Annotated in this window: 31 protein-coding genes (2 of these 31 only partly in view); 26 read left to right on the top strand and 5 right to left on the bottom strand. The window is 29.3% G+C overall.

From position 1 onward, the window contains the following. The 5 genes from AC2TEO_RS03170 to AC2TEO_RS03150 all read left to right on the top strand — a co-directional run. Positions 1 to 64, top strand: the end of a protein-coding gene (locus AC2TEO_RS03170) for a GFO_1090 family protein (protein WP_442266713.1). Its footprint begins 461 nt before the window's first position; 64 of the gene's 525 nt are visible here — the last part of the coding sequence; its start codon lies off the left edge, out of view; it ends in the stop codon at positions 62 to 64. An 83-nt stretch (positions 65 to 147) separates the two neighbouring features. Next, complete coding sequence (locus AC2TEO_RS03165; protein ID WP_442266712.1) at positions 148 to 723, top strand: GFO_1091 family lipoprotein; 576 nt, start codon at positions 148 to 150, stop codon at positions 721 to 723. Positions 724 to 850: 127 nt separating this feature from the next. Beyond that, positions 851 to 3,301 (top strand): M1 family aminopeptidase, encoded by a 2,451-nt coding sequence (locus AC2TEO_RS03160; protein ID WP_442266711.1) that lies wholly within the window; start codon positions 851 to 853, stop codon positions 3,299 to 3,301. Positions 3,302 to 3,363: 62 nt separating this feature from the next. Continuing rightward, a complete protein-coding gene (locus AC2TEO_RS03155) occupies positions 3,364 to 4,563 on the top strand; it encodes a hypothetical protein (protein ID WP_442266710.1) in 1,200 nt (399 codons plus the stop codon). A 7-nt stretch (positions 4,564 to 4,570) separates the two neighbouring features. Next, positions 4,571 to 5,176: an alpha-ketoglutarate-dependent dioxygenase AlkB family protein gene (locus tag AC2TEO_RS03150; protein WP_442266709.1), complete on the top strand. Its 606-nt coding sequence runs from the start codon at positions 4,571 to 4,573 to the stop codon at positions 5,174 to 5,176. On the opposite strand, the gene AC2TEO_RS03145 is transcribed toward AC2TEO_RS03150, so the two are convergent. Then, entirely contained in the window at positions 5,177 to 5,905 is a 729-nt protein-coding gene (locus AC2TEO_RS03145) for a head GIN domain-containing protein (RefSeq protein WP_442266708.1), read from the bottom strand. A 34-nt stretch (positions 5,906 to 5,939) separates the two neighbouring features. On the opposite strand from AC2TEO_RS03145, the gene AC2TEO_RS03140 reads away from it, so the two are divergent. Then, positions 5,940 to 6,605, top strand: coding sequence for a lysoplasmalogenase family protein (locus AC2TEO_RS03140; RefSeq protein ID WP_442266707.1), 666 nt, complete (start codon positions 5,940 to 5,942; stop codon positions 6,603 to 6,605). Between the two features lie 3 nt (positions 6,606 to 6,608). Here AC2TEO_RS03140 and AC2TEO_RS03135 read toward each other — a convergent pair whose 3' ends face one another. From AC2TEO_RS03135 to AC2TEO_RS03125, 3 genes are read right to left on the bottom strand one after another with little or no spacing between them, the layout of a single operon-like run. After that, positions 6,609 to 7,688: a hypothetical protein gene (locus tag AC2TEO_RS03135; RefSeq protein WP_442266706.1), complete on the bottom strand. Its 1,080-nt coding sequence runs from the start codon at positions 7,686 to 7,688 to the stop codon at positions 6,609 to 6,611. Continuing rightward, positions 7,675 to 8,205, bottom strand: coding sequence for a hypothetical protein (locus AC2TEO_RS03130; protein WP_442266705.1), 531 nt, complete (start codon positions 8,203 to 8,205; stop codon positions 7,675 to 7,677). The genes AC2TEO_RS03135 and AC2TEO_RS03130 overlap by 14 nt, the downstream gene beginning before the upstream one ends. Beyond that, positions 8,202 to 8,762: an RNA polymerase sigma factor gene (locus AC2TEO_RS03125; protein WP_442266704.1), complete on the bottom strand. Its 561-nt coding sequence runs from the start codon at positions 8,760 to 8,762 to the stop codon at positions 8,202 to 8,204. The genes AC2TEO_RS03130 and AC2TEO_RS03125 overlap by 4 nt, the downstream gene beginning before the upstream one ends. Before the next feature lie 150 nt (positions 8,763 to 8,912). Here AC2TEO_RS03125 and AC2TEO_RS03120 point away from each other — a divergent pair, with 150 nt between their 5' ends. The 11 genes from AC2TEO_RS03120 (at position 8,913) to AC2TEO_RS03070 (ending at position 22,561) form a co-directional block, all read left to right on the top strand. Beyond that, complete coding sequence (locus AC2TEO_RS03120) at positions 8,913 to 9,782, top strand: hydroxymethylglutaryl-CoA lyase (protein ID WP_442266703.1); 870 nt, start codon at positions 8,913 to 8,915, stop codon at positions 9,780 to 9,782. A 9-nt stretch (positions 9,783 to 9,791) separates the two neighbouring features. Further along, positions 9,792 to 10,610: a hypothetical protein gene (locus AC2TEO_RS03115; protein ID WP_442266702.1), complete on the top strand. Its 819-nt coding sequence runs from the start codon at positions 9,792 to 9,794 to the stop codon at positions 10,608 to 10,610. 16 nt (positions 10,611 to 10,626) lie between these two features. Continuing rightward, entirely contained in the window at positions 10,627 to 12,186 is a 1,560-nt protein-coding gene (locus tag AC2TEO_RS03110) for a bifunctional metallophosphatase/5'-nucleotidase (protein WP_442266701.1), read from the top strand. Between the two features lie 88 nt (positions 12,187 to 12,274). Beyond that, a complete protein-coding gene (locus tag AC2TEO_RS03105) occupies positions 12,275 to 13,501 on the top strand; it encodes a DUF4856 domain-containing protein (RefSeq protein ID WP_442266700.1) in 1,227 nt (408 codons plus the stop codon). Between the two features lie 107 nt (positions 13,502 to 13,608). After that, positions 13,609 to 14,715 carry an imelysin family protein gene (locus tag AC2TEO_RS03100; protein WP_442266699.1) on the top strand — a complete coding sequence of 369 codons (1,107 nt, stop codon included), beginning with the start codon at positions 13,609 to 13,611 and terminating at the stop codon, positions 14,713 to 14,715. 57 nt (positions 14,716 to 14,772) lie between these two features. Beyond that, positions 14,773 to 16,140, top strand: coding sequence for an HTTM domain-containing protein (locus AC2TEO_RS03095; RefSeq protein ID WP_442266698.1), 1,368 nt, complete (start codon positions 14,773 to 14,775; stop codon positions 16,138 to 16,140). Then, positions 16,115 to 18,544, top strand: coding sequence for a TonB-dependent receptor family protein (locus AC2TEO_RS03090; protein WP_442266697.1), 2,430 nt, complete (start codon positions 16,115 to 16,117; stop codon positions 18,542 to 18,544). The genes AC2TEO_RS03095 and AC2TEO_RS03090 overlap by 26 nt, the downstream gene beginning before the upstream one ends. Positions 18,545 to 18,639: 95 nt before the next feature. After that, entirely contained in the window at positions 18,640 to 19,362 is a 723-nt protein-coding gene (locus AC2TEO_RS03085; RefSeq protein WP_442266696.1) for a hypothetical protein, read from the top strand. Positions 19,363 to 19,489: 127 nt separating this feature from the next. Then, a complete protein-coding gene (locus tag AC2TEO_RS03080) occupies positions 19,490 to 20,008 on the top strand; it encodes a hypothetical protein (protein WP_442266695.1) in 519 nt (172 codons plus the stop codon). After that, positions 20,008 to 21,735, top strand: a complete 1,728-nt coding sequence (locus tag AC2TEO_RS03075; RefSeq protein WP_442266694.1) for a tetratricopeptide repeat-containing sensor histidine kinase — start codon at positions 20,008 to 20,010, stop codon at positions 21,733 to 21,735. The genes AC2TEO_RS03080 and AC2TEO_RS03075 overlap by 1 nt, the downstream gene beginning before the upstream one ends. Positions 21,736 to 21,817: 82 nt before the next feature. Continuing rightward, positions 21,818 to 22,561: a LytR/AlgR family response regulator transcription factor gene (locus AC2TEO_RS03070; protein WP_442266693.1), complete on the top strand. Its 744-nt coding sequence runs from the start codon at positions 21,818 to 21,820 to the stop codon at positions 22,559 to 22,561. Positions 22,562 to 22,635: 74 nt separating this feature from the next. Here AC2TEO_RS03070 and AC2TEO_RS03065 read toward each other — a convergent pair whose 3' ends face one another. Beyond that, complete coding sequence (locus AC2TEO_RS03065) at positions 22,636 to 23,040, bottom strand: DUF1842 domain-containing protein (protein ID WP_442266692.1); 405 nt, start codon at positions 23,038 to 23,040, stop codon at positions 22,636 to 22,638. A 261-nt stretch (positions 23,041 to 23,301) separates the two neighbouring features. Between AC2TEO_RS03065 and guaB the strand changes: the two genes are divergently transcribed. The 9 genes from guaB to AC2TEO_RS03020 all read left to right on the top strand — a co-directional run. Continuing rightward, the gene (gene guaB, locus AC2TEO_RS03060) at positions 23,302 to 24,777 is read left to right on the top strand and encodes an IMP dehydrogenase (protein ID WP_442267741.1); all 1,476 of its coding nucleotides are present in this window, start codon (positions 23,302 to 23,304) and stop codon (positions 24,775 to 24,777) included. 207 nt (positions 24,778 to 24,984) lie between these two features. Next, the gene (locus AC2TEO_RS03055) at positions 24,985 to 27,486 is read left to right on the top strand and encodes a TonB-dependent receptor (RefSeq protein ID WP_442266691.1); all 2,502 of its coding nucleotides are present in this window, start codon (positions 24,985 to 24,987) and stop codon (positions 27,484 to 27,486) included. A gap of 18 nt (positions 27,487 to 27,504) precedes the next feature. Then, a complete protein-coding gene (locus AC2TEO_RS03050) occupies positions 27,505 to 33,951 on the top strand; it encodes a DUF8616 domain-containing protein (protein WP_442266690.1) in 6,447 nt (2,148 codons plus the stop codon). Positions 33,952 to 33,961: 10 nt separating this feature from the next. Continuing rightward, positions 33,962 to 34,759 (top strand): hypothetical protein, encoded by a 798-nt coding sequence (locus AC2TEO_RS03045; RefSeq protein WP_442266689.1) that lies wholly within the window; start codon positions 33,962 to 33,964, stop codon positions 34,757 to 34,759. Positions 34,760 to 35,085: 326 nt separating this feature from the next. Beyond that, positions 35,086 to 39,702, top strand: coding sequence for a hypothetical protein (locus tag AC2TEO_RS03040; protein WP_442266688.1), 4,617 nt, complete (start codon positions 35,086 to 35,088; stop codon positions 39,700 to 39,702). 4 nt (positions 39,703 to 39,706) lie between these two features. After that, entirely contained in the window at positions 39,707 to 41,797 is a 2,091-nt protein-coding gene (locus AC2TEO_RS03035; protein WP_442266687.1) for a fibronectin type III domain-containing protein, read from the top strand. Positions 41,798 to 41,799: 2 nt separating this feature from the next. Then, positions 41,800 to 53,505, top strand: coding sequence for a T9SS type A sorting domain-containing protein (locus tag AC2TEO_RS03030; RefSeq protein WP_442266686.1), 11,706 nt, complete (start codon positions 41,800 to 41,802; stop codon positions 53,503 to 53,505). Between the two features lie 193 nt (positions 53,506 to 53,698). After that, on the top strand, positions 53,699 to 55,555 hold the full coding sequence (locus AC2TEO_RS03025; RefSeq protein WP_442266685.1) for a DNA topoisomerase IV subunit B: 1,857 nt from the start codon (positions 53,699 to 53,701) through the stop codon (positions 55,553 to 55,555). 192 nt (positions 55,556 to 55,747) lie between these two features. Continuing rightward, on the top strand, positions 55,748 to 57,671 hold the 5' portion of the coding sequence (locus AC2TEO_RS03020) for a DNA gyrase/topoisomerase IV subunit A (RefSeq protein WP_442266684.1). It continues 767 nt past the right edge of the window; only the first 1,924 of its 2,691 coding nucleotides appear in the window; it begins with the start codon at positions 55,748 to 55,750; its stop codon lies off the right edge, out of view.

The raw sequence follows: 57,671 nt of genomic DNA, 5'->3' as shown, positions 1-57,671 counted from the left end.
AGGAGAAATTAATATGAATGAGTTATCTAAAATAGCTAACGACTATCAAAAAAAAGCTGAATAATTTTTTCAGTTTGTTACAAATAAAACATAGCATAGCCTTTAATTAGGCTATGTTTTTATCAATTAATTTATAAGAAGTATACTATGAAAAAAATATTATTGTTTACAGTTTTATCTATTGTATTTACCATTGTTTCCTGTAAGAATGAAGAAAGTTTACAAACGTATTTGATTAAATCTCAAGATAATACGAGTTATACAAGATTAGATGTTTCTACAAGTATGCTAGGTTCTTTTTTTGAAGATACTTCAGAAGAAGATCAAAAAACTTTTCAGAGTATAAAAAAGTTAAACTTAGCTTTTTTACCAGAGAAGAATGCTACGGAGGAAGAACTAAAATTAGAGAATAAGAGGTTGAAAACAATCATGAAAAATACAGATTATAAATCTTTATTTAGAGCTAATGATAAAAGAGGGAGAGCTACCGTGTATTATTCTGGAGATACAGATGCAATTGATGAGATTGTTGCTGTAGTTTATGCAAAGAATTTTGGATTTGGAGTCGCTAGAGTTTTAGGAGAAGATATGAATCCAAATAAAATAATAAGTATGATCCAAAATATCAAAAAGAGTGAAGAAGGACAAGAATTAGAAATGATAAAAGATATGTTCGGAGGAGAATTTCAAACAGAAAAATTAAGAGTAGATCCTATTGAGTAAACTTTCTTATAAAATGATTTTAGAAACACCACAACTTTTTTGAAAATGTTGTGGTGTTTTGTTTTAACTAGCCATTAACAGCAATACAATATTTAATTAGTACTTTTGATCAAATACATAAAGTTTTATGAGGAATATTTTTTGGGTGCTTATACTATGTAGTTCTTTTATTTATCAAGGATTTTCACAAAGTTTATCTGAATATAGGAGCGAGAGAGATAAGATTTTCAACTTAGAACATACGAAATTAAAAGTTGATTTTAATTTTCAGAAACAAACAATGAATGGTGAAGCTTGGATTACAGTAAAGCCTCATTTTTATAGTTCTAATGAGTTAGAGTTAGATGCCAAAGCAATGTTGATTCATAAGGTTACATTAAATAATGTAGATTTAAAATATAAGTATGATGGTTATAATTTAAAAATAAGTTTACCTAAAGTTTATGTAAGAGATGAAAAACTAACGGTTTATATTAAATATACTGCACAACCAGAAAGAGTAAAACAAAAAGGAAGTAAGGCAATAACATCGGTAAAAGGTTTATATTTTATTAATCCTAAAGGAGAAGATGAAAATAAACCAACTCAAATTTGGACACAAGGAGAAACCGAAGCAAGTAGTTGTTGGTTTCCTACTATAGATGCTCCTAATCAAAAAACTTCACAAGAGATTTATATTACAGTTCCAAAAAAATATAAAACTCTTTCCAATGGAAAATTGGAAAATCAAACTCAAAATAGTAACGGAACAAGAACAGATTATTGGAATTTTACTCAAAAACATGCTCCTTATTTATTCTTTATAGGAGTGGGAGAGTATGAAATCATAAAAGATGCTTACAAAAATATTCCAGTAGATTATTATGTAGAAAAAGAATATGTTCCCTATGCAAAAGATATTTTTGGAAACACACCAGAGATGTTGGCATTCTTTTCTAAAATTACAGGAATTGAATATCCGTGGGATAAATACTCGCAAATCGTAGGTAGAGATTATGTAAGTGGTGCTATGGAAAACACTACAGCTGTTATTCATGGAGAAAAAGCATATCAAACTCCAGGGCAATTAATAGATCAAAATGTACAAGAACTTACAATTGCACATGAAGCGTTTCATCATTGGTTTGGTGATTTAGTAACTGCAGAAAGTTGGAGTAATTTAACAGTTAATGAAAGTTTTGCGAATTATAGTGAATATTTATGGCTAGATTATAAATACGGTAAAGATGAGGCTGAGGCACATTTATTTGAAGATATTCAAGCATATAAATTAGGAGATAATCCAGATAAACATTTGGTTCGTTTTTATTATGATGATAAAGAAGATATGTTTGATGCTGTTAGTTATAATAAAGGTGGAGCAATTTTACATATGCTAAGAAACTATCTAGGAGATAAAGCTTTTTTTGAAGGTTTAAATAAATATTTAACAGATAATAAATACGGAACAGGTGAAGCTCATGAGTTACGATTAGCTTTAGAAAGCATTACAGGTAAAGATTTAAATTGGTTTTTTAATCAATGGTATTTCGGAAAAGGACACCCTAAATTAGATATTTCTTACGATTACAATGATTTAAGAAAAACGGTTACTGTTAATGTGTATCAAACCCAAGATCAAGAATTTCAATTTCCTTTAACTATAGATGTTTTTGAAAAAAATAAAGTAAAACGTCATACTGTTTTTGTAAATGGAAAAGAGACATCTTTTAATTTATCTTATACAACACAACCAAAGTTAGTTCAAATTAATGCAGATGGTGTTTTGTTATGTGATATTAGTGAAAACAAAATTTTAAGTGATTATATCTTTCAGTTGAAAAATGCAAAAAACTATAGACACAAAAGAGAAGCATTATTAGAAGTTGCAAAGTCTCAACATATCGATAATAAATCTTTTAATGCAATAGCAGGTGTTTTAAATGATCCTTTCTATAAATTGAGAATTTTAGCACTTCAAAATATTAATTTAATTAATAAATATAGTAAGCGTAAGGTTATCGATAAAATCAAACAAATGGCTGTGAATGACTCAAAAACACTTGTTCAGGCAGCTGCTATTGAAACTTTAGGAAAATTAACAGAACCTGAATTAAAACCTATTTTTGAAAATGCATTAAATAGCCCATCATATTCAGTGGTTGGTAATGCTTTGGTTGCATTGTATTATATAGATAAAAAACTAGCTTACACCAAATCTAAAGAACTTTCTGAAGGAGTTAAAAAGGTAATTGCAACACCTTTAACTCGTATTTATTTAGAAGAAAATGACGAGAGTGAATTAACTTTTATAGCTGGTAATGTAATTACAGGAATGTATTTAAGTCAGGATAAAAATATTAAAAGTTTGTATACTAAAGCATATGAGAAAATTACAAAAAGTAATAATTCAAAAGCTATTCAAAATTTAGTAAATGATATTGTTTCTAAAGGAAAACAATATGAACAATATGGCTTTAATAATGTAGGTATAGAGTTAATGCGCAATATGGTTCAAACTCAAAAAGCGGCTAATAAACCTAATGAACAAAAAAATATAGGTATTATTAAAGAAGCTTTAACTAGGTTAGTAAAATAAGTTGAGTAATATTTGTTTTTTGGCATTACTTTTGGGAAATAAGTCAGAATTAAATTTAGTTTATGAACAAAATACTACTCATTTTAATTGCATTTTTACTTCTTTTACTTACTTCTTGTAATAGCATAAAATCTACTCAAAAAGCCATTAATTCAGGAGATTATGAAAAAGCAATTTCTCTATCAATTAATAAGTTAAAAAAAGATAAAGCAAAAGAGAAAAATCAACCTTATATAATTATGCTACAAGAAGCATATAAGAAAGCTGTTGATAAAGATTTAGCTAAGATTTCATTTTTAAATAAAGAAAACAGACCTAGTAATTTAAGAACAATTTATAATCTTTATTTATCGTTAAATGATAGGCAAGAAAGGATAAAACCACTATTACCATTAAAAAATTTAAATACGAATAAAAATGTTGTTTTTAACTTAGTTAATTATGATGATCAAATTATAAAAGTTAAAGAAAAATATACTGAGTATTTATATGTAAATGCTGTTTCTGTTTTTGATAAAGGAAAGAATAATAAATTGAAATATAGGGAGGCATATCAAGAATTTGAAAATATTAATCGAATGTATCCTAATTATAAGGAGTTAAATTCTTATATGGAGGAAGCACATAGAAAAGGGATAGATTATATTTTTATAAAGGTATTTAATGAAACAGATCAAGTAATTCCAAGAAGATTAGAAGATGACTTATTAGCTATTGATACATATGGACTAAATGATTTTTGGACAACCTACCATGCAAAAAAAATAAGAAACATTTCCTATGATTTTGATTTAGAATTAAGTTTTATAAGAATTGAAGTATCTCCTGAACAAATAAAAGAGAAAGAGTTAATTAAAGAAAGAGAAATAAAGACCGGGTATATATATGTAAAAGATGATAAAGGAAATTATGTAAAAGATAGTTCTGGTAGAAAAATTAAAAAAGATGTATATAAAACTGTTCGCTGTACATTTTATGAATATCAACAATATAAAACTAGTAGAGTAGTAGGTGTAGTTCGATATATTGATAATATAAATAAACAATTACTTGATGAATTTCCTTTAAATAGTGAATTTGTTTTTGAACACTTTTATGCAGATTATGATGGAGATAAACGTGCTTTAGAAGAGGATTTTTTTAATTTAACAAAAAAAGAACATGTAAACTTTCCTTCTAACGAACAAATGATATATGACACAGGTAGTGATATTAAATTGAGATTAAAGAATATACTTAAAAGGAATAAATTTAGAGACTAAATTAAATATGGATCTCTTTTCACAGACGAATCAATTAGTAAATTTACTTCCAGAAGGAGGTACAGTTCATTATTATGGGCATGCTTTTAAGAAAAAAGAAGCAGATATTTATTATGATTATTTATTGAATAGGATTCCTTGGAAACAAGATCAAGCTATAATATTTGGAAAATTAATCACAACTAAAAGAAAAGTGGCATGGTTTGGTGAAAAGGAATTTGAATATTCTTATTCGAATATTACCAAAGTAGCATTGCCTTTTACGAACGAATTATTAGAAATAAAAAAGATTATAGAATCTATTACTAAAGAAACATTTAATTCTTGTTTATTGAACTTATATCATGATGGTTCAGAAGGAATGGCTTGGCATAGTGACGGAGAAAAAGATTTAAAAAAGAATGGGGCAATAGCATCAGTTACTTTTGGTGCTGAAAGAAAATTTGCATTTAAACATAAACGAACCAAGGAAGTAGTTTCTAAAATACTTCAACATGGTTCGTTATTGGTGATGAAAGATGAAACACAAACACATTGGTTACATCGTCTTCCACCAACTAAAAAAGTTCACCGTCCAAGAATAAACTTAACTTTTAGAACAATAATAAGATAGTTAATCCCTTTTTATTACGTCTCCTGATCCCATTGAATGTGTATCAATATATTTTGGATTTCCTTTGTAATAAACACTACCAGAACCAACAACAGTAGCTTTAATTTTTTCTTTAACTGTAGCTTCTATATCTCCAGAACCAGCAACATTCACTTTTAAAGTTTTGGTTGTTACATTGTAAGCTTTAATATTACCAGACCCACCAATAGAGCATTTAAAATTGTTAGTTGAACCAGATACTCTAATGTTACCAGATCCACCAATAGATGTTGATAAAGTACTTGCTTTAATTTTTGCTTTAATATTACCAGATCCCCCAATAGATAAACTAACTTTTTCTCCAGTAACAGTTTTTTCTGAACGAACATTACCCGATCCTCCAAGTCCTATTCCATCAATCTTTTCAAAAGCTACAGTAACTGTTAATTTTCTATTGAATCTTAAATTCGTATTTTTTTTTGTTTTTATTTTTAATGTATTCCCTCTAACTTCAGTAATAATATAGGGAATGATGTTTTCTTCTCCTTCAATAGTAATTTCTCCTTCACGACCATCAACAAGAACAACATCAAAAGAACCCCCAACATTAATATCGTCAAAGTTTCCTACAGATCGTTTCTCTGTTGTAATTTTTCCATTTCCTCTAATTTTTTTTGAGTTCCACCAACTTTGAGCAGTAAGGTTTGTTGTTACAGTTAAAATAAATAAGGTTAATAGTAATTTTTTCATTTTTTTTTTATTTTTAAACAATTAATACTTCCATTTGAGAAAAAGACATACAAATAAGAAAAATGTTACACTTTTTACAACGTTATATATTTTAGCTTCTCTTTTAGTTTTATACGTTGTAACTATAGAAGATTTGAATTTTGAGTTTGCTGTAAAACTCGCAGCCTTATTGTCTTTATCTTTTTTGTATTTAGAAACTACTCCAAAAGTTAATTATTGGTATGTCGTAATTTTATTATTTTCTATAGTTTCTGATTCACTTTTTGTTTTTGAAGCTCACTTTTATCATGAAGCTTTATTTCTATTAGTGTTAAATAGATTTTTATATATTATCATAATATATCATTCTATTTTAAAACATTCTTTAAAAACGCTTTTGCTTTATGCAATTCCTTTTTTGTTTATATTTTCAATGATTTATCTGATACTTTATGAATATGTAAACGATGTACAATTATTAGTTTTTACTATGGGAATTGTATCTATATCTCTTGTTTTATTTGCTTTTTTAAATTTATTGACTAAAAATAATTCTAAAGCTTTATATTTTTTTTTAGGTGTGTTAATTTTTCCCGTAGCAGATGTGCTTACAGCTATTTCTAATTATATAAGCCCTAGTCCATATTACATAGTGATTTATCATTTGATGTACTATGTTGGTAGATATTTAATTTTTAGATCAATGATTTTAAAGAGGTAACAATTAATCGTTTAATCGTATAGAAACGCTTCCGTAATCTGATTTGATATTTATTTTAGAGTTTGATTTTCTTTTACCGAAAACTCCTTCGTAATATTTATTTGTAGTTTTTCTTACAACTTTATGTGTTTCTACATATTTCTCTGGGTATTTAAAACCAGAGTAACTTAAATTAATGATAAAGCTAAAATTGTTATTACTTGAGGTTCCTATTTTAATTCCAGCATAATTTCCATTTACAGTAAAGTTTTCAAAACCAGACATTAAATTTTTTACTTTTAAGCCACCGTAATCTGTGTTTATTTTTAAATTTTTTCTTAGAGTTCCTATGCGCATACTAGCATAATCTGAATTTCCATCGATATTTTCAGCTTCATCAATAGAAATACTACCATAATCACAATTAAAAACTACATCATTTACTTTACCAATATTTACAGAAGTGTAATCTGCGTTAACTTTTATGTATTCTGATTCTTGAATAGTAATTTTTGAATAATCAGCATTTAAACTTCCCGATTTCATGTATTGTATGATAGAGCTTTCACAGTAATCAAGAGAGATTGAATTTGATGAGTTTAATAACTTTTCAATTTGAATAGAACCATAATCACAATTAATATTTGTTTTACCTTTAATGATGTCTAATTCAATATTTCCATATTTATTATTTAGATCAGCGTTATTAGTTAAAGGCATTTTTATAAAATAATTAATTTTATAATTTATGTTGTTGCTTTTACCCCAAAAACTCCAGCTAGATTTTGTGTTTTCAATAATTGTTCTAGCTTCAACTAAGTTTTCTGAAGCTTCAAAATTTATTCGAATAGCATCAAGTTTATCTTCAATTTTATCTATATCATTCCCTTTAACAGTGATTTTAACATCAATTTCAATAGTATTTTTATCCCAGGTAGTAACATTCACATTACCATATTTATTTTTTACATATAAAGTAGCATTACTATTAACCGAGAATTTTTTACTAATAGTTTTTGTTTTTTCGTGTTTCTTAATAGAGTTGGCAAATACTAAGGAAGGAACCAAATAAAATAAGATTAGTATATTTTTATATAAATTCATTGTTGTTATCGTTTTGTTTGTTAGGGTTTTTTATATATTCTAATTGAAATAAAAGGTGTTCTAAAATTTGTAAACGCTGTTGATAATTATTTATCATTCTTTTAATAACCTGTTTTTCGTTACCAATTACTTTTAAATCTTTTTTAAAATTTTGAAATTGATCTTCTAATTCTTCAATTTGATCTAAAGCATCTTCAATAATAGATTCAGTTTCAATATTCCTATATTTCTCTATTTCCGTTAATTCTTGTGCTATAGTGTTTACAAAAAATGTTTCTGTTTCTGCCATTTCAGGAAAAATAGAATGCACTTGATTTTCTTGCGTTGTATATTTTCCTAGAAAAAAGCTAACTAATAGTAGAATAGAAGCTGCGGCGCTCATCCATGTCCAAGAAATTCTTCTTCTACTTTTCTGCTGTCTACTTAATTTTCTTAAAAAACGATCTTCATGTCCCGAATGAGGTTCATTTATATCGAAATCGTTATTAAGAAAAAAATCATCGAATTTATCTTTCATACTACATTAATTCTATTAATATCTTTACTTAAAACTTCCTTTAATTTCTTTTTTGCTCTAGAAATTGTTGTTCTAACATTTTCATTACTATAATTTAAGATCTGCATGATTTCTTCGTTGTCATATCCTTCAATCAAATTTAATGTAAGAATAACTCTATAATTATCTTTTAATTTTTGAATAGCACTTAAAACATCTTTAATATTTAAATTATCATAATTCAAATTATCATTTTCTTCAGGTTGATTTGGTATTACTTCAAGTTTAACCTCTTGATATCTATTGTTTTTTTTCAATTGAGTTAAGCTCTTATTAATAACAATTCGTTTTAACCAAGCACCAAATGTTACTTCTCCTTTAAAACTATTTAGTTTAGTAAATGCTGTTAAAAAAGCTTCTTGCATCAAATCTTCTGCTTCAAATTCATCTTTTAAGATTCTAAATGCTGAGTTATACATCGCTTTATAATACAATTTGTATATTTCCTTTTGAGCAGATGAATCGTTTTTCTGACAGCGTTTTAGTAGTTGATTAATATGTAGATCTGGTGTTTTCAATTTCTAAATTATACTTCAAAGACTTAGTTGTATTTTCATTGTTACACTTTTTTTAAAAATTTTTATAAAATTAAATAATTAATGTTTTTCATTACTATTTAACATTCTAGATTAAAGAATTAATATTAAAATATATTTATATTTGGCATAATGATTGAAGAAGTAAAAATCATAGAATGTCCAAGGGATGCCATGCAAGGAATAAAAAGTCATTTTATTCCTACAGAGGTTAAAGCAAAATATATAAACTCATTGTTAAAAGTAGGTTTTGATACTATAGATTTTGGAAGTTTTGTTTCTCCAAAAGCAATACCCCAAATGAAGGATACAGCAGATGTGTTGAATTTGTTAGATTTATCTTCTACTAGAAGCAAGTTGTTAGCTATAGTTGCTAATGTAAGAGGAGCTAATGATGCTTCTGTTTTTCAAGAAATAGATTATTTAGGATATCCTTTTTCTATTTCAGAAAACTTTCAAATGCGAAATACACATAAAACCATAGCTGAATCTATAGATGTTTTAAAAGATATCTTAAATATCGCGCAAAAAAATGATAAAAAAGTAGTGGCATATTTATCTATGGGGTTTGGAAATCCTTATGGAGATCCATGGGATGTAGAAATTGTCGCAAAGTGGACAGAAAAACTTGCAAATATGGGAGTTAAAATCGTATCTTTGTCTGACACGATCGGTAGTTCAACCCCAAATGTTATTGACTATCTATTTTCAAATCTAACCCCAAGTTACCCAAATATAGAGTTTGGAGCTCATCTTCATACCACACCTACTACTTGGTTTGAAAAAATTGATAGCGCTTACAAAGCAGGTTGTAGAAGATTCGATGGCGCTATTAAAGGTTATGGAGGTTGTCCAATGGCAAAAGATGATTTAACTGGAAATATGCCCACAGAGAAAATGCTTTCTTATTTTACTGCCAATAAGATTGAAACTAATATTAAACCAATGAGCTTTGAAAGTTCTTATAATAAAGTGTTAGACGTTTTTAATCATAATTATTAGTCTAGATAAATGAAATTTAGTTTTTTAATAACATTCTTAATTGGTTTTTTAACGCCGCATATTGCTGATCCCTCAGATAGAGACAGTCAGACTCTAGGCTCTTGGGAAATTAGAAATGGAATTTTTATTGAAAGCAATGATGAGGAAACAAGTATAGCACGTTACAACTGGAGTGTTTTTTATAGTATTTTTCCTAAAAGAATTACACAAAAATATATAAAAAGACTTGTTTTAATGACAGATGGTGAAGATGAAAAAACAGGTGCTTTAGGTGCATTAAATGATAAAAATACGGAATGGCAACTAGTTATAGATCCTATCGATGTAGATTTTACAAGTAAAGATAAAACAAGAATCAATCAATCAATTTATACATTAGTTCATGAGTTTGGCCATTTACTTACTTTAAATCACACACAAATTACACCAGGAAAAAAAACTAATCAAAGACCAAATGAACCTTATGTAACTATTGAAGGTATAACAAATAAAAGAAGTTATCTTAATAAATTTGTTGAAGAATTTTGGGATGGGACATTACTTAAAGAATGGGATTATATTCAAAGAAATTTTTGTTATACAGAACAAAAAAGTTGTTTAGAGAAATTGTATGGTTTATATAAAGATAATTATAATGACTTTATTACAGATTATGCAGCAGAGAGTCCAGAGGAAGATATTGCCGAAAGTTGGACTGCTTTTGTTTTAGGAAAAAAAATTGAAAATCCTCAAACAGTTTCAGAACTTAAAATTAATTTTTTCTATCAGTTTGAAGAACTTGTATACTACAGAAAAGTGATTAGAAAAAACATAAAAAAATACGAATAATTTTTAATCAATTGCTGTGAAGCGTATTACTTTTTATTTGAAATTCAGTATCGTTTGTATTGTATTTCTAAATTCATGTAAATCTATATCAAATCCTTTGACTTCTTCTCAGGATTTTAAGTTTATAAAGAAAGATAATAATATTTATTTTACAATTTTACAGTTGAATGATGTTTACGAAATAGCGCCAATTCAAGGAAATAAATATGGAGGAATGGCAAGAGTTTCTGCTCTTTACAGACAACTTCAAAAAGAAAATCCAAACTCAATGTTAGTTTTAGCTGGTGATTTTTTAAACCCTTCTCTTTTAGGAACAATGAAAGTAGATGGTGAACGTGTTCGTGGTAAGCAAATGGTGGAAGTTATGAATGCTATGAATTTTGATTTAGTAGCGTTTGGAAATCATGAGTTTGATTTAAGTTATAATGATCTACAAAATAGATTAAATGAAAGCCATTTTGAATGGATAAGTGCAAATGTTTTTCATAAAGAAAATGGAAAAAATCACTTTTTTCATAAAGTTATAGAGGGAAAAAAAGAAGCAGTAAATGAAACTTATATTCAAGAGTTTAGAATAGGAGAGAAGTCAGTTAAAATAGGTTTTATTAGTGTTTGTATTCCTTCTAATCCAAGAAATTATGTTTCTTATTCAGATATGTATGTTGAAGCTGAAAGAACTTATAATGAATTAAAAGATGAGGTCGATTTTATTTTAGGTTTAACTCATGTAAAGCTTGAAGAAGATAAAGAAATAGCAAAATTATTACCTAATATTCCTTTGATAATGGGCGGGCACGAGCATAACAATATGTATGTTAAAGAAGGAAATACATATATTGCTAAAGCAGATGCTAATGCAAAAACAGTATATATACATCGTTTTGAATTTAATACAGATACTAAAGAATTAAATTTTAAGTCTGAATTAAAAATTATAGACGATAATTTTCCTGTTGACGAAGACGTGAACTCTGTTGTTAAAAAATGGCAAAATCTATTAAATATAAAAATTAAGGATGTTATAGCCAATCCTGAAGAAATTATATATAAAACCAAAGTTCCTCTTGATGCACGAGATACACCCATAAGATCAATACAAACTAATATGGGTAAAATTATTGCAGAATCTATGAGTAAATCTTATGGAAATGAGAATATTGATTGTGCTTTTGTAAATGGAGGATCTATTCGAATAGACGATGTTTTAGAAGGAAATATTAATGCTGTAGATATATTTAGAGTTCTTCCTTACGGAGGTCCAGTATTAAAAGTTAAGTTAAAGGGAGATTTACTAGAAAAAGTATTAGAATTTGGTGATAAAGCTTCGGGTACAGGTGCTTATTTACAACGTTTTAATGTAACTAGAAATGATAGTGGTTTTTGGTTAGTTAAAGAACAAAAGATAGACCCTAATAAAGATTACACTATTGCTACTTCCGATTATTTATTAAAAGGTTTCGATATTCCTTTTTTAAAGAATTCTAACCCTCAAGTATTAGATGTTTACGAACCTAAATCTAACGAAACTGCTATTGATGTTAGAAAAGCTGTTATTGAGTTTTTAAAGTCAAAATAATTTATTTTAAATAAATCTAAATAAAATTTGTTTAGATGAAAACGTATCTTATATTTGCGTTAAATTATTTAAAATAAGTCTTAATAAAATGAAGAAAGTTTTTTTATCTGCTTTAACAGTTTCAAGTTTATTGTTTGTTTCTTGTTCAGATGATAACAATAATATTCCTGATAATCCTGATGCAGAAGTAGTCGCTCCAGATACATATAAGTTCGAAAGAAATGGTAGTACTTCAGTAAGTTACTCAGGACAAACTACTAGAATTAAAATGGCTGAAGAATTTATCAGTGCATTAAAAAATGACCCTTCAAGTACAGCAATTCCTACAACTACTGAAGCAATGTTAGATGGTATGTTTGCTCATGTAGAAGGAAATGCAGATTTTTCTAATACTGATTTAAATGCTTCTTCAAAAAGTATTAGAAGTAAAACAGCAGCTTCTAGAGATTATTTCTTTTCAAATGTTGTAGAAGGAACTGCAATCAAAGAAAAATTTGATGGATGGATTAAAGAGCAAGTTGACGTAGTTTTTCCTAACTGGAATACTAACGCAGCTGAAGGTGTTGCTGGAAGAATTCAAGAAGCAGGTGGTGGATCTAATCGTTTAGTAAACGGAAAAGGTTTAGAATTAAATCAGGCAATTAATAAAACTTTAATTGGAGCCTTAATGGTAGACCAAATGTTAAACAATTATTTAGGTATTCTTGTTTTAGATGAAGGAACTAATGTAGCAGATAATGATAATCAAGTTTTAGCTACAGATAAGAATTACACTAATATGGAACATAAATGGGATGAAGCTTTTGGTTATTTATATGGAACAGATAATGCTGAAAACCCACAATATAATGCAGATAGCTTTTTAAGTAAGTATGTTTCTAGAGTAGAAGGAGACACAGACTTTACTGGTATATCTAAGAAAATATATGATGCATTCAAAAAAGGAAGACAAGCTATTGTTGTAAAAAATTATACAGAAAGAGAAGCACAAGCTAAAATCATTAGAGATGAAGTTTCTAAAATCATAGCAATTAGAGCTGTATATTATTTACAACAAGCTAAATTAACTTTAGCAACAGATAAAGCTTCTGCTTTCCATGATTTATCTGAAGGCTTCGGTTTTATAGAGTCTTTACGTTTTACACGTAATACTTCTACTAATGCTCCTTATTTTACAACTACTGAAATTACTGGTTTCACAAACAAATTATTAGAAGGAAATGGTTTTTGGGATGTAACTAACGCTACTCTTGATGAAATTTCTGATGCAATTGCAGATAAATTTGATTTTACTGTTGCTCAAGCAGGTAGTTAATTAAAATTATTCTAAATAAAAATAAATTTATAAAAAGTAGCTAGATTCATAGCTACTTTTTATCTTTGCGGGAGTTTTATTTAGAATAAATAGAAATAACTTTTTATATGTTTAAAAAATATTCCATACTATTCATTTCATTCTTGTTAATCTTATCTTGTTCTGATAATTCACAAGATCCTGGGGATAATAATAATACAGATAATTTCGATAGAGGAGCTTTGTTAACCTTTCTAGCAGATAACACAATTATTCCTGCTTTTGAAACCTTAGAAACTAGGTTAGCTCAATTAAAAACAGATGCTATTAGTTTTACTGCAACTCCAAATGTCACTACATTAAATCAGGTTAGATCAAGTTGGGAGTCAACATATATGATTTGGCAAAGTGTTTCAATGTTCGATATTGGTAAGGCTGAAGAATTACAGTTTGTAAACCATTTTAATATTTTTCCAGTAACTGTTGCAGATATTGAAAGCAACATTACAAATGGAACTTACGATTTTAATAGTCCAAATAATCACGATGCTCAAGGTTTACCAGCTTTAGATTATTTATTTAACGCTATAGGAGCAGATGATACAGCAATACTTGAAAAATTTACTACTGATGTAAATGCTGCAGGATATAAAAAATATGTAAATGATATTGTAGAAAAAATGAGTACTATAGCTAGCGATATTGTATCAGATTGGAAAGGAAGTTATAGAACTCAGTTTATTTCAAGTACTTCTAATACTGCAACTAGTGCACTTAATAAATTAGTAAATGACTTTATTTTTTACTACGAAAAAAGATTAAGAGCAAATAAATTTGGGATACCTGGAGGAGTTTTTTCTAATACAGCTTTACCAGAAAAAGTTGAAGCTTTTTATAAGAAAGATATTTCTAAAAAATTAGCATTACAAGGATTAAAATCTGTACAAGATGTTTTCACTGGACACGGTTATATTGGTACAAATGGAGCTAGTTTTAAATCTTATTTAGTTAGCTTGAATAAATCAACATTAGCAACAGATATAGAAAATCAGTTGAATTTAGCAAAAACACAAATTGAAACTTTAGATGATAATTTTTTCAATCAAGTAAGTTCTAATAATACAGAAATGTTAAAAGCATATGACGAATTACAAAAAGCAGTTGTACTGTTAAAAGTAGATATGTTACAGGTATTTAATGTAAGTGTTGACTTTGTTGATGCTGATGGAGATTAAAAATATAAATTACTAAGTATAATATTAAAAGCTGTCTGTTAACTCAGGCAGTTTTTTGTGTATAAGAGATTGACTTTAAATAATTACATATTAAAAAAGACTAGTGCAGCTCCTTTGGCAACTTTCCGTTTGTTTTTCGGGTTGTTAATGTGTATCAGTATCATTAGGTTTTGGTACAACGGATGGATAGAGAAATTATATATTCAACCTAAGTTTTTCTTTTCTTTTTATGGCTTCAGCTGGATTAAACCGTTAGGGAATTATACTTACTTTCTCTTTATTCTTTGCGGAATTTCAGCATTATTAGTTGCTGTAGGTTATAAGTATAGATTGTCAATAATTACTTTCTTTTTAAGTTTTACTTATATCGAATTAATGGATAAGACAACTTATCTTAATCATTATTATTTTATAAGTATTCTTAGTTTTCTACTTATTTTTTTACCTGCAAATGCAACTTTTTCATTAGATAACTATTTCAATAAAAAATCATACAAAACGATACCGAATTGGACAATCGATAGTATTAAACTCCTTTTAGGAATTGTTTATTTTTATGCTGGTTTAGCCAAATTAAATTCCGATTGGTTGTTTAGGGCACAACCTTTAAAAATATGGCTACCTTCTAAATACGACCTGCCTTTAATTGGAAATAATCTAATGCAACAAGAATGGTTTCATTTTGCTATGAGTTGGAGTGGAGCTATTTATGATTTATCTATACCTTTTTTATTATTATTTAAAAGAACAAGAACTATTGGGTTTTTCCTAGTTGTTCTTTTTCATGTATTTACAAGGATTTTATTTCCGATAGGAATGTTTCCTTATATCATGATCGTTGCTACGCTAATATTTTTTAGCGCATCTTTTCATGAAAAAATAATTGCTTTCATAAAAAGTAAGCTAAGATTAAAAACAAATAACATAGAAGAAATTGAAATTTTTCAATTTAGAAGAACATTTACTTTAAAGATTGTTAGTGTGTTTCTAGTTTTACAACTTTTATTGCCATGGAGATATTTATTGTATCCTGGGGAATTATTTTGGACAGAACAAGGATATCGATTCTCTTGGCGTGTAATGTTAATGGAAAAAGCAGGATACACCACATTTAAAATTGTTGATGGAAAAACCAAACAATTCTTTTACGTTGACAATACAGATTTTTTAACCTCTTTTCAGGAAAAACAAATGAGTTTTCAACCTGATTTTATTATAGAATATGCTCACTTTTTAGGAGATCATTTTACGCAACAAGGGCACAAGAATGTTGAAGTATATGCAGACTCTTATGTGGCATTAAACGGACGTTCTAGCGAACGTTTTATAGATGCTAAAGTTGATTTATATAAAGAAAAAAACAGTTTCAAACATAAATATTGGATTTTACCTTTTACAAATGAGATTAAGATTAAAGGATTATAGTTGTTTTATTATAGTATTTCTAGTTTCAGTATGCGCATTTGGGCAACAGCGCTACAAAGGAACGGTTACAAATGAGAATAAAAAAGCTTTACAAAAAGTACAGCTTTTAGATAGTTCAGGAAACGTACTAACAGAAACTAATAACAAAGGGGAGTTTGAGTTTACATCAAATAAAACGCAAATTCAAGTTATTTTCTATTTAGACGAATATGAGCTTTTAGAGAAAAAATTAATAGCAAACGAGAATGTAAATATCATTCTAGCTTCTTTTTCTGAAGAATTATCAGAAGTAGAAATAACAGCTAAAAAGAGAAAAGCTTTCGAACTAAAAAGACTTAAAGATGTTGAAGGTACAGCTATTTATGCAGGAAAAAAGACAGAAGTTATTTTAGTTACAGAATCAACAGCAAATTTGGCAGCAAATAATGCCAGACAATTGTATAATCAAGTCGCTGGTTTAAATATTTTTGAAAATGATGATGCTGGTTTACAATTAAATGTTGGTGGTCGTGGTTTAGATCCAAATAGAACTTCAAACTTTAATACACGTCAGAATGGTTATGATATTAGTGCAGACGTTTTAGGATATCCAGAAAGTTATTATTCACCAGCAGCAGAAGGAGTTCAAGAAATACAAGTTATTCGTGGAGCTGCTTCTTTACAATATGGAACTCAATTTGGTGGATTAATCAACTTCGTTATGAAGAAGCCAAATCCAAATAAACCTTTCGAAATTGTTTCAAGAAGTACACTAGGGAGTTTTAATTTATTTACAAATTTTACCAGTGTTGGAGGTACATCAGACAAATTAAGTTATTATGCTTTTTATAATTACAAACAAGGAGATGGATTCAGACCAAATTCAGGATTTAATTCAAAAAACATTTTCACTCATTTAGGATATCAAATTTCCGATAAATCTAAGATAGAAGGTGAAGTAACCTATTTAACTTATTTATCACAACAAGCTGGTGGTTTAACGGACAGAATGTTTGCTGAAGATCCTTTTCAAAGTAATAGAGAAAGAAATTGGTTTAATGTAGATTGGTTTTTATATAACCTAAAATATACTCATGATTTTTCTACAAACACAAAACTTACATTCAGTTTCTTTGGTTTAAATGCTTCGAGAAAAGCTATAGGTTTTAGAGATAGGAGAGTTGATTTACCTGACAATTTAGGAGCTAGAGAATTACTAAGTAGTGATTTTAATAATTTTGGTTTTGAAGCTCGCTTTCTAGATCGATATACTTTATTTGGAAAGAAAGCAACTTACTTATTAGGATCTAAATATTATAAAGCAGATAATACATCTATTCAAGGTCCAGGGACAGATGGAAGTGATGCGAATTTTAGTTCAGCTTTAGATCAATTTCCGAACTTCACATTTCAATCAAACTTTGAGAATCCGAATGAAAATATAGCTGTTTTCGGAGAGAATATTTTTTATGTAAGTGATCAATTTTCTATTACCCCAGGTTTTCGTTTCGAATACATTAATACAGGAAGTAATGGTTTTAGAAGACGTGTAAATACAGATGCTGCTGGAAATCCGATCGGAACAGTAGAAGAGTCAGATAATCTTACTAAAAGCCGCTCATTTGTTTTATTAGGATTAGGTTTAAGTTATAAACCGAATGATGTTTTAGAAGTTTACGGTAATGTTTCACAAAACTATCGTTCTATTACGTTTTCCGATGTAAACATTGTAAATCCATCTAACGCAGTAGATCCAAATTTAGAAGACGAAAAAGGTTTTACAATAGATTTAGGTGTTCGCGGAAACTTAAACCGATTCATTTCTTACGACTTAAGCAGTTTCGCTTTATTTTATAATAATAGAATAGGAGACTTTACAACTACAATTCCACCTTTAAATACTGTTGGTCAATTAAGAACAAATGTTGGTGAAGCAAGAATTATAGGTGTGGAATCTTTATTAGATGTTAATCTTAAAAAAGTATTTAGTTTATCAAACGATTATAGTTTAAATACATTTATAAATACTTCTTTTATTAACTCTGAATACACTTCTTCAAGAGAAAATAATATTGAAGGTAACAAAGTAGAATTTGTACCAGATGTAAATTTAAAAACAGGATTAAAATTTGGATATAAGGATTTTACTACAAGTGTTCAATATTCATATTTATCAGAACAATTCAACGATGCTAATAATTCTGCTACACCAGATAATTCTAATGCTGTTCGTGGGCCAATTCCTGCATATAGTATTTTAGATTTTTCAGCTTCATACACATATAAATTCTTAAAATTAGAAGTAGGTGTAAATAACGCTTTAAATGAAGTGTATTTTACAAGAAGAGCAACAGGATATCCAGGGCCAGGAATTATTCCTTCTGCACCAAGAAATTGGTACACAACATTACAATTTAAATTCTAAAAATTCTTTAGAATATTTCTAAATAAAACCGAAAAAACCAGTGTGATCTTACGCTGGTTTTTTTGTTGTATTTTTATGGTAAATAGATAGTTATCATGTTACATCCGGTTAATTTAAAAGAAAAATTACTTAAATTAAGAAATAAAGAACTTAAGAATTCTTCTATAGATTTTTGGATAGAAGAAATTTTCTCTGATTTAGATGCAGCCAGAACAGCTACAAAAGATAAATTAAAAGAAGAAAGTGATATAGAAAACACAAATCGTTTTGATATTGATTTTGTTGATTCTAATGCTATTTTTCACATAGAACAAATACGAAAAATATGTATTGATTATCGACTTCGTTTTCTTGATACGAGTTTTTTTAAAGGAGACTTTCCTGAAGAGACAATTACCAAAATACACGAATTAGAGAGAACTCATAATACAAATTTTCAAGGTTTTAAAATAATTGCACCTTCAATATTATTTCGATTAAAAAAGGCAGATGATCCAATGCTTTTTGCACCTATGGGAAATGGTTATTACTATTTAATTCATAAATGGGGTAATGATTTACATCCACTCAGAAAGCTTAAATTTTGGTTTATAAAAGATTTAGATAATTTCATATTTACATTATTAGCTTTATGCTTTTTGTTTTCAATAGCAACACACACTTTTTTCTTCAGAGAACATTCCTCTATCAGTTATTTTATAGTTTTATTTCTATTCTATTTCAAAGGAGCCGTAGGTTTAAGTTTATTATGGGGAGTTTCTTTAGGTAAGAATTTCAACAAGTATATTTGGCAAAGTAAATACGATAAGGTATCTTAATAATTTGTTGTGATTCTTTAATTTACGTTACAATATTGTTTTCTTTAGGTTAGATTGATGAAAAAATTACTTTTTTTTCAATTTTTATTGTAGATTTAGTCTTTCTAATCAAACAATTTTAAAAACTATGGCATCTATTACAATAGGAGCAAACCCAGTGTTAACTAAATTAAACACAACAGTAAATTACAATCCAAATTCAAACTATCCTGCAGTAACAGTTTTTAGTAACGGTAACAACAATTACTCTGTTTACGCTTTATGTTATATTCCAACAGGAACCTTAGTTCCAAAGTCAGTAACAGATTTTTGTCAAGGAAATTATTCAGGTTTTACACCAGCACAAGCAGTGCCTTTAAAAGGAACAACAGAAAGTGCTACTGTTGTTTTAGCTAATTTTGAGGATATTACTAATGCGGATATGGTGCAATCAACTAATACAGAATTTACAACTCGTGCTTTTGCAGTTTGTTATGATTTTGATGCTCAAGGAGCTTCTTCATACGAATGTGAAGTTTATGCATTAGAATTTAATTATACAGTAAATGATGATAGTAATTTTGAAGTATTATTCTTAGCCCAAGGTGATTTAGATCCAGAATTAAGTAGAGGAACAGTAACTGCCCCTTCAATTCCAAAAAAATAATGAAATTTTCATTTTTTTTATTCTTTTTTATATCCATTAATGTAGTCAATTCTCAGAATGTTTCAAAAAAAATAGGGGAGTATAATAAGTTACTAAATAGTTCTAAAGTTTTATGTAATTCCCCTAAAAAGAAAGTTTTTTGTAAAGCTTTTGATTATTATACTAAATCAAATTATGATTCATGTTATATTTTTAGCTCAAAAGCAATACTCACAGCTGATTCACAAAAAGAAAAGGATATTCTAAATTATATACAAGGTGTTAGTGCAATTAACAAAAAAATATTTAAGAAAGCTTTAAATAACTTTGATAATATATCAAATCAATCAGATTTTAAAAATCTAAAAAATTTAAAATTAGGTTGGTTACATCTAAATTTAAAAGATTATAAGAAATCTATTGAATACTATTTGGATTGGGAAAATAATATTGAATCTACAACTGATAGTATAATAAGGAGTAATGCTTTTCATGATATAGGAGTTTGTTATATCCACATGAAAGATTATAATAAAGCAAAAAAATATTTTGATAAAGAGATATTTCTATTAGATAAAAAAGATAAGAGCTCTCTTATTCGAACCAAAATTGATTTAGCTAACATTTATTACCAACAATATCTAGATAATGAGGCAATACCATTGTTTGAAGATGCTTACAAAATGGCAAAATCATTTTCTGATTTGGACCTAAAACAATTAACAGCACAAAATATGGCGGTTATTGAACGTAATCGTAAACGCTATAAAGAAAGTGTAGAATATTATCAGGAATATAATAAATGGAAAGATTCTATTTGGAATCGCGATCGAATTATAGAATTAGCCGATAGAGATAAAAAACTAACGGTAGCTCAAAAAGATAAAGAAATAGCAGTGCAAGAAGCTGAAATAAAGCAAAAAGAAGCAGTTCAACGTGGACTGCTTTTTGGAGCTTCTGGCTTGATGTTATTTATTGGAGCTTTAGGTTTTTTCTATTCTAAACTAAGAAAACAAAATGTTTTAATTACTAAGCAAAAAGAAGATTTAGCTATTGCAAACAAAACCAAGAACTATCTTTTTTCTGTAGTTTCTCACGATTTACGCTCTCCAATGAATACGATTAAATATCAGCATGAACAATTAAAAAAACATATCGCTGATAATAATTTAGAAGCGATTGAAGAAGCAAATAATACAGCTATTACAGTTACAGAAAGCACTAGTCATTTATTAAACAATGTATTGCATTGGTCTTTAGAGCAAAGTAATCAAATGGTTTTCGCGCAAAAAGCGTATCCTTTAAAACCAATTGTTGAACATGTTTTATATGATTACGAAAATCTTATCGAAGCTAATGCTATAGAAATCTCCACAAATTATATTCAAAATTCAATTGTAAATGCTGATAGAGAATCTATAAAGATCGTATTGCGTAATCTTTTAGATAATGCAGTAAAATACATGAACGGAGAAGGTAAAATCACCGTAGAAATTGGTGTAGATAATGAAAATTACAGTTATGTATCTATTCAAGATACAGGAATTGGAATTCCTAAAGATCGATTAGAGAAAATTAATGCTTTAAAAGGTGTAAGTATCGATAAGATAGATCGTTCTGAAGGTGTGGGACTTGGATTAATCTTATGTCAAACTTTAGTTAAAAAGAATAAAGGAATTTTATCTTTTGATAGTGAAGTTGGTAAAGGAACAAAAGTAACGATTCAATTGCCAATTGTAAACGAATAAATAAATAACTTTCTTTTATTTGTGATTAACAAACTAGAGTTTATCAACTTTTTTATACTTTTATAGTATAAATCATTATTACATGAAAAACCTTCGATTATTATTATTAGAAGATTTAGATAAAGAAGCACAAGAATTAGTCGATTTTTTACATCAGCATGAATATAATATTACAAGAGCTAGAAATCTTGCTGAAGCTGAAAGTGAAATTAAAAATCGTTTCTTTGATGTTATCATTCTAGATATTATGATCGATGGTAAACCAGAAGGAATTGAATTTGCTCAACGTTTAAATAAAGAAGGAATAGATGTTCCTTTTTTATTTTTAACAAGTATGCAAAGTCGAGCAATATTTGATGAAGCTAAATTGACAAATCCATTGGTGTATCTTTTAAAGCCATACAATAAATTAGAATTGTTGTATTCTTTAGAATTAGCTATAGAATCTTGTTATCATCAAAATAATAGTATAAGCTTTGGAGATGATAATGGAGTGTTAAGTCCAAAATACTTGTTTATTAAACATAAAAGAAGTGTTGTTAAAGTAGATGTAGATTCAATCAACTTTATTGATGTAAAAGAAAAATATTGTAATTTACAATGTAGTGAAGGAAGGTATTTGGTAAAGTTATCTTTAGTGAAATTGAAGGAAATGTTGAATAATGATAATTTCAGACAAGTACACAGAAATTATTTAGTTAACATTAGAAGTATTAAAGAAATTTATTTAGAAGATAATTTGATTATTCTAAATAATTTAGAAAAAATTCCTTTTAGTGAACGGTACAAAAACGCATTTATTAGAGATAATACAATTTTTAGATAAAAAAAATAAGGTAATACAAGGAAAATAAGTATCTCCAAGTATTACCTTAAAATTTATAATCCCCTAAATTATTTTTACTTTACTGATTTTACAGGAACGTTATTCACTTTCTGAAAACCAAAGGAAAAACCACCTGTTCCATTCCAATCATTATCAACATCTAAGTACGCTTCAAATTTTTCCAAATAACTACCTATTGCAGGAGGAGTCATAGAAACAACATATTCACCTTTTAAATCTATAATTTGTGTAATGTTACCATAGCCAGTATGTCGTAATCTCCCAGCTACATTAACTTTAATTGTAGGGCTATCAATAGCTTGAGTAATTTCTACAATTCCAGATACGGTTTCTTGTTCAGTAGAAACAACTAAGGAGTATTGAGCTATTGGAGCTCCAGGCATTCCTACATTTCCAATAGTTCCTTTAGCAAGATAAGAAGTGTCGAGTAATGATTTTGGTTCTTTTAAAGTAGCCATATTAAGTTTTGGTTTTCGGGTTAGTTAATTTAAAATTATAATCTGAAATAGATAATCCAGTTATTTAACAACAACGAAGTTATTTTTAAATTCGACTTTAAAATTTGTTTTTTCCTTAAGTGTATAAATATCGAGAATGAGCGCTTTAGAATTAGTTCATAAAAGGAAATCTTAATCATTAACATTAAGGTAAACTAAAAGTTACAATAAAAGTAGTATATTTGCATGCAATTAATTGACAAGATAATTATTGATTGCAATATGAATGCTCACCAAAATAAATTTGTAGGCGAAGGTTTAACATACGATGATGTTTTATTAGTACCTGCATATTCAGAAGTACTTCCTAGAGAAGTAAACATCCAAACAAAATTCACAAAAAATATTACAATAAATGTACCTATAGTTTCCGCTGCTATGGATACAGTTACAGAGAGTGATATGGCTATTGCTATGGCAAGAGAAGGAGGTATAGGTGTTTTACATAAAAACATGACTATAGAAAAGCAGGCAAAAGAAGTAAGAAAGGTGAAGAGAGCAGAAAGTGGAATGATTATAGATCCTATTACTCTAACTTTAGATGCAATTGTTTTAGATGCTAAATCTGCAATGAAAGAGCATAAGATTGGAGGAATTCCAGTTATTGATGAGGGGAAAAAGTTAGTTGGTATTGTTACGAATAGAGATTTGCGTTTTGAAAAGAATAATAATAGGTCAATTACAGAAGTAATGACTTCTGAAAATTTAATAACTGTAGCTGAAGGAACTTCACTTCAAGAAGCAGAAATTATTTTACAGGAAAATAAGATTGAAAAGTTACCAGTTGTAAATGATAATGATGTTTTAGTTGGTTTAATTACTTTTAGAGATATTACAAAAACGACTCAAAAACCAATTGCCAATAAAGATAGTTTAGGAAGGTTACGTGTAGCGGCTGCTTTAGGTGTTACAGCAGATGCTGTAGATAGAGCAGAAGCATTGGTAAATGCTGGAGTCGATGCTGTAATAATTGACACAGCTCATGGACATACAAAAGGAGTAGTGTCTGTATTAAAAGAAGTAAAAGCTAAGTTTCCTAATTTAGACGTTGTAGTTGGTAATATTGCTACTCCTGAAGCAGCTAAATATTTAGTTGAAGCAGGAGCTGATGCGGTTAAAGTTGGTATTGGCCCAGGTTCTATTTGTACAACAAGAGTTGTAGCTGGTGTAGGTTTTCCTCAATTTTCTGCAGTATTAGAAGTTGCTGCAGCAATAAAAGGTTCTGGAGTGCCAGTAATTGCTGATGGAGGAATTCGTTATACAGGTGATATTCCAAAAGCTATTGCAGCTGGTGCTGACTGTGTTATGTTAGGTTCTTTATTAGCAGGAACTAAAGAAAGCCCAGGTGAAACTATAATTTTCGATGGGAGAAAGTTTAAAACATATAGAGGAATGGGATCTGTAGAAGCTATGAAAAAAGGTTCTAAAGATCGTTATTTTCAAGATGTTGAAGACGATATTAAAAAATTAGTTCCAGAAGGAATTGTAGGACGAGTTCCTTATAAAGGAGAGTTATATGAAAGTATTCACCAATTTGTTGGAGGTCTACGTGCAGGAATGGGATATAGTGGAGCTAAAGATATTGATACTTTGAAGGAAAATGGAAAGTTTGTAAGAATTACGTCAAGTGGTATTAATGAAAGTCATCCACATGATGTTACAATTACAAAAGAAGCACCAAATTATAGTAGAAGGTAATAAACTAAACATATAAACTTGAAAACCATTGAAAACATAATTTTTCAATGGTTTTTTATTTTAATAGAATTCACTCTCAATATCTTACGATTACTAAAGAATCTTAAAATTATAATCAAAATTGATTTAACATATATTTAAGAAACTTCAGAAAAGATTTTTTTGTTAGCAAAAAAATCTTTTTTTTTGCGCGAAATTAGTTGTCTATTGAATTTTAAGAAAATAGTATTTTTAAAAGTTGTTTTCTTTTCTCTTTTTTCATCATCCCAAAACCTAGAAAAAATAGGAAAGTCACCACTTTTTAAGTTATCTGGGGGGGTAGCAGTAAATTCGGTTTATTACGCAGGGGACGCAAATAGAGAACCATTTACATATTTTTTATCAGGAAATGTAAACCTGAATATTAGCGATGTGTATAATGTTCCATTCTCTTTTTCGTATTCTAATAGTAAATTCCAAACGAACAATCCCTTTACATTTAACAGGTTAAGTCTACACCCAAGTTACAAGTGGATAACTGCTCATATTGGTGATGTAAGTATGACGTTTTCTCCTTATACATTAAACGGACATCAATTTACTGGTTTAGGTTTAGATTTATCCCCAAAAGATAAATTCAAAGTAAGTGTAATGTATGGTCGCTTACTAAAAGAACGAGAATTTAATGAAGAAAACATTAATGGCGAAGCTAATTACAAGAGAATGGGTTATGGCCTTAATACTTCATATAAATTTGATTTTGCAACACTAGGATTTATATTCTTTAAAGCAAGGGATGATGTAAATTCTTTAGTAAATCCTATTCCTATTGAAACAGAAATATTACCTAAAGACAATACAGTTATTAGTTTTAATGGAGATTTTAATATTAATAAACAAATTAATTTTAAAGCAGAAGTAGCTTTATCTGCACTAACAGAAGATACTAGAGTAGTAGGTGAAAGTGATCATTTTGCTTCTTTTTTGGTAAATAGTAATCCAACTACACAATATTACAAAGCCTTTAATTTAAACTTTAATTATCAAGTTGGAAAAGGCGCAATCGGATTAGGATATGAACGTATCGATCCTAATTATAAAACACTTGGAGGATATTTTTTTAATAACGATTTAGAAAATATTACGGTTAACGCTTCACAAACGATTTTTAACGATCGACTAGCTTTAAATATGAATGCTGGTTTACAAAAAGATGATTTACATGATACTAAAGCTAGTCAGTTAAATCGGCTAGTAATGTCTTTTAATGCAGCATATAATGCTAGTGATAAATTAAACTTAACAGGTAGTTATTCGAATTTTCAGTCATTTACAAATATTAAAGATCAATTCGATTTTATTAATGGCGTAAATCAAATAGAAGAACAGCTCGATCAAGATAATATTACACAGATCTCTCAGAATGCAAACTTGAATGTAAATTACAATTTAGAAGATACACCAAATATCAAACAAAATTTAAACTTTAATTTATCGTATCAAGATGCGGTAAATAAAATAGCAGATGAAATAAGAGAAGAAGATAATTCTGCTTTTTATAATGCTAACACAGCTTATACTTTAACTTATCCAGAAACAGATTTATCGATATCTGGAGCAATTAATACTAGTTTAAGTCAATTAGCAGAATCTAATACTTTAATTCTTGGGCCTACTGTAAGTGCTACAAAAGGATTTTTTGAAAAGACATTAAAAATAAATAGTGCAGTTAGTTATAACGAAACATTAACCGATGGAGAGCGTCAAGGTCAGGTAGCTAACCTAAGATTAGGTGGAAGATATGTGTATAAAAAGCAACATAATTTTAGCTTAAATGCTTTATTTCAATTCAGAAATAGCATTTCAAGTGCTTCTAGTAAAAATTTCACATTAACATTCGGTTACAATTATAGTTTTGGTTTATTTAATTCTAAAGATATTAGGTTTAGAAAGAGAAAAAGAAAGCCAAAAACGAACAAAGTAAAAGCTAAAAAGGAGAAAAAAGCAAAGAAGAAAAGAATTAAAAAACCAATTCGATTTAAGTTTAGAGATTCTTTATATAACGGAACTATTCCTGAAGTAGATTATCAAATAACAACATTAATAAATTCACCACTTTTCGAAACAACTCCAGATAATATAATGGAAGAGTTGAAAAAAGAAAAAGCAGAAATAGCACAAGAAGAAAACAATAAAGCTTATAAAATTAAAGCAATACAATTGCTAAGTGATTTATATAATACTAAAGAAAATATGCGCGAGTTCAATAAGCTGTTATTCTTAGCTATTGGAGATGTATATAGAAGTGCAGAACGAACAGATTATGCTATAGAAAAACAATTTGTTCAGAATAAAAAAGAGATAGTGAAGCATATGTTATGGAATAAAAGTGAAAAAGATATAGCTTCTTATCCTAAAGAAATTCAAAAAGAATATAAACACATGGATAAAGTTTTAAATAAGTCTCATAAAAAACTCCTAGTACACCGATGGATTTTATCGGAATTAGGACAAATTGATTCATTTAAAACTTTAGAAGAAAATAAAAACTTAATCAAAGACTTCAGAAATAAACACGCATCCAAAATTTTTAAAATGTTAAAAATGAAAGAAAAAAAACAAAAAATAAAATTATATTTGGAAGCATTAATTGTCGATTTTTTTGCTAAGGAATCAGAAAGTCATATTGATAAAGATCAATATGAGTTAAAGTATATGGACACAAATTAATAGTAATCCCTTAATTGTATGAAAAAAGAGCTACGCTTTTTATTTGCCTTATTTTTTCTGTTAGAACTAACATTTGCTCAACAATTTCCTGTAAGAATTGTACCAAGAGTAAGCGCTCCTGCACCAGTTAACTTTTATAACTATGCAGATGAAACAAGTTTAAACAGCCCAGTAACAGTTCAAATATTTTTAAATGATTTAACTGTTGCAAGTCGTCAAATTCGTTTGAAAACATATTTTGAAGGTGGAAATATAAATTTCACTAGCAAAGATTTTGTTCTTGGATCTGAACCTCTTTTTATTGAAGGAGGAATTCCATTAACATTAACAAATACACAATTAGCACCTTATTATAAACTAGAGAATATTCAAGGGATTAGTTCTGTAGTTTATGGAAGACCAATTCCTGAAGGAAGTTATAAGTTCTGTTTTGAAGTTTACGATTTTGCTTCAGGAGCAAAACTTTCCGCAAAACAATGTGCTACAGTGTTCATATTCAAAAATGAACCACCTATTTTAAATTTTCCTCAGAACGGGACTAATATAGAACCAACTGATTTTGAAAATATTGCTTTTCAGTGGACACCACGTCACATTAACGTTAGTAATGTTGAATATGAATTTAGTTTAGTAGAGATTTGGGATAATAATGTAAATCCGCAAACAGCTTTTTTATCTCAAGCACCTATCTATGAAGAAACCACAAGAAGAACAACCTTAATTTACGGTCCAGACAAACCGCAATTATTACCTGGTAAAAAATATGCTTGGCGAGTTAAAGCTAAAGCTTTACAAGGATTAGAAGAAATAGGGTTGTTTAAAAACCAAGGATTTAGTGAAATTTTTTGGTTTTCAAGAACAGCTCCTTGTTTAGTTCCCGAGAATGTAAGTGCAGAAGCAAAAGGAACCTCAAAGATAAATGTGTTCTGGGATCAAGATCCTACAATACATTCAGAATATATTATTGCATACCGAGAAGCAGATAATCCAGAAGCACATTGGTTTACAAAGAAAACAAATAGTAGTTGGGCAACAATTTGGAATTTAAAAGCTGGTGTTACATATGAGTATAAAATAAAAGGTAAATGTACGTATCAATACAGTAACTATTCAGAACCTCAGTATATCACCACAGATATGGTGACTAATGAAGATGCGAATTACAATTGTGGTATTGTCCCAGATGCGATTGCAATTTCAAATAGAGAACCACACCCAGGTTTATATATTGGAGATCAAATTACTGCTGGAGATTTTAAAGTGACTCTAACAAATATTACGAGTCAATCTAGTGGAGTAATTTCAGGAAATGGTTTTGTTTCTATTCCATATTTAAATTTTGCAAAGTTTGCAGTTACTTTCAATGGAATTTTAGTCAATTCTTCTAATCAATTAGCAGAAGGAGAAATTGTAACGCTTTATGATCCTAAATTTGGAGAAGGAGCTTCTATGACGGTAGATGTTAATATTGATATTGCTGAAGCTATTAGTGGAGATTCTACTGATAAAGATGGAGTTAAAGTTGATTTTGTAATTACAGAAATTACCATTGATGAAAATGGAGCATTAGTTGTCACAGGAGTAGATAAAGATGGGAAACCAGATCAAGCTGTTATACCTGGTAATACAGATGTTACAGTTACAGATGCCAATGGAGATGTTTGGTCTTATGGTGAAGATGGAAAAATAACAAAAGGTGAAGCTGCAGAAGGAGGAGCTGTAACTAATGAAACAACTAATGGAGTTGATTCAGACGGAGAATATAATGCAATTACAGCTAAAGGAGTAGTTGTATATTTTAAAAGATCTGGATTTTATTACTTCGATAAAAAACCAGAAGGTTCTTATGAAAAGTTAAATGAGCATTATAAATCTTTAGCACATAATGGTGGTAAATATCATATTGGTTATAAAGCAATTTCCGATAATAAAGGGAAGGATATTATTCAAGCTAAAGTTGAAATCACAGATAGTTCTATTAAACGAGATAGTATTATTTTCAAAACTAAAGAAGGAGCTAAGGTAAATATTCTTCGTTGGGATGATGCTACTAATACTGCAGATTTAGAATTAGAACGTAAGTTCGATTATGCAGATGAAGAAATTGTTGCGGTAATTCGTTCTAAAGAAGATCCAAAGAAATTTGATATTGCAGGAAGTTTATTAGTGACACATTTGGCTTCAGATAAGTTAGAGCCTATTAATGTAACATTGGTTCCTGTTTTTAAGGGCGGTTCAGAATCAGAAATAAAAGATAAATTAAGTAAGTTAAAAAATGAGGTTACAGAAATATATAGTAAATCGGGTGTAAGATTAAACATCCAGTTTGTTGAGAATATATCACTTGATCAAATTTATGACTGGGATAAAAACAGTCAAATAGAAGTTGGTGATAGTAATATGTTGTCTAATTACACTAGTAGTGAGAAGTTTTTCAATAACTATATTAAACGACAAACATTTTATAATAAGAAGTCATATTATGTTTTAGTTACTGATATTTCAACAAACAAAATTGATGTTAAAGGGTTTATGCCTTTAAAGCGTCAATTTGGTTTCGTGTTTGATGCTAATGTTAGCGATGATAAGATGCGTGCTAAAACATTGGCTCATGAATTAGGTCACGGTATTTTTGGTTTAGAACATCCATGGGAAGAGTTTGGTACACCAGAAGGAGCTACAGATTTTTTAATGGATAATGCTGATGGAACAGTATTAAATCATTTAGATTGGAAGAAAATGCATGCTCCTGGAATTCAAATTTACTGGTTCCAAGATGATGAAGATGGGGAATTAGGTGGTTTGTATTGGTTAACTCCTGACTGGAAAGCATTTACAGTTCCAAACACTAAGTCTATAGCAAATAAAGTAGAAGGAGATAAGTATGTAAAAGGTTCTGTACCTGGCTTTAAAATCACAAAGGATAAAGATAATAGTATATATTATTACGCTAAATTTAATGCTCAAGGATCTTTTGAAGGATATTATTCTAATAAAGAGAAAAAATTCTATGATTTAAAAACTTCTATTTTAAGTGACAACGATTCAATTGCAGTCTTTAATTTTAACGGAGTTTGTGGTAAAAATTCTTATTATAAAGCTAAATGGGAAAATGTTAAAGGACAAAAAGGAAAAAATCCAATAGTAGCAGAAAATTTAAGATCTAAAATAACACTAATAAAATGTAGTTCACAAACTCAACAAACTAGTAATTGTAATAGTTTTGTAGCTCTATCTTATGATAAAGAAGAAGATGTGTCTTCATTAGATAAGTATCAAGCTAAATTAAATGAATCTTTAAGTACAGCTCTAGCACAAATAGAGAACACATCTAGTATAGAGACTAGAGATAAGGGTAATTTCAGTCATTTACAATTTATCAACGGTAAGGATATTAATGCTTTAGAAGCTGCTAAAAATTATGAAATTTTAGAAGATAAATTACATTTATTAGCTCATTATACCGATACTTATTTTGTAGTAAGTTTTTTACAATTAGAGTCAACTAATACTAGTATTCCAACTGCTTTATTAAGTGATATGGCAGAAAAAAGTATTGTTGAAAACCAAGCGTTTATTAATGGAAAGAAAGTAGTTCATTTAGTATTATCATCATCTAATTATGAATCAATTTTTGGAGTTGGCCTTTTTAATAATGATGTATGTTACAATATAGGTTATGGACAAAATTCATCTAATATAGTTTTACCAAGCGAAGTAGAAAAAGGTGATTCCCCATTTACCGATATTATAAATGTATTCAAAACGATCGAAAAGCCTTTAAATTTATATGCGACTGTAATAAAATCTGATTTTTCTGTTCATACACTTCAAAGAAAGTCAAGAAATAATGTAAGAGGCTTTCCTTTAATTAATGCATTATCTACATTAAAGTCACCATACTTAAAATTAATAGAGAAAAAGTTAAGAGATAAAAAGACAGAAGTAGGAGATAAACCTAAAGAAGATGCATCAATACCAAAAAAATTAGAGTATGAAAGAAAGTTTATAAAATGGAAGAAAGAGTATGATACTCTAATTTTAGAAGCTGAAGATAAAGATGCTGAGGCCATAGAAAATAATAATAAAGATTATTTCGAGAAAGTTAATGGAGAAATACAATTAAGAGAAGTATACATAACCAATGAAACATTTGATAATGGTTTACAAATGAAATATGCAAATTTTCATTTTGATAAAGATGAAAATTTCGATTTCTTAGTTAGTATAGCTTATACTTTTGACTCTTATGGCAAGTTAGATACAAAGAAGCATTTTTATGATGGAGAAATAAATCCGAATGAAGTTATCTACGGTATGATAGATGCAGCTTCATTATTCTTTGCACCTGTAGGATTAGATACTGTTTTTGATTTTGTAGGGTTAGCTTTTGCAACATATAATAAAGACACAGGAAGAGTCCTTGAATATTCATTTGGTGTAGCAATGTTCGGTTATGCTCAATATGGAACAAAGCTAATTAAATCATATAAGTTAGCAAAGCTCAAAAAAGCAGATGAATCATATGAATATATAATAAAGAGAGCAGAAGAAGAGTTAGCGGAAGGAGAAGAATTATTAACTGAAATAGCTGGAAAAAGTGTACAAGATGCTAGAAATAGATTACGATCAGAAGGTTTTGTTGCTGATATAATTGATGGAGTAGGTGAAATTTCTGCAGCTAATCATATGTTAGTTTTAGGAGGTGATCTAGGAAAAACTACAGAAAGACTTCAAGCAATTGAATCTCAAACTGTAGATAATGTAATTGATATAGTTGTACATGGTGCTGATAATAAAATTATTGTAGATGGTAATGAAGTAACTGATATTGTAAATATTAAAAAGTGGTTAGAAGACAATCATCCAAATGCAGATAAAGTAAGATTATTATCATGTACAAACCTTGAAGGTGCTCAAGATTTTGCCAATAAATTAGGTGATAAGTTTACAGTACAAGCTACTGATGGATATATAAGAGTACATAATGATGGTTTAGTTACTGTAGTACCAAGGCAACCAAATGGAAGTACCCAATGGTATGAATTAGGAGCGAATAGACAAGAAAAAGTTCTACCAGAAAATGCTAGGCCAAGAGGACCAGATGCTGATAAGTTAGATGATGTAGTCTATGCAGATGATTTTTTAGAACTATCTACAAGAACAATTGATGAAATTAATTGGGCAGAATTATTACAAAATTACCCAGATTTAGCTAAAAAAGTAGAAGATAAGTTTGATAATATAGAAGAAAGAGGAAAGTTTGTTGCTGATTTATTACATAAAAAGGTATTACAAAGCCCAAGAATAAAAAAAGAAGAACTTTTACAACAAAATTTGGATAAAGTTTCTGAAATTCATATTGATTCTTGGAAAGTATTACAAAAGTCAAACCCAGATTTAGGTAAAAGTTTGTCAAATTTAGAAGGATTTTCAGTCGTTTTAGAAAGGTTTAATAAATTAGAGAAAGATTTACAAAACGAATTTTTAAAAGCTATAAGCACTACTAAATTAAGTGTAGCAAGCAAGAAAGTTAAATCAGGACCTAGTGGGAAGGTTTATAATGATGACTTATTGATTAATAACATTAAAAACTTTAAAGAAATTGATAACAGTGAAGATATTATTGATATTTGGTTAGAATTAAAAAAATATAAAAAGGAAGTAAATTCACAGTATAATTTCAAGGATATTGCTGCTATTTCAAAGAAAAAATTAGAAATAGAAGACGTAGTTATTAATTATGGATTACGTGATTATAATTTACATAAGTTATTAGACAAATTTGGATATGTAATTTGCGCAAAATATGCTGATGGAGCAAAAAATGTAGCTGGTAATACATTTAAGCAGTTGTTAAAATATTTTAGTGAAGGGAAACCTGATTTTGCATTTGGTAATTCTTTTGATGATTTGATTAAAGCTTATGAAGTAAAAATAGATGGTAAAATATTTACACTAGAAACATATCTTAAAGAAACTAAAGGAGGTAGTAAAAAAGCAAAGAAATTTTTTGATGCATTAAAGAAAAGTAAAAAATTCAATGGTTTTGAGTCTCATCATATACTTGTAATAGAGTTATTAAAATCAAAAGGCTTTAGAAAATGGTATGAAAAATTAGGTAATACTAGAATAGCTTTAAATGGTGAAGATTCGCTATTAAATGTAATAATGTTAGAAAAGTTTGAGAATGATTGGGGTGTACATGCTTCTCATAAAGATTACAATGATGCATTGATTTTTGTTATTAATGAAAGATGGAGATTTTATAAAAGAGAAGGATCCGTAGATGATGCAATAAACCAAATTGATAGAGATATAATAACAATAGTAGAGAAGGTTAAGGAAAAACTTGTAAAAGAGAGTGTTATAGGTTCGGGTGAAAAGCTCAGTGAAAATTGGATAAGAACAAAAGTTAATAATATAATTGATATTCCAACTCTAAGAGAAATGTTAAATAATTAAAAAATCAATAATGAAATTTTATATGTTATCACCTAATACTTTTCAATGGAAAGCTATTCTAAAAGGTAATAAAATTAACGATGTTTTAGCTACAATTAAAAGTAAAGAAGAGTTTATTAATGAAAAAATGCTTCCATTGAAAATGGACATGATAGATAGTTATGAAAACAAAAAATTATGGAAGGGAGATACTATTTTTGTAGATGCGATTACTTGGTCTGATGATTTTACTTTAGGAGGTAATAATCCAGAAGTTGGAGCAGTAATGATAATAAGTAAATCAATTAAAAAGGTTCTTGAAAATTATAATTTACCACCACACCGATTTTATCCAATAGACTTAAAATGTGATTATGTAAAGGAAATTAATTATGATTATTTTTTGTTACAAATGATAGGAGATAACTTTTCAAAAAATGAGATAGTAGATTTTTCTAAATGTACATTCATACAACAGACAAGAAATGACAATGGAGATAGAGTTACTATAGAGAAATATACTGAGGGGATTATTGAAAATAGAGTAGAGTATAATGAAGTTAAAAGAAACAATAGTAAAAAAATAACTATAGGAAGTTATTTGTCTAAAAATGGTTTTGAATTGAAAAATTATTTTGAATTTGAAAATGAAGTTTATAAATATGATTATGATGTTTTATGGGGAGTACCAGATACTATAATTGTAAGTGAAGAAATAAAAAAGGATATAGAAAATTTGAATGTCAAAAACATAATTTTCTCAGAGATTAATCATAATATAATCCGCTCATTTGAATATGAACAGATGAAAAATGATGGAATTATTTAAAGTAACTTTTTAAGTCTTAATCACATCGTTTTAACATAAAATTATGATTTTCAGTTTTTTTTAACTTTATTTGCACCTTGTTAAAATCGACTAAACAGCATGGTCGTAGTTTAACATAGTTCTAAATAAATTTATTTAGAACTTTAATAATAGCATTAAAACGCTATTGTAATCATTTAAAAACCAAGTCCAATTCAAAACGGGGAATTCGATAAAGGCATTTTAATAAAGTATATGTTGCAATAATTGTAAGATTATTAATTGATATAAGAAGAAAATTTTAAGTTTTTTAAAAGTATATGAAAAAAAAATTACCCCTATTTTTTTTGCTATTACTTATTGTAGGTGCAAATCTTTTTGCTACAACAAAGTATAGTAAAAGTTACATCGATAGTTTAAAAGTTGTTAAGAAAACTGAAGTAACACCTAAGTTAAAAGCGACAAAACTTAATTCTAATAAACAATTTCGTAGCTTTAAATCTTTATCCAAATTCGATAAATTAGAAGATAACTTTACTCCTGTAAAAGAGCAACGTTTTACTGATGAAGGTTATCAATTTATATCTAACGATTCTACAAAAAATAAGAAATGGTTAGATATGGCTGTGAACACCTTCGATGTAATTGAAGAAACAGGGAATTTTATTGATGTCATTACTAAAGATGGTTTAGCACAGTTACCAGTGGCAACAAAACCTATGAATATTAGTAATGTAAAATATACCATGGGAATTGCAAAAGCTGTTTTCAAACCTGCATTTACGGAGTTAACAGTATTCTTAAAAATAGAATTTCCTAGTAAAAATGAAAAAAGAGGAAAGCAAGAATTAATTCTTGGTGCTTCAAATGTAAAATTATCACACGAAGGAGGTATTATAGGGGATGCGAAACTTCATTTAATTTCACAGTTTACGACAAATTTTAATAAAGGTTCAATATTACTTACATTAAAAGGAAGTTTTGAACAACCTGGAACATACGCAATTATTGACTGTTCTGGTTTTAAGGAATTAGGTTTAGATGCGAATATCAAATTTGCAAATGGTTTATTACACCCTGTAGACAAAAATGGAAAGAAAAAGATAGGTTATGTAGAAGCCGATTTTAAAACTTCAATTTCAGATTGGAATGATATGGTTGTTAACATTTCATTACCTGAGTTTGGAGTTAAAGGGTTAGAAGGAACTACTTTTCAATTAAATACAGCTGTATTCGATTTTAGTGATTTGCGAAATGACGAAGCAACACCAGCAGCATATTTAAATAAATATTACAAAGAAGAACCTACTTTATGGAGGGGAGTTTATGTAAAATCTTTGAAAGTAATTTTACCGCCAGAATTTAAAATTAAAGGTGGCGGTAAAGATAGAATTGGATTTGGTGCCACAGATCTTATTATCGACGGACAAGGAATAACCGGTAAATTTATTGGTGAAAATATTTTAAGTTTAAATGAAGGTGATGCTTCCGGTTGGGATTTTTCTTTGGATTATTTTATGTTAGATATTGAAACTAATAATTTAAAGGCTGGAGCTTTTAATGGAAAGTTAGTTTTACCTGTTTCAGAACTAGATAGCTTAAAATATAGTGCTGTTTTTCAACCAGGAGAATATAAATTAAGAGTTGAAACTGAGAAAGAAATCAATTTTGATCTTTGGGATGCGGCAGATGTTCACTTAACTAAAGATTCTTTTATAGAGATGCATGTCAAAAATGGTGATTTCAGACCTAAAGCTTCATTAAATGGATCTGTAACAATTAGAACATCACCAGGGAAGAAAAAACCTAATAAGCCGAACAAAGATAAAAAAGATAGTTCGATCAGTTTTGAGGGAATAGTATTTGAAAAAATGGTGATTCAAACTGAATCCCCCATGTTTTCCGTCGAATATTTTGGAACCAAAGGGAAACTCGGACTCGCCGGTTTCCCGGTTACGATTAATGAAATAGGCTTACGAACCCCAACTGATACTCGAGCAGATTTAATTATAGATCTTTCTGTTAATTTAACCTCAGAGTCTGACGGTGGAAATGGAGGATCAAGTAAACTTGTAATTAAAGCAAAACAAGAAGATAGAAAATGGAAATTTGATGGAGTTACTTTAGAAAAATTATTCATTCAAATGGATGTGGCTGGTACACAATTAAGAGGAGCTATATTTATTTTTGATGACGATCCTACCTATGGAACTGGATTTGCTGGGGCGGTAGGAGCTACATTTAATAAAGGTTTAGAAGGTTTCCAAGTTGACGTAAAAGCATTATTTGGACGAACAGAAAAATTTAGATATTGGTTTGCAGATGGTCAAGTAACTATTCCTTCAGGGGTTCCAATTTTTACAGGATTCGCATTAAATACCTTCGGAGGAGGGTTATATAACAGAATGAAGATGGCTGGTGTAAGTAATCAAAATAACGCTGCTTACGAACAAATTGGAGCATCAACTTCTGGTGTAATTTACGAACCTTATGAAGATAATGCTTTCGGAATGAAAGCATCAGTAGGTATTATTACACAAAATTCTGAAGATTTATTTCACGCTACTGTTGAATTTGGAATGGCATTTAATCGTCGAGGAGGATTACAAGAAGTATACCTAAAAGGAAAAGGAGAGTTAGTATCTCCATTACCAGATAGCTTTTATGATGATGTTATAGGAAACTTAGATAAAGTTTCTCAAGATATTGAAAATCCTTATTTACCTGCACAGGAAACATCAGCAGCAATTGCAGCTAGCTTATATATAGGTTACGATTTTGTAAATGATATCTTTCAAACTACTGCAGAAGTTTATATTAACTTAGGTATTGTTAGAGGAGTCGGAAATTACGGTAGAGCAGGTTGGTTAGATTTTTATGCGTCTCCAGATGAATGGCATTTATTAATTGGTACACCTCAAGATCGAATAGGTATTACTATCGATCTAGTATTGTTAGAGATGAAAATGGGGGCTTATTTTATGACTGGAGATAATTTACCAGGAAGTCCACCACCACCACCACAAGTAGCTGATATTTTAGGTTTAGATATAGCCGATTTAGATTACATGAGAGAGCTTAATAATCTTGAATCTGGAAAAGGATTAGCGTTTGGAGCAAGTTTAAGTGTAACAACAGGAGATTTAACATTTTTAATTTTTTATGCAAGGTTTGATGCAGGTGTAGGATTCGATATTATGGTAAAAGATTATGGGGATGCTCATTGTAAAGGATCTTCAGAGCCTATAGGTATGAATGGTTGGTATGCAAATGGTCAGGCATATGCATATCTCCAAGGAGAATTAGGATTAACATTTAGATTATTTGGGTTTAAAACTAAAATTCCAATTATTAGTGGAGGAGGAGCTGTATTATTACAAGCAAAACTTCCGAACCCATCTTGGTTTAGAGGATATTTAGGAGGGAAATTCAATTTATTAGGAGGACTGATTAAAGGTAGTTTCCGATTTAAAGTAGAACTTGGGGAAAAATGTGAAATTGTTGGAGGAAGTCCTATTGATGATATTGTAGTAATCAGTGATTTAAAACCTAAAGATGGAAGCGTTGATGTTGATGTTTTTGCTGCTCCTCAAGCTGTGTTTAATTTACAGGTAAATAAAGTTTTTGAATTACCAGATGAAACAGGAGATAGAAAGTACAAAATATTAATGGATGAATTTTCCATAACTAAAGATGGACAAAAAATTGAAGGAGAAGTAAAATGGAGTAATAATAATGATGCTGCAGCTTTTTATTCTCATGAAATTTTACCACCTAATTCAGATTTAAAAGCATTTATACAATTACACTTTGAGGAGTTTAAAAATGGTCGTTGGGAAGTGATGCAATCTGGTGGAAAAAGAGCACTTGAAACTAAAGAAGTAAACTTTACTACTGGAGAAGCTCCTAAAACAATTCCTTTAACAAACATAGAATATATGTATCCAATTTTAGGTCAAAAAAACTTCTTTATTGAAGAGTATAATAAAGGATATATTAATTTAAAAAGAGGTCAAAGTTATTTATTTGATGCAGTTCCAGATTGGGATAAAACAATGCTCATGTCTTCTGAAACTGGAAATGTTTTAAAAAAATCATTTACCTATAGTTCTGCAAAAAAACAGATTGTATTCCAATTGCCTGAAGGAATGAACAATAGTACAGCTTATACTACTAGTATAAAGTTAATTTCTGAAGGAAGTTCAGTAGGAGATAATATATCAGAAACATATAACAAAAAAGATTTAGATGATAGTTCAGAAAATTCTGTAGAAGTTAAATCTAAACAAGCAGATGGAGATGTTACAAAAGATGGAGAACGAGAATTATTAGTGTATGAATTTGAAACTAGTAATTACGATACATTCAATAAAAAGATGAACTCCATTAATATTACAAAAGATTTATATGATCATGTTATATATCCTTATGGTATTAGCTTGCTTGCAAGTATTAAACAAAATGAACCATTTGATCTGGTTGAATTAGTGGGGAATGAGTACACTGCAGGCAAACCAGTTGTTGTAGCGACTGCAGTTTTAGATGATTCATATTATAAAAAAACAATTTATCCATTATTGTATGCTAATTATCCTCTTGAAGGAGAAATTTCAGTAACAAGAAAGACGGAAGAAATTGGAGTTCCACCAGTAGAAGCCTTGCAACCACTTGCTTGGTATATTACATATTTAGAAAATGAGTATACAGGTGAAACAAGTTTATATTTTCCTTACAGTTATAATTTAACAAACTATTATTGGTATGATTATGAAGATTTATCATATCAATTATTGAATTCAAATATAGCATGGAGAAGTAATCCAAGATATAGAAAAATGCTTTCTGAAGCATTTCCTTATATGAGAAAAGGTAAGTATAAAACTACTTTTAAATATGTTTTACCAGGAGGTATACAAGAAGGAAAAGAAAGAGTAATTAAATATGTAAATCCTATTAACGACTAGAGGAATGAAGATGTATAGGTTGTTAACATTATTATTAATAATATTTAAAATTAATAATGTTTTTTCACAAAAAGAAATCGTAGCAGAAGAACCAGGTGTAAAAGCTATTGCAACTGTAAACGAAAATTCGATAATGCTTCGTTGGGGAGTCAATACTCCTTCAGCATGGAAAAAAGCAAACAAATATGGTTTTACTATTGAAAGGAAAACTATAGTGTCCAATAATGAGATTTTAGACAATCCTATATTAAAAAAACTTACTTCAACTCCATTAAAACCTAAACCAATGATGGAGTGGAAAGAATTTACTCAAAAAAACACAAATGCCGCTATTGCTGCTCAAGCATTATATGGAGATAATTTTGATGTTGAAATGAATAATGGAGGTAATGGTATTATTAGTATTTTAAATCAAGCACAAGTATTAGAACAACGTTTTATTTTTGCTATGTATGCTGCTGATCAAGATTATGAAGTAGCTAAATTTTCAGGTTTAGCTTTTGTTGATAGCACAGTTAAAGAAGGTGAACGATATTTATATACAATAAAGGTAGCTGAACCAAAAGTAAAGGTAAGCATTAAACATGGCGGGGTTTATTTAGGATTATCAGATCAAAGACCGTTACCAAAGCCAAAAGAATTTGTTGGAGTTTTTAAAGATAAAACAGCAATTTTAACATGGAATTATGCTATAGTTAAGAGATTTTTTACCAATTATATTATTGAAAAATCTGAAGATTTAGGAAAAACATTTGTACCATTATCAAATACACCTATAACTAATTTAGGAGAAAGAGAAGTAAAACCTTCTAATAGAATGATGTATGTTGATAGTTTGTTTCAAAATGATAAGACATATCAATATAGAATTAAAGGAATATCTCCATTTGGTATCGAAAGTCCTTATTCTAATATTGTTTCAGGAAAAGGAATAACTCCATTAATTCATAATCCTTTTATTACTGAAAATAAATTTTTAGAAGACGGAACGGTAGTTTTACAATGGGAATTTCCTAAAGAAGGTTTACAAACTTTAAAACAATTTGAATTATTAAGATCAGATAAGCCTAAAGGAAATTATTTCTTAGTTAATAATCAGATAAGTAAGGGAACAAGAAGTATAAAATTAGCAAATTTAAAGCCAATTAATTACTATAAAGTTGTAGCTGTTGGTACAGATGGAACTAGAAGAGAATCTTTCCCTAAAATGATTCAGCCAGATGATAGTACACCACCTGCAATTCCAATTGAGATCGTTGGAAAAATAGATACGCTAGGTATTGTTACATTAAACTGGAAGCAAAATACAGAATTAGATTTTCTTGGGTATAGAGTTTTTAGAGCAAATTTAAAAGACGATGAGTTTACTCAAATCACTTTTAAACCCATAAAAAATAATCAAATTGTAGATACTATCAATATTAAAACATTAAATAAGAAGATATATTACAAAATACAGGCTTTAGATAAAAGGTATAATCCTTCAAATTTTTCTGAAGTTTTAGAATTGAAAAGACCAGATATTGTTCCTCCTTCACAACCCGTTTTTTCTTCGTTTAATGTAGATAATAGTAAAGTAATATTAACATGGGTAACGAGTTCTAGTCAAGATGCTGTAAGTACTTTAGTTTACCGAAAAGAAAGAGGTACTGAATTACCATGGCAACTTTTAGCAACAATTATGTTACCTAATAATAAATTTACAGACACTAAAACAGAAGTTGGTAAAAATTATTTATATACAATTTTAACTGTTGATGATTCAGGGTTAGAATCTGAACCAGTTACTCCATTGAAAGTGAAAATTTCAGATAATTTGCCTAAACCAGAGATTAATAAATTCGAGGCTTTTGCTAATAGAGAAGAAAAATTTATCAATCTGAATTGGAAATATTCTGTTGAAAATATCGAAGAGTTTATTTTATACAAAGGAGAAGAAGGAAAACAACCTACTATGTATAAAATTTTTGATAAAAACACTACTAAGTTTAAAGATAAAGAGCTGTTAATCAATACTAACTATGAATATTTGCTTCAGGCTGTTTTTACATCTGGAGCTAAATCACCTATTAAAAAAATTGAATTAAACTATTGATTATGAAAAGAAATTTACTATTAATTTTATTGTTGTTTTCCATATTGGAAATATTCTCGCAAGAGTATAAATTGACGTATAGGTTTAGATTAGAACATACACAACTTCAAGATATTTGTACTAGTAGAAACAATTATGAATTAGCAGCATATTTAAATAGTGGACAAAAAGTAGTTTTAGAAAAATTTGGGCCTAAAAGTTATTTTTCTAATATAGATGTAACTAAAGATATAACATTTCAAAATAATGACAAGATTAGTTATGTAAGATTTACATCATATGTTAATGATGAAAATAGTTGGGGAGGATGCCACTCCGGAGATTATTCTGATGTTAGATTTGATATAACTAATTATCCGTGTTTTGAAGGATCAAGATCAGGGTTTATGAGGAAAAACTTAAGAACTATCCATAGTTATTTTAAGTATACAATAACACCTGTAACTAAACTTTCATATGCAGATAGTTCTTCTCCTAATATAACAAAACTAGTATGTGAAAATGATAAAATAGCAATAAATTCAATACCTGGCTTTGATAATATTCATAAAAATAATATTTATAGATGGGAGTTTGAAGATAATGTTAATACTGTATTAACTAAAACGGATGAGTATGAAGCTTTACAAATAGCTATGGAAACTGCTTTCGAAGTTTATGCTGAATGTGAAACCCTTAATAATGATTCAGGAAATCCAATATTACCAAGAACAGGAAGTGCTCCTCCGAATCAAAAAGATGCTGAAAAAGAGTTAGTAAATCGCGTACCTATTTTAGGAGGAGGACAACCAAGTCCAGGTTGTAGAAGGTGGTACGATAGATATATTCAAGCTTTAAATGCTTATAATAATTATACAGGAGAAAAATACTATCCTAGATCAATATGGCGAAGCTTAAGTTCTATCACTGGACAAAGTAGTGTTTCTCTAGGTTTATCTGATTTTTACTCTAGTGAAGTAGATCAAAATAAAGCTCTTAATAATAAAAAAATAAGAGTAAGAATGAATCCCTCATGTAATGGAGATAATGATATTTCAAATATATTAACACTTCAATTTTTACCTGAGCCTCCAAAAGCAGCAAAACCACCAACTTTTGATTCGCCTAGCTGTTCTTATGATGAAGTAAAAAACTTTACTTTATTTTTTGCTAGAAAACTATTTGATAGTGAAGAAATAAATATCTCATTAAAGAAGAAACTTCAAGATAACTCAATTGTTACATGGAATGTAAATACCAATATAACTACTTTAAATGAAGAAAGTGATGGTACATATAGTTATTCATGGCAAAGGGATACTCATCCTGATAGGTTAGGTAATTTAATTGTTGATGGTGATTATTATATAGAAGTAACTGGTTATAGAAGAAATAGTTTTGGAAACTTAGTGCAGAATTGTGAGGCTTTAAAATTTCCAAATAACGGAAATTCATTTTACGAAATAAGAACACCTAAACCCGTACTTTTTCTTTCGGTAACTTTAAATCAAAATGAAACATGTCCTGGGAAAAATGATGGTCAAATAAAAGTAAAAGCTTCAGGAGGCTCAGATACTTATAAAGTTTATGTTGACGGAACTTACAAAAAAACATTTTCAACTTCTTCTGTAGGAGGAGTAGCAGAAACTATTATAGAAAATTTATCTCCAGGAAACAAAAGGGTTACTATACTAGACTCTAAAAATTGTCAAGCTAGAAATGATAGTAATATTGAAATTGTAAAGAATGTTACGATTAATGCCGCAACTCAAATAGTACAAAGCGCAGTACCATCTTCAGCGGTTACTCATCCTTCTGCTGTAAATAATAATGACGGAACTATATATATAAGTAGTGTAACTGGAGGTACAAGATTAAGTGGTAATAAATATAAATATATAATTATATTAAATGGTAATACTTCTACGGTAACAACTGAGAAATTAGGAGCTGCAAGTGGTTTCACAATAACAGATTTACCAGCAGGTACACACATCATAAAATATACAGATGCTAACAATTGTTCTAAAGAGTTTACATTACCTACAATAATAAAACCAGATCCTGTTGATTTTTCTTTAACTCAAATTAAAGCAGATTGTTTTGAAGGAAATGGTAAATTAACTATTTCAAATATTTCAGGAGGTTATGAAAAATATACGGTAATTATAAAAAGAGGAACAACAACATTAAAAACTATAAATAATGTAGTTAGATCATCTACAATTACTGAAAATTTAAAGAAAGGTACTTATACAGTAATTATTAAAGACTCAAGAAATGGAGAAAGAACAAAAAGTATTACTGTCCAAGAAGCGTCTGAAATTGTTATTAAAGATGTAGTAATCGTATCTCCTATAAAATGTTATGGAGAAAATGCTACACTTAAAGTAGTAGCTGAGGGTGGAAAATCCGGAATAATTTACGAATATGGAATTTACGAATCAGGAACTATAAAATGGCAAGATGAAAACTCTTTTTCAGTAAAAGCCTCTTCTGTTGGATATAAGTTTAAAGTTAGAAATAAAAATATACCTAGTTGTACATCACAACTTTTTGAATCTAAAAAAATAGATCAAAACCCTGAATTATATGTAGATCCAAACCCTAGTGTAACTCATAATAATGTTTATAATCAAAACTTGGGAAGTATTAGTTTAAATGTTAGTGGAGGAACTAATAGTTATACAATAACTTGGATAAAAGATGGTGTTAGTATATCTAAAGAAGGAGCAACAATTACTGGGTTATATGCTGGTGATTATATAGCTACAATTAAAGATAGAAATAACTGTACTATAGTAACTAAAAAGATTATTGTTACACAACCTCAAGAGCTAAAAGTTTCTGTTACTATACAAAAACCAATAACTTGTAATGGAGAAAAAGGAATTTTAAAAGCAAATCCTACAGGAGGAAAAGGTACATACAGGTTTGAATGGTATAAAAATAATAACCTAATTTCTGGATCAAATACAATTACTTTCGAAGGAAAATCTGGAGATTATTATGTTAAAGTTTATGATTCATATATTTCTAAATCTAGTACTAGTGTAAATTTAGGAGAGCCTTCATTAATAAGTTTCACATTAAAAAAGACAGATATAAGTTGTTATAATTTAAATGATGGTAAAATAGAATTATTAATTACAGGAGGAAAAGCACCTTATGAATTTTCAATAGGTAATACAACTAATTTTCAACCAGTTTCTAGTTTAAATAATAACACTATTGTTAATAGAAGTAATGGAACTTTTCAAATTTTTATTAAAGATAATTTAAACTGTATAAGCGCTCCAAAATCTGTAACGATAAATAGACCTTCACAATTAGTACTTGGTTCTCCAAGTATTATCCATAACGATATTATTAATCAAAGTAATGGTTCTATTTCTGTAAACGTAACAGGAGGAAGTGGTAACTATAATTATGAATGGATTAGCAATAAAGATGGGGCATTTACCGGAGCAAATTCTGCTATCATTTCTAATTTACCTGCTGCAATTTATACAGTAAAAGTTAAAGATAAGATTAATAATAATTGTTTTGTTACGGCTAATTATGAGGTAAAAGAGCCATTACCTCTTAGTGTTACATTAACTCAAACAAAATTTATTCAATGTAATGGAGAAGCTTCAGCAGAATTATTTGCTAAAGTTGAAGGTGGATATCCAATTAATTCTTCACCTTCAGATTTTGAGTATAAATGGTATAAATTAGATGGAAGTACATACACTTTACTAAATTCTAGTAATTTAAAATTAGATCGATTATCAGGTTTAGAAGCTGGAGATTATAGAATCGATATTAAAGATGCTAAAGGAATAACCACATTTAAAACAATAAGTATAAATCAGCCTTCAGAAATTAAAATTTCTTTAAAAGAAAAAATAGATGTTTTCTGTTTTAACGGAAGTAATGGAGAAATTAAAATAGATGTCGTAGGAGGTATGCCTTTTGATACATCTGGAGGAACTGAACCTTATTCTTTTAAATGGATTAAAAAAGGAGATACGAATTACACAAATACAGATCAAAACATTAATAATCTTAAAGCAGGAGAATATTTTGTTGAAGTTACAGACAAAAATATTTGTACTAAGGCTTCTTCAACATTCATAATTACCGAGCCTGCTAAAGCATTAAAAGTAACAAAAGCAGAGATAAAAGATTTAACTGGTTTTGAAAAAGGAGATGGTAGTATTGTAATTGAAGTTGATGGAGGAACTACTACTAATTATAAATATGAATGGAGGTTAAAAGACCAAACCAACATTATAAGTACAGAAAAGAATCTTGAAAATGTTCAAGTTGGAACTTACCAATTAACATTAACAAATGAAAAATGTACTGTACTTTCTGAGCTTTATACAATAAATCAACCTCAAAAGTTAGTTATTGATGAAATAGTTAAGACAGGAGAAATAAAATGTAATGGTGATGAATCAGTTGGTTTGTCAGCAAAAGTTTCAGGAGGTGTTAAGTTCGATGTATTTGAATATGTATATTCATGGAAAAAAGAGGGTGAATCAACAGAGTTGAGTAATACTTTTGAACTTTTAAATAGAGGAGCTGGTAATTATGTACTTACAGTTAAAGATAAGAATGAAAATGTAGCATATAAAAAAGTTACTATTGTAGAGCCACCAGTTTTAGAAATTACAGAGTCAAATACTACAGTTTCTCATGTTTCATGTTTTGGAGGAGAAGACGGATCTATTAAAGTTGAAGCAACAGGAGGAGTTGGAGATTACTCATATAGTTGGAGTAATGGATTATCAGGAAATGAGCTTAATGGACTAAAAGCAGGAGAATATATAGTAAAAGTAATCGACAAGAATTTAGTTTGTGAGTTTGAAAAGAAGATAGTTATAACTGAACCACTAGCAGCTTTAAGTATAAAAGATTATACTATCACAGATGTAAGTGGCTTCGATTTATCTAATGGAGGTATTTCTATTGAAGTAGAAGGCGGAACTTCACCTTACACTTATGAATGGACTGATGCTTCTAATGCTACTTTATCAAACCCTTCTGCTAATTTAACAGGAGTTAAAGCTGGAGTATATACAGTTAAAGTCACTGATGCAAAAGGATGTGAAATTACGCCAAATCCTACTTATACAATTGACCAACCAGAAGAATTAGAAGTTAGAATTAATAAAAATGATATTCCTTGTTTTGGTCAAAAAGGAACAGCAATAGCTAATGTCACAGGAGGAGTTAAACCTTATACATATTCATGGATTGAAAAAGGAGAGACTTTAGAGTTAAGTGCTACATCAGAATTATTGAATATTAGTGGTGGAGTTTATGTCATTCAAGTTGAAGATAAAAACGGAAATAAAGTAGCACAAGAAGTTACTATTGTAGAGCCACCAGTTTTAGAAATTATAGAGTCAAATACTACAGTTTCTCATGTTTCATGTTTTGGAGGAGAAGACGGATCTATTAAAGTTGAAGCAACAGGAGGAGTTGGAGATTACTCATATAGTTGGAGTAATGGATCATCAGGAAATGAGCTTAATGGACTAAAAGCAGGAGAATATATAGTAAAAGTAATCGACAAGAATTTAGTTTGTGAGTTTGAAAAGAAGATAGTTATAACTGAACCACTAGCAGCTTTAAGTATAAAAGATTATACTATCACAGATGTAAGTGGCTTCGATTTATCTAATGGAGGTATTTCTATTGAAGTAGAAGGCGGAACTTCACCTTACACTTATGAATGGATTGATGCTTCTAATGCTACTTTATCAAACCCTTCTGCTAATTTAACAGGAGTTAAAGCTGGAGTATATACAGTTAAAGTCACTGATGCAAAAGGATGTGAAATTACGCCAAATCCTACTTATACAATTGACCAACCAGAAGAATTAGAAGTTAGAATTAATAAAAATGGTATTCCTTGTTTTGGTCAAAAAGGAACAGCAATAGCTAATGTCACAGGAGGAGTTGAACCTTATACATATTCATGGATTGAAAAAGGAGAGACTTTAGAGTTAAGTGCTACATCAGAATTATTGAATATTAGTGGTGGAGTTTATATCATTCAAGTTGAAGATAAAAACGGAAATAAAGTAGCACAAGAAGTTACTATTGTAGAGCCACCAGTTTTAGAAATTACAGAGTCAAATACTACAGTTTCTCATGTTTCATGTTTTGGAGGAGAAGACGGATCTATTAAAGTTGAAGCAACAGGAGGAGTTGGAGATTACTCATATAGTTGGAGTAATGGATCATCAGGAAATGAGCTTAATGGACTAAAAGCAGGAGAATATATAGTAAAAGTAATCGACAAGAATTTAGTTTGTGAGTTTGAAAAGAAGATAGTTATAACTGAACCACTAGCAGCTTTAAGTATAAAAGATTATACTATCACAGATGTAAGTGGCTTCGATTTATCTAATGGAGGTATTTCTATTGAAGTAGAAGGCGGAACTTCACCTTACACTTATGAATGGACTGATGCTTCTAATGCTACTTTATCAAACCCTTCTGCTAATTTAACGGGAGTTAAAGCTGGAGTATATACAGTTAAAGTCACTGATGCAAAAGGATGTGAAATTACGCCAAATCCTACTTATACAATTGACCAACCAGAAGAATTAGAAGTTAGAATTAATAAAAATGATATTCCTTGTTTTGGTCAAAATGGAACAGCAATAGCTAATGTCACAGGAGGAGTTGAACCTTATACATATTCATGGATTGAAAAAGGAGAGACTTTAGAGTTAAGTGCTACATCAGAATTATTGAATATTAGTGGTGTTGAAGATAAAAACGGAAATAAAGTAGCACAAGAAGTTACTATTGTAGAGCCACCAATTTTAGAAATTACAAATGTAAAAACAACAGATGTTACTTGTTACAAAGGTTCCGATGGGGCTATAGAAATAACAGTAGCAGGTGGTGTTAGACCATATTCTTATAAGTGGGCTCATTCTAGTATAGATTCTCATATATTAAATGATATTCAATCAGATATTTATAATGTCATTATTACTGATGCAAATGGTTGTTCTGTTGAAAGAGAAATTATAATAAATCAACCAGAGGAGTATGCGATTGATAAAGTAAAATTAGCGCGTCCAACTTCTGATACTGTAAATAATGGTGATATAGAAGTTATAATAGTTGGAGGCGAAGCACCATACAAATATGTTTGGGAAAATGAATCTGGTTCAACTATATTAGACGAGTCAACTAATGATAAAACAAGTAAAATAGAGAGTTTATCTGAAGGTATATATACAATTACAATTACTGATGCTAAGAATTGTGTCCTTTCAGAGACTTATAATTTAGCAAATCCAGGAGAGTTATTAGTTTCTATCCAACAAACACAAGAGATTTTCTGTTACGGAGAAAGTAATGCTATTTTAGATGTAATTACTATTGGAGGAGCAGGAGGAAATAGATTCCAATGGTTTGATGCAACAACAAATTCTGAAATCGGATCAGATAAAGAGTTAAAAAATATTCCAGCTGGTAATTACTATGTAATTGTGAGTAATGCAGAAGGTATTGAAGAAAAGAGTTCAATATTTACAGTTACTCAGCCAGAAAAAGTAGAAGTATCGATTAGTCAAGTTAATGCATCTTGTTTTGAATCAAGTAATGCTAGTTTTAAGGTTGACGTTACAGGAGGAACAGGAGTTTATGAGTATAGATACACCAATACTTCAGGGTATACTACTTGGACTTCAATTACTGGAAACTCTATTACAATAGAAAATCTTGTTAAAGGAGATTATAAAGTTCAAGTAAGAGATGTAAATAACTGTTTAGCTACTGATGCAGCTGGAAATTCTGAGTATGAAATTAATATTACTCAGCCTACTAAATTAGAATTCACAAATGAATCTATAGAAAATGTAAGTGGATTCGGATTATCAAATGGATCAATTAGAGTTGAGTTAACAGGAGGAACTCCAGGATATGTTTATCAATGGTTTGATGGAAATGGAGTTTCAATTGGAGGGAACACTACTGTTTTAGAAAATATTCCATCAGGGAAATATCAATTAATTGTAGAAGATACAAAAGGATGTCGTTTAGTTCGAGATTATGAAGTAACGCAACCAGATTTATTAGAAGTATCATTAACTCAATTATCAATTATCAGCTGTAAAGGTTCATCCAATGGTTCAGTAGAGGCTAATGTAAGAGGAGGAATTAAAGATTATACGTATAGATGGTATGAAGAATCATTGTCTACAATTATAGGTTCTACAGATCAATTATCAGATTTATCACCAGGTAATTATTATGTAGAAATCGAAGATGCTAACGGAAATACAGTTCGAAGTTCAGCTATTAAATTTACAGAACCAGAAATTCTTGAGTTAACATTAGCGTCATCATATGTATCATGTGGAATAGGAAATGACTGGACAATAACAAGTACAGTTACAGGAGGAACAGCACCTTACCGATATATTTGGAATAATGGAGAAACAACAGCAGATTTAAATAATATAGTTTCAGGATTATATGAAGTAACAGTTGTAGATGCTAATGGCTGTAGTATTAAAGATGATGTTCGTTTAGTTTCTCCACCAGAGTTTAATTTCACAAATGAATCTATAGAAAATGTAAGTGGATTCGGATTATCAAATGGATCAATTAGAGTTGAGTTAACAGGAGGAACTCCAGGATATGTTTATCAATGGTTTGATGGAAATGGAGTTTCAATAGGAGGGAACACTACTGTTTTAGAAAATATTCCATCAGGGAAATATCAATTAATTGTAGAAGATACAAAAGGATGTCGTTTAGTTCGAGATTATGAAGTAACGCAACCAGATTTATTAGAAGTATCATTAACTCAATTATCAATTATCAGTTGTAAAGGTTCATCCAATGGTTCAGTAGAGGCTAATGTAAGAGGAGGAATTAAAGATTATACATATAGATGGTATGAAGAATCATCGTCTACAATTATAGGTTCTACAGATCAATTATCAGATTTATCACCAGGTAATTATTATGTAGAAATCGAAGATGCTAACGGAAATACAGTTCGAAGTTCAACTATTAAATTTACAGAACCAGAAATTCTTGAGTTAACATTAGCGTCATCATATGTATCATGTGGAATAGGAAATGACTGGACAATAATAAGTACAGTTACAGGAGGAACAGCTCCTTACCGATATATTTGGAACAATGGAGAAACGACAGCAGATTTAAATAATATAGTTTCAGGATTATATGAAGTAACAGTTGTAGATGCTAATGGCTGTAGTATTAAAGATGATGTTCGTTTAGTTTCTCCACCAGAGTTTAATTTCACAAATGAATCTATAGAAAATGTAAGTGGATTCGGATTATCAAATGGATCAATTAGAGTTGAGTTAACAGGAGGAACTCCAGGATATGTTTATCAATGGTTTGATGGAAATGGAGTTTCAATTGGAGGGAACACTACTGTTTTAGAAAATATTCCATCAGGGAAATATCAATTAATTGTAGAAGATACAAAAGGATGTCGTTTAGTTCGAGATTATGAAGTAACGCAACCAGATTTATTAGAAGTATCATTAACTCAATTATCAATTATCAGCTGTAAAGGTTCATCCAATGGTTCTGTAGAGGCTAATGTAAGAGGAGGAATTAAAGATTATACATATAAATGGTATGAAGAATCATCGTCTACTGTAATAGGTACAGCAAATATTCTTTCAGATTTATCACCAGGTAATTATTATGTAGAAATCGAAGATGCTAACGGAAATACAGTTCGAAGTTCAACTATTAAATTTACAGAACCAGAAATTCTTGAGTTAACATTAGCGTCATCATATGTATCATGTGGAATAGGAAATGACTGGACAATAACAAGTACAGTTACAGGAGGAACAGCTCCTTACCGATATATTTGGAATAATGGAGAAACAACAGCAGATTTAAATAATATAGTTTCAGGATTATATGAAGTAACAGTTGTAGATGCTAATGGCTGTAGTATTAAAGACGATGTTAGTTTAGTTTCTCCACCAGAGTTTAATTTCACAAATGAATCTATAGAAAATGTAAGTGGATTCGGATTATCAAATGGATCAATTAGAGTTGAGTTAACAGGAGGAACTCCAGGATATGTTTATCAATGGTTTGATGGAAATGGAGTTTCAATTGGAGGGAACACTACTGTTTTAGAAAATATTCCATCAGGGAAATATCAATTAATTGTAGAAGATACAAAAGGATGTCGTTTAGTTCGAGATTATGAAGTAACGCAACCAGATTTATTAGAAGTATCATTAACTCAATTATCAATTATCAGCTGTAAAGGTTCATCCAATGGTTCAGTAGAGGCTAATGTAAGAGGAGGAATTAAAGATTATACATATAGATGGTATGAAGAATCATCGTCTACTGTAATAGGTACAGCAAATATTCTTTCAGATTTATCACCAGGTAATTATTATGTAGAAATCGAAGATGCTAACGGAAATACAGTTCGAAGTTCAACGATTAAATTTACAGAACCAGAAATTCTTGAGTTAACATTAGCGTCATCATATGTATCATGTGGAATAGGAAATGACTGGACAATAACAAGTACAGTTAAAGGAGGAACAGCTCCTTACCGATATATTTGGAACAATGGAGAAACGACAGCAGATTTAAATAATATAGTTTCAGGATTATATGAAGTAACAGTTGTAGATATAAATGGATGTTCTGTGACTAAAGAAATTGAATTATTAACACCACCAGAGTTAATTATCAGTACAGAACAAATAAATGATCCAAAATGTTTTAATGGAAGTAATGGTAATATTAAAATAGAAGTATCAGGAGGATTGCCTCCATATATTTATGAATGGAACAATGGAAATTCAACTAATACTAATAATAATTTAACTTCAGGAACTTATGAAGTAATTATAACAGATAGTAAAGGTTGTAAAATTTCTAAGGCTTATGTTTTAGCAAATCCAGATGAGATTGAATTTTCTTTAGGAGAGGATGTTACTTTATGTAAAGATCAAACTTATGTTTTAAATGCTACAATAGATAATGGTGTTTCTTATGAATGGTCTTCTACTAACGGATTATCTAGCACAGAACGTGTAATAGAAGTATCTGAAGAAGGAATATATTCTGTTGTGATAACTAATGAAGATGGTTGTATTATTACAGACGAAATTGAAATTAAACGCTCTAAAGATGATATTTCATCAAATTTCTTAGTTTCTTCAATTGCTTTTGTAAATGAGCCAATTGTGGCTGTAAATGTAAGTGATCCGGCTCCAGATGATTCAGAGTGGATTTTACCATTAAATGTTAAACTTAATGAAAAAACAGACGAATTTGTTGAGTTTTATTTTGAAGAAGTAGGAGAGTATGAAATAACTTTATACACTAAAAAAGGAGATTGTGAAGCATTCCAAACAAAAACTGTAATAATTACTGAAAAAGAAATAGGTGATGGTACAGATTCTGAGGGAACAAATGGACAAACTCCATTAATCACTAATTTTAATATCTATCCAAATCCTTCTTCTGGAGTATTTGCTTTAGATTTAGAGTTAAAAGAACAGAGTGATGTAAGTGTTAAGATTTATAGTTTACTAAGTAACGATATGATCGATTATAAGAAAGTTGAGAATGAAAAAGAATACAAGATCGATTATAATTTAAGTATGGTACCAGGTTTATACTTTGTATTAATTGAAACTCAAAACGAAAAAATGGTTAAAAAGATTATCATTAGATAATAAATTATATAAATTTTTAAATAAAAAACTCTGTTAGTGGACATGTTAACAGAGTTTTTATTTTAAAATACTTTATTTCTTTTATATTAATAATCAAAGGATTAAAAACTCTGTTAATAACTATGTTGACAGAGTTTTTTATTTTTTCTAGGTAAATCTTATTTTAGCATACACTTCATTTTTCTCAGATTTTATGGCGCAAGAAACTAAATATACCGAAGATAATATACGATCACTCGACTGGAAAGAGCATATCCGTATGCGTCCAGGTATGTATATTGGTAAATTAGGAGATGGTTCTTCTCCTGATGATGGAATATACATTTTAGTAAAAGAGGTACTCGATAACTCTATTGATGAGTTTGTTATGGGTACAGGAAAAACAATCGAAGTATCTATCCAAGGTAATAAAGTTATTGTTCGAGATTACGGTCGTGGTATTCCGTTAGGAAAAGTCGTCGATGTAGTTTCTAAGATGAATACCGGAGGAAAATACGACAGTAGAGCCTTTAAAAAATCTGTAGGATTAAACGGAGTTGGTACCAAAGCTGTTAATGCATTATCTACATATTTCCGTGTAGAAAGTACGCGTGATGGAAAATCAGCTTCTGCTGAATTTGAAAAAGGAAATCTTACCAATCAAGATCTTTTAGAGGAAACAACGAGAAGAAGAGGAACGAAGGTTACTTTTATTGCAGATGATGCTATCTTTAAAAACTATAAATATCGTCCAGAATATGTAATTCGTTTATTGAAAAACTATGTATATCTGAATCCTGGATTGACTATAGTTTTTAACGGAGAAAAATATTATTCAGAAAATGGATTAAAAGACCTTTTAGAAGATAATAACAATGTTGAGGATATGTTATATCCGATCATCCATTTGAAAGGAGATGATATAGAAATTGCTATGACACATAGCAAAACTCAATATTCAGAAGAATATCATTCGTTTGTAAACGGACAAAATACAACTCAAGGTGGTACGCACCAAGCTGCATTTAGAGAAGCTGTTGTAAAAACGATTCGTGAGTTCTACGGAAAAAACTTTGAAGCATCAGATGTTCGAAAATCGATCATTGGAGCAATATCCATTAAAGTCATGGAGCCTGTTTTCGAAAGTCAAACGAAAACAAAATTAGGTTCTACCGAAATGGGAGACGGATTACCAACTGTAAGGACTTACATTAATGATTTTGTAAAAACAAAATTAGATAATTTCTTACACAAGAATACTGTTATTGCAGAAACGCTTCAAAAGAAGATTTTACAAGCTGAAAAAGAGCGTAAAGAATTATCAGGAATCCGAAAGTTAGCAAGAGATCGAGCTAAAAAAGCAAATCTTCACAATAAAAAATTAAGAGACTGTAGAATTCACTTTGGAGATACTAAGAAAGAAGATTATTTAAATACAACGTTATTTATCACCGAGGGAGATTCTGCATCTGGATCTATTACAAAATCTAGAAATGTAAATACTCAAGCGGTTTTCAGCTTAAAAGGAAAACCTTTAAATTCATATGGTTTAACAAAGAAAATCGTGTATGAAAACGAGGAATTTAACTTACTTCAAGCGGCATTAAACATAGAAGACGGATTAGAAGGTTTACGTTACAACAACATTGTAATCGCAACTGATGCCGATGTCGATGGAATGCACATTAGACTATTACTAATTACATTTTTCTTACAATTCTTCCCAGAAGTAATAAAAGAAGGACATTTATATATTTTAGAAACACCACTTTTTAGAGTTCGTAATAAAAAGGAAACGCATTATTGTTATTCTGAAACAGAAAAACAAGCTGCTATTGCCAAGTTAAGAGGAAAACCAGAGATCACACGATTTAAAGGATTAGGAGAAATTTCTCCGAATGAATTTGTACACTTTATTGGGGAAGATATTCGTTTAGATCCAGTGATGTTAGATAAAGAAATGTCTATCGATCAAATGTTACAATTTTACATGGGAAAAAACACACCAGATCGTCAAAAGTTTATTATAGAGAATCTAAAAGTTGAACAAGATTTAATAGAAGAAAGTTAAAATGAAATTAAATAGAGGCTTAATATTAATAGCTCTTTTTTTTATTTTTCTAATGTTATTTTCAATAAATTTCAACGAGATTACTGATGACGGTAACTATGCAGCTTTTATAACAATAATAGGTCTAGCTATTTTTATATTGTTAAGATCAAAAAAGTAAAAAAATCAAAAATGTACAAACGTTTATAATACATGAGCGAAGAAAACAATAATTACGAACACGACGAAGAATTAACAAACGAAAACCAAGTAGAAAACACAGAGACCATAACTAAGGTTACGGGAATGTATAAAGATTGGTTTTTAGATTATGCTTCGTATGTAATCTTAGAACGTGCTGTTCCATCTATAGAAGACGGATTTAAACCTGTACAGCGTCGTATCATGCATTCTATGAAAGATTTAGATGATGGACGTTATAATAAAGTAGCTAATATTGTTGGTCATACCATGCAGTATCACCCACACGGTGATGCTTCTATTGCAGATGCCATGGTGCAAATGGGACAAAAAGAGTTGCTTATAGATATGCAAGGAAACTGGGGTAATATCTTAACAGGAGATAGAGCTGCAGCTTCACGTTATATCGAAGCACGTTTATCTAAATTCGCTTTAGATGTTGTTTTCAATGCTAAAACTACCGAATGGCAATCGTCTTACGATGGTCGTAAAAAAGAACCTGTAAATCTTCCTGTAAAGTTCCCATTATTATTAGCTCAAGGAGCAGAAGGTATTGCAGTAGGTTTATCTACAAAAATTTTACCACATAATTTTAATGAGTTAATCGATGCTTCGATTAAATATCTTAGAGGAAGAAACTTTACTATAGTTCCAGATTTTTTAACTGGAGGAATTGCGGATGTTTCCAATTATAATGATGGTAAGCGTGGAGGAAAAGTTCGTGTAAGAGCAAAAATTTCTCAGTTAGATAAAAAAACGTTAGTAATTACAGAAGTTCCTTTCGGAACAACAACTTCTTCGCTTATTGATAGTGTTTTAAAAGCAAATGATAAAGGGAAAATCAAAATCAAGAAGATTGAAGACAATACAGCTGCTAATGTAGAAATATTGGTGCATCTACCACCAAATGTATCTCCAGATAAAACGATAGATGCATTATACGCTTTTACAAATTGTGAGAACTCAATTTCTCCATTGTGTTGTATTATTGAAGATAACAAACCTATTTTTATTGGTGTTTCTGATGTATTGAAACGTTCTACAGATTTCACTGTTGATTTATTAAAACAAGAGTTAGAAATTCAATTAAATGAGTTAGAAGAGCAATGGCATTTTTCTTCATTAGAAAGAATTTTTATTGAAAATAGAATTTATCGTGATATTGAGGAACAAGAAACTTGGGAAGGCGTAATTGAAGCAATTGACTTAGGTTTAAAACCTCATACTAAGCATTTAAAACGTGAAGTTACTGTAGATGATATTGTAAAACTTACTGAAATTCGAATTAAGAAAATATCTAAGTTTGATATTGATAAAGCGAAACAATTCATAGAAAGTTTAGAAGAGAAAATAGCAGAGGTAAAAGAATATTTAGATAATCTTATCGAATTCGCTATTGATTACTTCAAAGAACTAAAAGATAAATACGGAAAAGGTAAAGAGCGTAAAACTGAAATCAGAATCTTCGATGACATTGTCGCTACAAAAGTGGTAATGCGCAATGCAAAACTTTATGTGAATAGAGAAGAAGGTTTTATCGGGACATCTTTAAAGAAAGATGAATTTGTTGCAGATTGTGCAGATATCGATGATATTATTGTTTTCCGCGAAGATGGTGTCATGCAAGTTACCAAAGTAGATTCTAAAACGTTTGTTGGTAAAGGAATTATCCATGTAGCAGTTTTCAAGAAAAAAGATAAACGTACAGTTTATAATTTGATTTATAAAGATGGTACTCGTGGACCAAGTTATATGAAACGTTTTAATGTAACTTCTATAACTAGAGATCGTGAATACGATTTAACGAACGGAAATAAAGGTTCTCAAGTATTGTATTTCTCTGCAAATCCAAATGGAGAAGCAGAAGTTGTTACTATTTTATTACGAGCCGTTGGAAGTGTTAAAAAGCTAAAATGGGATTTAGATTTTGCCGATT

Source organism: Tenacibaculum aquaeponti, from assembly GCF_057221555.1.
The sequence above is the reverse complement of the archived record's forward strand: the minus strand, read 5'-3'. Positions and strand labels throughout refer to the sequence as shown.

What these genes read in the sequence shown, in the direction of transcription:
- AC2TEO_RS03165 (WP_442266712.1), top strand. Translation starts at nt 148, where the DNA reads ATGAAAAAAATATTATTGTTTACAGTTTTATCTATTGTATTTACCATT.
- AC2TEO_RS03160 (WP_442266711.1), top strand. Translation starts at nt 851, where the DNA reads ATGAGGAATATTTTTTGGGTGCTTATACTATGTAGTTCTTTTATTTAT.
- AC2TEO_RS03155 (WP_442266710.1), top strand. Translation starts at nt 3,364, where the DNA reads ATGAACAAAATACTACTCATTTTAATTGCATTTTTACTTCTTTTACTT.
- AC2TEO_RS03150 (WP_442266709.1), top strand. Translation starts at nt 4,571, where the DNA reads ATGGATCTCTTTTCACAGACGAATCAATTAGTAAATTTACTTCCAGAA.
- AC2TEO_RS03145 (WP_442266708.1), bottom strand. Translation starts at nt 5,905, where the DNA reads ATGAAAAAATTACTATTAACCTTATTTATTTTAACTGTAACAACAAAC.
- AC2TEO_RS03135 (WP_442266706.1), bottom strand. Translation starts at nt 7,688, where the DNA reads ATGAATTTATATAAAAATATACTAATCTTATTTTATTTGGTTCCTTCC.
- AC2TEO_RS03130 (WP_442266705.1), bottom strand. Translation starts at nt 8,205, where the DNA reads ATGAAAGATAAATTCGATGATTTTTTTCTTAATAACGATTTCGATATA.
- AC2TEO_RS03120 (WP_442266703.1), top strand. Translation starts at nt 8,913, where the DNA reads ATGATTGAAGAAGTAAAAATCATAGAATGTCCAAGGGATGCCATGCAA.
- AC2TEO_RS03115 (WP_442266702.1), top strand. Translation starts at nt 9,792, where the DNA reads ATGAAATTTAGTTTTTTAATAACATTCTTAATTGGTTTTTTAACGCCG.
- AC2TEO_RS03105 (WP_442266700.1), top strand. Translation starts at nt 12,275, where the DNA reads ATGAAGAAAGTTTTTTTATCTGCTTTAACAGTTTCAAGTTTATTGTTT.
- AC2TEO_RS03100 (WP_442266699.1), top strand. Translation starts at nt 13,609, where the DNA reads ATGTTTAAAAAATATTCCATACTATTCATTTCATTCTTGTTAATCTTA.
- AC2TEO_RS03090 (WP_442266697.1), top strand. Translation starts at nt 16,115, where the DNA reads ATGAGATTAAGATTAAAGGATTATAGTTGTTTTATTATAGTATTTCTA.
- AC2TEO_RS03085 (WP_442266696.1), top strand. Translation starts at nt 18,640, where the DNA reads ATGTTACATCCGGTTAATTTAAAAGAAAAATTACTTAAATTAAGAAAT.
- AC2TEO_RS03080 (WP_442266695.1), top strand. Translation starts at nt 19,490, where the DNA reads ATGGCATCTATTACAATAGGAGCAAACCCAGTGTTAACTAAATTAAAC.
- AC2TEO_RS03075 (WP_442266694.1), top strand. Translation starts at nt 20,008, where the DNA reads ATGAAATTTTCATTTTTTTTATTCTTTTTTATATCCATTAATGTAGTC.
- AC2TEO_RS03070 (WP_442266693.1), top strand. Translation starts at nt 21,818, where the DNA reads ATGAAAAACCTTCGATTATTATTATTAGAAGATTTAGATAAAGAAGCA.
- AC2TEO_RS03065 (WP_442266692.1), bottom strand. Translation starts at nt 23,040, where the DNA reads ATGGCTACTTTAAAAGAACCAAAATCATTACTCGACACTTCTTATCTT.
- guaB (WP_442267741.1), top strand. Translation starts at nt 23,302, where the DNA reads ATGAATGCTCACCAAAATAAATTTGTAGGCGAAGGTTTAACATACGAT.
- AC2TEO_RS03050 (WP_442266690.1), top strand. Translation starts at nt 27,505, where the DNA reads ATGAAAAAAGAGCTACGCTTTTTATTTGCCTTATTTTTTCTGTTAGAA.
- AC2TEO_RS03045 (WP_442266689.1), top strand. Translation starts at nt 33,962, where the DNA reads ATGAAATTTTATATGTTATCACCTAATACTTTTCAATGGAAAGCTATT.
- AC2TEO_RS03035 (WP_442266687.1), top strand. Translation starts at nt 39,707, where the DNA reads ATGAAGATGTATAGGTTGTTAACATTATTATTAATAATATTTAAAATT.
- AC2TEO_RS03030 (WP_442266686.1), top strand. Translation starts at nt 41,800, where the DNA reads ATGAAAAGAAATTTACTATTAATTTTATTGTTGTTTTCCATATTGGAA.
- AC2TEO_RS03025 (WP_442266685.1), top strand. Translation starts at nt 53,699, where the DNA reads ATGGCGCAAGAAACTAAATATACCGAAGATAATATACGATCACTCGAC.